This window comes from Botrimarina sp. (genome assembly GCF_040219535.1).
Lineage (GTDB): Bacteria > Planctomycetota > Planctomycetia > Pirellulales > Lacipirellulaceae > Botrimarina.
On record NZ_JAVJSH010000036.1, the window covers coordinates 1 to 57,671 of the forward strand.

46 protein-coding genes (1 of these 46 running past the window's edge) are annotated in these 57,671 nt (G+C 65.0%); 24 read left to right on the forward strand and 22 right to left on the reverse strand.

Annotated features, from left to right (window positions below; all coding sequences use genetic code 11):
• Window positions 1–231: 231 nt before the first annotated feature.
• The 10 genes from RIC11_RS19460 to RIC11_RS19505 all read right to left on the reverse strand — a co-directional run bounded on the left by RIC11_RS19460 (window position 232) and on the right by RIC11_RS19505 (window position 9,646).
• Window positions 232–1,212 (reverse strand): tyrosine-type recombinase/integrase, encoded by a 981-nt coding sequence (locus RIC11_RS19460; protein ID WP_350214062.1) that lies wholly within the window; start codon window positions 1,210–1,212, stop codon window positions 232–234.
• 100 nt (window positions 1,213–1,312) lie between these two features.
• Entirely contained in the window at window positions 1,313–2,524 is a 1,212-nt protein-coding gene (locus RIC11_RS19465; RefSeq protein ID WP_350214063.1) for a hypothetical protein, read from the reverse strand.
• A 292-nt stretch (window positions 2,525–2,816) separates the two neighbouring features.
• The gene (locus RIC11_RS19470) at window positions 2,817–3,464 is read right to left on the reverse strand and encodes a hypothetical protein (protein WP_350214064.1); all 648 of its coding nucleotides are present in this window, start codon (window positions 3,462–3,464) and stop codon (window positions 2,817–2,819) included.
• 387 nt (window positions 3,465–3,851) lie between these two features.
• Window positions 3,852–4,328: a hypothetical protein gene (locus RIC11_RS19475; RefSeq protein ID WP_350214065.1), complete on the reverse strand. Its 477-nt coding sequence runs from the start codon at window positions 4,326–4,328 to the stop codon at window positions 3,852–3,854.
• Between the two features lie 106 nt (window positions 4,329–4,434).
• Complete coding sequence (locus RIC11_RS19480; protein WP_350214066.1) at window positions 4,435–4,668, reverse strand: hypothetical protein; 234 nt, start codon at window positions 4,666–4,668, stop codon at window positions 4,435–4,437.
• Window positions 4,669–5,075: 407 nt separating this feature from the next.
• A complete protein-coding gene (locus RIC11_RS19485) occupies window positions 5,076–5,498 on the reverse strand; it encodes a TSCPD domain-containing protein (RefSeq protein ID WP_350214067.1) in 423 nt (140 codons plus the stop codon).
• Between the two features lie 126 nt (window positions 5,499–5,624).
• A complete protein-coding gene (locus tag RIC11_RS19490; protein WP_350214068.1) occupies window positions 5,625–6,056 on the reverse strand; it encodes a hypothetical protein in 432 nt (143 codons plus the stop codon).
• Between the two features lie 49 nt (window positions 6,057–6,105).
• Window positions 6,106–6,684: an MT-A70 family methyltransferase gene (locus RIC11_RS19495; protein ID WP_350214069.1), complete on the reverse strand. Its 579-nt coding sequence runs from the start codon at window positions 6,682–6,684 to the stop codon at window positions 6,106–6,108.
• Between the two features lie 299 nt (window positions 6,685–6,983).
• On the reverse strand, window positions 6,984–8,012 hold the full coding sequence (gene rbsK, locus RIC11_RS19500; RefSeq protein WP_350214070.1) for a ribokinase: 1,029 nt from the start codon (window positions 8,010–8,012) through the stop codon (window positions 6,984–6,986).
• 41 nt (window positions 8,013–8,053) lie between these two features.
• Entirely contained in the window at window positions 8,054–9,646 is a 1,593-nt protein-coding gene (locus tag RIC11_RS19505; RefSeq protein WP_350214071.1) for an ADP-ribosylglycohydrolase family protein, read from the reverse strand.
• Window positions 9,647–10,004: 358 nt separating this feature from the next.
• Here RIC11_RS19505 and RIC11_RS19510 point away from each other — a divergent pair, with 358 nt between their 5' ends.
• The gene (locus RIC11_RS19510) at window positions 10,005–11,624 is read left to right on the forward strand and encodes a chondroitinase-B domain-containing protein (RefSeq protein ID WP_350214072.1); all 1,620 of its coding nucleotides are present in this window, start codon (window positions 10,005–10,007) and stop codon (window positions 11,622–11,624) included.
• 73 nt (window positions 11,625–11,697) lie between these two features.
• On the opposite strand, the gene RIC11_RS19515 is transcribed toward RIC11_RS19510, so the two are convergent.
• Window positions 11,698–12,618, reverse strand: coding sequence for a sugar phosphate isomerase/epimerase family protein (locus tag RIC11_RS19515; protein WP_350214073.1), 921 nt, complete (start codon window positions 12,616–12,618; stop codon window positions 11,698–11,700).
• A 339-nt stretch (window positions 12,619–12,957) separates the two neighbouring features.
• On the opposite strand from RIC11_RS19515, the gene RIC11_RS19520 reads away from it, so the two are divergent.
• The 4 genes from RIC11_RS19520 (at window position 12,958) to RIC11_RS19535 (ending at window position 19,108) form a co-directional block, all read left to right on the forward strand.
• Window positions 12,958–14,514 (forward strand): hypothetical protein, encoded by a 1,557-nt coding sequence (locus RIC11_RS19520; RefSeq protein ID WP_350214074.1) that lies wholly within the window; start codon window positions 12,958–12,960, stop codon window positions 14,512–14,514.
• Window positions 14,515–14,591: 77 nt separating this feature from the next.
• Window positions 14,592–16,553: a D-apionate lactonase family protein gene (locus RIC11_RS19525; RefSeq protein WP_350214075.1), complete on the forward strand. Its 1,962-nt coding sequence runs from the start codon at window positions 14,592–14,594 to the stop codon at window positions 16,551–16,553.
• Between the two features lie 3 nt (window positions 16,554–16,556).
• The gene (locus RIC11_RS19530; RefSeq protein WP_350214076.1) at window positions 16,557–17,594 is read left to right on the forward strand and encodes a Gfo/Idh/MocA family protein; all 1,038 of its coding nucleotides are present in this window, start codon (window positions 16,557–16,559) and stop codon (window positions 17,592–17,594) included.
• Window positions 17,595–17,668: 74 nt separating this feature from the next.
• A complete protein-coding gene (locus tag RIC11_RS19535) occupies window positions 17,669–19,108 on the forward strand; it encodes a hypothetical protein (RefSeq protein ID WP_350214077.1) in 1,440 nt (479 codons plus the stop codon).
• 40 nt (window positions 19,109–19,148) lie between these two features.
• Here RIC11_RS19535 and RIC11_RS19540 read toward each other — a convergent pair whose 3' ends face one another.
• The 3 genes from RIC11_RS19540 to RIC11_RS19550 all read right to left on the reverse strand — a co-directional run bounded on the left by RIC11_RS19540 (window position 19,149) and on the right by RIC11_RS19550 (window position 23,483).
• A complete protein-coding gene (locus RIC11_RS19540) occupies window positions 19,149–20,399 on the reverse strand; it encodes an alginate lyase family protein (protein ID WP_350214078.1) in 1,251 nt (416 codons plus the stop codon).
• A gap of 102 nt (window positions 20,400–20,501) precedes the next feature.
• Entirely contained in the window at window positions 20,502–21,920 is a 1,419-nt protein-coding gene (locus RIC11_RS19545; protein WP_350214079.1) for an enolase C-terminal domain-like protein, read from the reverse strand.
• A gap of 105 nt (window positions 21,921–22,025) precedes the next feature.
• Window positions 22,026–23,483, reverse strand: coding sequence for a Gfo/Idh/MocA family protein (locus tag RIC11_RS19550; RefSeq protein ID WP_350214080.1), 1,458 nt, complete (start codon window positions 23,481–23,483; stop codon window positions 22,026–22,028).
• A 298-nt stretch (window positions 23,484–23,781) separates the two neighbouring features.
• Between RIC11_RS19550 and RIC11_RS19555 the strand changes: the two genes are divergently transcribed.
• The 15 genes from RIC11_RS19555 to RIC11_RS19625 all read left to right on the forward strand — a co-directional run bounded on the left by RIC11_RS19555 (window position 23,782) and on the right by RIC11_RS19625 (window position 42,687).
• The gene (locus tag RIC11_RS19555) at window positions 23,782–25,491 is read left to right on the forward strand and encodes a chondroitinase-B domain-containing protein (RefSeq protein ID WP_350214081.1); all 1,710 of its coding nucleotides are present in this window, start codon (window positions 23,782–23,784) and stop codon (window positions 25,489–25,491) included.
• Window positions 25,492–26,442: 951 nt separating this feature from the next.
• Window positions 26,443–27,537, forward strand: coding sequence for a hypothetical protein (locus tag RIC11_RS19560; protein ID WP_350214082.1), 1,095 nt, complete (start codon window positions 26,443–26,445; stop codon window positions 27,535–27,537).
• 124 nt (window positions 27,538–27,661) lie between these two features.
• Window positions 27,662–29,242, forward strand: coding sequence for a sulfatase (locus RIC11_RS19565; RefSeq protein WP_350214083.1), 1,581 nt, complete (start codon window positions 27,662–27,664; stop codon window positions 29,240–29,242).
• Between the two features lie 79 nt (window positions 29,243–29,321).
• Window positions 29,322–30,077 carry a GntR family transcriptional regulator gene (locus tag RIC11_RS19570; RefSeq protein WP_350214084.1) on the forward strand — a complete coding sequence of 252 codons (756 nt, stop codon included), beginning with the start codon at window positions 29,322–29,324 and terminating at the stop codon, window positions 30,075–30,077.
• Window positions 30,078–30,197: 120 nt separating this feature from the next.
• On the forward strand, window positions 30,198–31,238 hold the full coding sequence (locus tag RIC11_RS19575) for a DUF1559 family PulG-like putative transporter (protein ID WP_350214085.1): 1,041 nt from the start codon (window positions 30,198–30,200) through the stop codon (window positions 31,236–31,238).
• A 68-nt stretch (window positions 31,239–31,306) separates the two neighbouring features.
• Window positions 31,307–31,741: a transthyretin-like family protein gene (locus RIC11_RS19580; protein WP_350214086.1), complete on the forward strand. Its 435-nt coding sequence runs from the start codon at window positions 31,307–31,309 to the stop codon at window positions 31,739–31,741.
• A gap of 119 nt (window positions 31,742–31,860) precedes the next feature.
• Window positions 31,861–33,579, forward strand: a complete 1,719-nt coding sequence (locus tag RIC11_RS19585; protein ID WP_350214087.1) for an apiosidase-like domain-containing protein — start codon at window positions 31,861–31,863, stop codon at window positions 33,577–33,579.
• A gap of 47 nt (window positions 33,580–33,626) precedes the next feature.
• A complete protein-coding gene (locus RIC11_RS19590; protein WP_350214088.1) occupies window positions 33,627–34,676 on the forward strand; it encodes a carbon-nitrogen hydrolase family protein in 1,050 nt (349 codons plus the stop codon).
• A 49-nt stretch (window positions 34,677–34,725) separates the two neighbouring features.
• A complete protein-coding gene (locus RIC11_RS19595) occupies window positions 34,726–36,093 on the forward strand; it encodes an alpha-L-fucosidase (protein ID WP_350214089.1) in 1,368 nt (455 codons plus the stop codon).
• Window positions 36,094–36,113: 20 nt separating this feature from the next.
• Window positions 36,114–37,544: a Gfo/Idh/MocA family protein gene (locus RIC11_RS19600; protein WP_350214090.1), complete on the forward strand. Its 1,431-nt coding sequence runs from the start codon at window positions 36,114–36,116 to the stop codon at window positions 37,542–37,544.
• Between the two features lie 51 nt (window positions 37,545–37,595).
• Window positions 37,596–38,348, forward strand: coding sequence for an SDR family NAD(P)-dependent oxidoreductase (locus RIC11_RS19605; protein WP_350214091.1), 753 nt, complete (start codon window positions 37,596–37,598; stop codon window positions 38,346–38,348).
• Between the two features lie 61 nt (window positions 38,349–38,409).
• A complete protein-coding gene (locus RIC11_RS19610; protein WP_350214092.1) occupies window positions 38,410–39,663 on the forward strand; it encodes an NRAMP family divalent metal transporter in 1,254 nt (417 codons plus the stop codon).
• 72 nt (window positions 39,664–39,735) lie between these two features.
• Complete coding sequence (locus RIC11_RS19615) at window positions 39,736–41,055, forward strand: Gfo/Idh/MocA family protein (RefSeq protein ID WP_350214093.1); 1,320 nt, start codon at window positions 39,736–39,738, stop codon at window positions 41,053–41,055.
• Between the two features lie 41 nt (window positions 41,056–41,096).
• The gene (locus RIC11_RS19620; protein WP_350214094.1) at window positions 41,097–41,768 is read left to right on the forward strand and encodes a sulfatase-like hydrolase/transferase; all 672 of its coding nucleotides are present in this window, start codon (window positions 41,097–41,099) and stop codon (window positions 41,766–41,768) included.
• Between the two features lie 346 nt (window positions 41,769–42,114).
• A complete protein-coding gene (locus tag RIC11_RS19625; RefSeq protein ID WP_350214095.1) occupies window positions 42,115–42,687 on the forward strand; it encodes a hypothetical protein in 573 nt (190 codons plus the stop codon).
• A gap of 906 nt (window positions 42,688–43,593) precedes the next feature.
• On the opposite strand, the gene RIC11_RS19630 is transcribed toward RIC11_RS19625, so the two are convergent.
• The 7 genes from RIC11_RS19630 to RIC11_RS19660 form a co-directional block, all read right to left on the reverse strand.
• The gene (locus RIC11_RS19630) at window positions 43,594–44,004 is read right to left on the reverse strand and encodes a hypothetical protein (protein WP_350214096.1); all 411 of its coding nucleotides are present in this window, start codon (window positions 44,002–44,004) and stop codon (window positions 43,594–43,596) included.
• A gap of 92 nt (window positions 44,005–44,096) precedes the next feature.
• The gene (locus RIC11_RS19635) at window positions 44,097–45,353 is read right to left on the reverse strand and encodes a terminase large subunit domain-containing protein (protein ID WP_350214208.1); all 1,257 of its coding nucleotides are present in this window, start codon (window positions 45,351–45,353) and stop codon (window positions 44,097–44,099) included.
• Window positions 45,354–45,538: 185 nt separating this feature from the next.
• A complete protein-coding gene (locus RIC11_RS19640) occupies window positions 45,539–46,018 on the reverse strand; it encodes a hypothetical protein (RefSeq protein WP_350214097.1) in 480 nt (159 codons plus the stop codon).
• A gap of 807 nt (window positions 46,019–46,825) precedes the next feature.
• Complete coding sequence (locus tag RIC11_RS19645) at window positions 46,826–47,332, reverse strand: hypothetical protein (RefSeq protein WP_350214098.1); 507 nt, start codon at window positions 47,330–47,332, stop codon at window positions 46,826–46,828.
• 75 nt (window positions 47,333–47,407) lie between these two features.
• Window positions 47,408–49,462: a DUF3854 domain-containing protein gene (locus RIC11_RS19650; protein ID WP_350214099.1), complete on the reverse strand. Its 2,055-nt coding sequence runs from the start codon at window positions 49,460–49,462 to the stop codon at window positions 47,408–47,410.
• An 87-nt stretch (window positions 49,463–49,549) separates the two neighbouring features.
• The gene (locus RIC11_RS19655) at window positions 49,550–49,768 is read right to left on the reverse strand and encodes a helix-turn-helix domain-containing protein (RefSeq protein WP_350214100.1); all 219 of its coding nucleotides are present in this window, start codon (window positions 49,766–49,768) and stop codon (window positions 49,550–49,552) included.
• Between the two features lie 254 nt (window positions 49,769–50,022).
• On the reverse strand, window positions 50,023–51,330 hold the full coding sequence (locus RIC11_RS19660; RefSeq protein ID WP_350214101.1) for a tyrosine-type recombinase/integrase: 1,308 nt from the start codon (window positions 51,328–51,330) through the stop codon (window positions 50,023–50,025).
• Window positions 51,331–51,621: 291 nt separating this feature from the next.
• Here RIC11_RS19660 and RIC11_RS19665 point away from each other — a divergent pair, with 291 nt between their 5' ends.
• Window positions 51,622–53,025, forward strand: a complete 1,404-nt coding sequence (locus RIC11_RS19665; protein WP_350214209.1) for a sulfatase family protein — start codon at window positions 51,622–51,624, stop codon at window positions 53,023–53,025.
• 30 nt (window positions 53,026–53,055) lie between these two features.
• On the opposite strand, the gene RIC11_RS19670 is transcribed toward RIC11_RS19665, so the two are convergent.
• Complete coding sequence (locus RIC11_RS19670; RefSeq protein ID WP_350214102.1) at window positions 53,056–53,901, reverse strand: phosphogluconate dehydrogenase C-terminal domain-containing protein; 846 nt, start codon at window positions 53,899–53,901, stop codon at window positions 53,056–53,058.
• A 396-nt stretch (window positions 53,902–54,297) separates the two neighbouring features.
• On the opposite strand from RIC11_RS19670, the gene RIC11_RS19675 reads away from it, so the two are divergent.
• The 3 genes in view from RIC11_RS19675 to RIC11_RS19685 are tightly spaced (at most 15 nt apart) and all read left to right on the forward strand, a layout consistent with a single transcriptional unit that may run on beyond the window.
• Window positions 54,298–55,311 (forward strand): sugar ABC transporter substrate-binding protein, encoded by a 1,014-nt coding sequence (locus RIC11_RS19675; protein ID WP_350214103.1) that lies wholly within the window; start codon window positions 54,298–54,300, stop codon window positions 55,309–55,311.
• Window positions 55,308–56,297, forward strand: a complete 990-nt coding sequence (locus tag RIC11_RS19680) for an ABC transporter permease (RefSeq protein ID WP_350214104.1) — start codon at window positions 55,308–55,310, stop codon at window positions 56,295–56,297. Before RIC11_RS19675 ends, RIC11_RS19680 begins: the two co-directional genes overlap by 4 nt.
• A 15-nt stretch (window positions 56,298–56,312) precedes the next feature.
• Window positions 56,313–57,671, forward strand: partial view of a sugar ABC transporter ATP-binding protein gene (locus tag RIC11_RS19685; RefSeq protein WP_350214105.1) — the 5' portion only. It continues 156 nt past the right edge of the window; only the first 1,359 of its 1,515 coding nucleotides appear in the window; it begins with the start codon at window positions 56,313–56,315; its stop codon lies off the right edge, out of view.

The window sequence follows — 57,671 nt, forward strand, 5'->3', positions numbered from 1 at the left end:
GACGACGTCGAGCAACTCAACGACGCGGTTCACGAATCGCTCAACGATCAGGCACGCGACCACCGCCTCAAACTCTCCTTCTTCAAGACCGCTCAACTCAGACTGTAAAGGAGCTCGTTGGCGGCGCGAGGGGCAATAAGAATCTGCAGGCTACTCGGATTGAAGCGTTCTACTACTACTACAATGTTCCGTCGCGGATATATATGTACCAGCGATGCTCGTATTCTCAAGCTAGATCAAAATTCGCTCAATCTCATCAAGCGTAAGCTCATCTCCTGTCCGGTCATAGAGCTTCGTTGTTCGAGGCGACTCGTGGGCAGCAATAGCCTGAGCTTTCTCGATCGTGCCGCCGTTCTCAAGGTAGGCGGTGATCCCCGTAGCTCGGAACGTGTGGCAGCTAATTCGCTCGCTGACGTCCGCTCTGCGAGCACGTCGCTTGACCATGCGGAAGACATCCTGCCGCGTCATCGGATTAGCTGTGAGAAGTCCGCTGCGACCCGCGGCTGTGCGGAAGAGGGGACCGGTAGGGTCGACGCTCAAGCCTGCTACTTCGAGATAGGCGTCTAGGTACTCTTCCGCGTTGTGGTGGGCAGGTACCTCGTGGAATTTACCGCCCTTCTCATGAAGTCGGAAGTAGCTTCGCTTGCCAAGGCGATAGTAGTCGTTGACTCTCATTCCGAGCACAGCCGAAACACGGGCAAAGCTGTATACCATCAGCCCGATAAGCGCTCTGTCGCGAAGTCCGACGGCAGTTGAGCAGTCTATGGAGTCCAGTAGCTGCCGGGCTTCCGCGGCGCTAAGTACTGCCGTCTTGCCGCGTTTCACGACGTGTTTAGGGCCACGAACCGCCGAGGCCGGATTCATAGGTAGAATCTGCCCAACAACGAGCCAATCAAAGCACATCCGAATCGCGGCCAAGTGCTGCTTGACGGTTGGGCTCGAATAGATGGCGCCAAGGTATTCGATGTAGCTGGCAACTACGATGGGTTCGATCGCCAATAGTTCGAAGCCGTGGTCATCGCACCAAGCGAAGAAATCCGAAAGGGCACGAGCGTAAGCCTCGCGAGTGTTCCTGTTTCTGATTGTTGCGGTGAAGAACTCAAAGAAACGCTGCTTCGCTCTTAGACCGGCCGATTCGATCAATCGCGGAGCGATAAGCGAGGCGGTAGGAGAAACCGTAGGAACGTTGCTAGAATCGTCGTTCTTGGACACGGTTGGACACGAGGCTTTTGTGATTCATAACGTCCTTTATGTATCACAAAAGGCACCAACCGGAAAAGCGTCGGTTGGATGCAACGCGCGACGGTGATTTTCAGCGAGACAAGGCAGCTCGTACCTGTTGGTCATTCTGTAGCCGATTAATAATCTTTCGAATACGAGAGTTTGACTCGTCAGAGCTGACGGTGTCTTCTAGTCGGCCCCAGGGAGATGTAGCGAAACATTTGGCAGACGCCAAGGCCTCTAGAATTGCATCAGTGCTTGACTGCTCGAATCCTTCCGATTCAAGTAGATCTTTTAGCGCTCTCTTTGCTGGCGGAATAAAGCCTTGGATCTCAATTGCTCGCGCGGTAAAAGTGGCTATTGGGTTGTCGGCGTTTCCCGCGAAAGATTTCTTGAGCTCACCGCTCAGCTGGTGCCCGAGCTGGGAAAGAAAGGCTTCGTCTACAGCGATTGCCTCCTGCATTCTTACCTTCTCGTCATCCTTCAAAGCAATGGTCGAGCATAGCGATACTATTTGAGCTGCAGTTGCCTCCTTCCACGGAGTGTCTTCTGCAACAAAGCGGCGCAACAAGTCCGTAACGACAAGTTCTCGTGAAATGGCCTCGACCCGACTGGAGACAATATCGAGTGGGGCTGGTGGTGCATATTCTTTGATCGCATCTAGCATTGAGTCTGGCGCGATATCATCGAGCGATACACCCTTGTCTCTAGCGGCTTTGAGCCAGGTTCCAGGAACCCAATTCTGTCCATCGCCATCCGTCACAGCGCTCAAGAGTTGCTGCGCAAGCTCCCCGGACGCGTCTGCGTTGCTGGTTTGATCTTCCCAGTCAGGAGTCGCAACGCGCGAAAAAAGATTGCCAGCCAGCCACCCGAGCTTATTCGCGTAGTCTGAGGATAGCCGTCCGCACCTCGCATCTGTTAACAAGGGATAGTGCTCGTTACGCAAAGCGATGGTTACGCGTATCAAAGCAGCCGACTTCGTTGCGATTCCTACGTCGCCGTCCGGATGTAGATAAAAAAGTCCCAATGACTGAGCATTCTGGTTAACGATCTTTACAAGCCGCTGGACGGCCAGGAACTTTTGCTCTTGGTCGTAGACGCCGTCGCGGTCGGTGCCGCAAACGTCTCGGATCAGAGTCGGTAGTATAGGCTCCAGCTCACGAATCACCGCAAGACTTATGTGTTGTGCCTTGCACAGCCCCTCTTTTCGACGCACCAAGTCACAAGACTGCGTGACGACGAGAAAGGCCGTATAGCGATCGTCGCAGAAGTGCGCGTGCACACCCTCCAACAACTTAAGCAAGCTATCAGTACGACGAATTATATCACCTTGGCGTAGGTCGTCGTGATTTTGAACACCTGTGTATGTCCAATGAGATGGCATGCGGAAATGTCAGGATGTGGATTGGGAAGTCGCCTTCTCTTGACGTGGAGTATAGCGGAGCTGAATCGATCCGTGCATTGCTGTAGTGGTAACCAGCCGGGGCTGTTGTGAAGCTATGGCTACAATGGTGGTGGGCATCGGCGAGGCAAACTTGATTTGCTCAACTGTTCTGTATTGCGCGTTGCTGACGGAACCGTCCGCGGTCGTCGCGTCACTCAGGTGCTTCATGTTCTAGATCCTCCGTTGCAATGCCCACGGTGTCGTGGAGAATTCGCCGGACTTGGTTGCTTATGTCATTGATGGGCAACTCAAGCCATCTTACTTGCTTATCTGAATCGTCATCTTTGTGATCAAAGTTGAGTTGGAGCGACTGCTCTAGAGATTGTGACTCCGATATCGCTACATTGATAAGTGAATCATCCCATTTCAGGCTACGGGTCACTGTCCGGTCGGCAATTGTGAAGTCATTGTCGGACAGCGAATCATCCCAGTCTGTATGTACAGTGTCACTAATGGATTGTATGGGCGATGTGGTCGAGAATTTTACGTTGACGCCAACAGCGAATACGGGGGTCTTTGGGAGTTCCATGAGTGCTCGCCTGGCGAGATTCCTTGCTTTCTCCAGGGCATCGTACGAGCATTTCGTAGGAAGTAGGAGAAGACGTTCATTCGAGGCGACTACTGTTACTCCGTCGTATCGGACCTGGGGCGGGGCAATGATATCTATCGGAAGCATGACCTCCAGGGGAGTCCCTTCAGGAACCTGAAAGAGGTGTTTGCCGATACCGGCAGGGGTTAGAATAGCGCGATTCCATCGACCGGCGACTACGACGCTCCATTCTATCGGCTTAAGTGGCATTGCTGGGAGGTGAGTGTTATTGCAGGGTTACTGGCGTCGACGAAACAACGCTAATCCCCTAGTTGTTCATGCTTTACTGGACCTATCTAGTCTAGCACATCCGCAGATGGTGATCGAGGTAGGGTTTCTTTGCCGCAGACAGGCACCGCCAAGCCTAGGCTTGGCGCGTGATGGAACGAATCGTCACGTCTATCTGCGTCTGAAGAGGCTGGCCGGGCAAGACTGCCCAAGTCCCCTCCCCTCGCCCCACAGGGGAGGGTGGCCCAGGCCCCGGAAAAACTTCGCCAGTCTCGGTGCTTCGTTCCCTTCATCCCGTATGGCCTCGCCAAGACCTGGGCCGTGCGGGATGAAGGGAACGAAGCCCACTTGCCCCCAGCAAGCCTCCCCTCACCCGCTACGCCATACGTTGCTTTGTTTAGCAGATTCTCGGAGGCCTCCGAGTCGTCGAAACAATTCACCTTCGTTGATGTCGTAAGCGTGCTGCATTTTGAACGCATATCGGAAGTGCTCCAGTGGTGTGAGCACCGCGAGACGGCGAAGCCACTCTTCAATTGCAAGGTAGGGGTCGCTAGAGAACTCCGGCGCGAAGGGCAAGTGTATCCAGTCTGACTTGAGAATGGCGGCGACCGAGATCCATCCTTGGGTTGGAGTGTTGCCGTCAACCTGCCTGCCGGACGCGTCGGGTGGGTAGTGCTGTAGCGTCGCTAGATTGTAAAGGTGCAGTGAGGCGGATTCCTCAGTCACACGATGTTCTAGTGCTAGGTCGGCAAGCACCTTTTCCCAAGGAAGCGGGAGCGGGTTCGTATCAACGAGCCATTCGCCATTGCTGAGCTTCTCCAATGACCATTCGATCTGGTAAGGCATCGCAAATCTCTCGGTGGATTCTCGCAGTTCGATGGGGCGCATCAAGCACAAATGCATTAGAGCACAGAAAACCGGGCGACCCGAGGGCCGCCCGGCCGGGTTTTGCCTAAGAAGACTTTCGCTGGTCGTAGACCCAGGAATGAGCCAGGTCGGCGACCTTGGCAACAATCAGCAGGTCGTCGCGGCCGAAGCTGTCGGAAGTCTGCCACTCCTCAGAACCTTCAGGGCGGTAGAGCCGCTGAATCTGCACATTGTGGCGTGTGCCTGCGGAAGTTTCGTTCTCCCAAATCACTGCCTTGATTCGACCGATGCGGATTTCGTGAGCGCTTTTCTTAGCCATTGTTTGTTCCTCCGTTTGAGAAAGGTTTAGTTTGTTCACTCACCCAGTGCTGGTGGACAACTAAAGCTTGCACCGGAGGACATTCCCCTCGTGAGCGTTGGGAACGGCGAGAAGCCGGAGCACTCAGGTCAAATGACAGGCAAGCCTGGCGTGCGACCTGACCGGCCGCCGGGACCAACGCGAGAACTTGGGGCAATGGCATAGAAAAGCGTGAGCAATCGATCGGTTAAGGCCTGGTGTTAGAGAGAACGAGGAGCAGGATCGTCAGATTTCTGGCTCCCGCAAGAAGGGTTCTGGGCAGACCTCCAGCAAGGAAGCAGACACGATGATTTCCGAGAGTCGCCGACCTCACTTGGTCGCTTTAGGACTGCGACAGTCGATGAGGCACAAACCAAGTGGACGGCGGCCTACGACTTGTCGTCTGCCACTGTGTCTTCATCCCTAGGAAATTCCAGCTTGAGCCATCGGAAGATGTAGTCAACGAGAGAATGTGCCGAGTGGATTTGGTCGTGCGTGGTCCATCCACTAGGCTCGAAGCGCATGTACTCGAACTTCTTCACCAACAGATCGAGTGCTACTCCGTGCTGAAGAGCGATGCTGGTCAGCGCGGCAATCGCATCGAGCAGGCCCGAAACGGTGGTGCCGTGCTTGGAGACCTTGACGAAGAGTTCCGCAGGACGTCCATCTGGATAGAGCCCGACGGTGAGGTAGCCTTCGGTGTCACCGACTTTGAACTTGTGCGTGCGCGATTCGCGGGTGTCTGGGAGCAGTTCTCTACGAGTCGCTTCGACGCGTGAGTCCTGCGGAAGTTTTTCAGCGGTTGTGGACATGGGGTCACCTTTGTTGATGATTGAGAGTGATGTTCGCCCGACGACTGACGGGGCTCGCCCTCTGGGCCGAAGGCCTACAGGCCCCGTTAGATGGCGGAGCGCACGCTACTTGAGGAACGAAGGTCGCTAGCCCGCTAGATCGCTAGGACTCGGCGGCTCACTAGCGTGCTGAAACTGGTATCCCGTGGGCGTTTCTACAAACTCGCTTTCGGCTAGCACCTCCTTAAGGCGAAGAGCCAAGCCCATACGCGAATAGCCTTGTTCTTGCAGACGCCGCTCGACTTCGCCTCGGAGCCGTTCAAGCGTAAGCGTGTGACCGTCAAGTGATCCGACGACGGCCTCGCGTACGCTTATTTTGTCGGGTGAGGGTTTAGCAGAGGCACGACGACCACCTGACTTGCCGCTCGTTCGGACCCCTAGAGCCGTCAGAGCTGCTCGGACTTGCTTGAGGGCAAAGTCGATCTCATCGACCTGCTTGCGAAGCGTGGACTTGCGTCCTTGAAGTGCTTCTTCCTCCGTCTGCAAGCTTGTGACCACCGAATCTAGACGTTCTTCCATCGTTGACTCCTTAAGATTGGAAATGCAGGGAGAGGGCGAATGCGATCGCCTACCAGTAGCTGCACTGAACCTCGTTGCCGAAGACGGTCCATTTGCCGTCGGGAATCTCTTCGCGTCCGAAGAGTTCGAGATAGGGACCCGGACTCACCTTCTCCACCAAGTGGCGAAAGACTCCCGGCTTCCGGCTATGTATCCGCCGGGGCGTACAAACCCAGCTTGGATGAGAGTGTTCCCGGAAACAGAGACTGCCTTTGACGCCTAGCAGCAAGTACTCATGGGCCATTCGCCAATAGTTGCCCGTTCCGATCTGGTCCTTGATCCAGATGAGAGCGGACTTGTAGACAAATCCCCAAGCATGCATGAGGTCCAAAGCCTCGCGAAGAAATCCGCTCGTTGCCCAGAGGTGCAGGTGGGCGTTCTTCGTCGCAAGGGCTGGCACAGGGAGCGCCGCGAGCTGATCCAGCGGCATCGTGGCGTAGTGCTTCTCGGCTGCTCCCCGAGCGACCGTGTTTTGATACGGCCAGGGTGGGTCGCAATAGAACGTCGAGAAGCGAAGTCCCCGACTGACCAGTTGGTCGAGGTCGCTTACGACGGCTGGAAAGAGCTGCTGCTCAAGAGGAGGCTTCATGACGCACCTCCTTCGCTCATGTCGGAAGGAGAAGCGCAGTCGATGAGTGTCATCACCGCATCACGAATATGCGGCGGTAGCTGTGGCCAGCGGTCGGCGATATATTCGATCGCTGAGGAGCAACCGGGTGGCTGCTCTGATGTCACGCGTTGACGATCGGTGTCGCCTGTACGTGGCCCAGATGTGGACAGTGACTGCGGAGAATCACTTAAGTCGTTAGCTGATCCATCGTTACGATTTTCAGCATTCTCATTCGATTCCCGCCGCCTCCACTTTTTTCCTTCTCTATCCGAGAGCCTCTAGCCGGCTGACTGGCAGAACGCAATCACCGCTTGGTGGCCGGCGTGGGCCGGCTGGCCTTGCAACAACTGGGCGACCTCGGCCCGCGTCGGGGCCGACGTCTGGGCGCCGGGCTTGGTGACCGATGAGGCCGCCGCCGCGTTGGCGAAGCGGATCGCCAGGTCGATCTCGGCGCCCTCGGCGAGGGCCACGGCCAGGGCCGCGTTGAACGTGTCGCCGGCCGCCGTCGAGTCGCACGCGTGCACCCGCGGCGCGGGGAAGGCTTGGCCGCGGCCGCGCTGCTGCAGCCAGGCGCCACGCTCGCCGAGCTTGAGGATCACGGCCCGAGGCCCCAGCTCGAGCAGCGCCGAAGCGACCTCGGCGACCTCCTCCGGCGACACGTGGTCGCGCGGTTGGCCGAGCAGCCGGTGGGCCTCGGTCTCGTTGGGCGTGAGGATGTCGACGAGCCCCAAGAGCGACGGGTCGAGCTGCTGGGCCGGCGCCGGATCGAGCACGACGCGCAGCCCGTGAGAAGCCGCGGCCCGAGCCGCGGCGGCGACCGTTTCGAGCGGGGTCTCGAGCTGCAGCAGCAGGAAACCATCGCGGGGCAGCCGCTCGAACGCAGCGGCCACATCCCCCGGCCCGACGCGGCCGTTGGCGCCGGCGGCGACGATAATCTGATTCTGCCCCGCCGAGTCGACCGAGATCGTCGCCGCGCCGGTCGAGCAGCCGGGAGTCCTCTGCACCAGCGAGACATCGACCCCCGCGCCGGCCAGGCTGTCGAGCAGGCGCTGGGCGAACACGTCGTCACCGACGCGGCCGACCATCGTGGTCCGGCCGCCGAGCTTTCCAGCCGCACACGCTTGGTTGGCGCCTTTGCCGCCGGGCAGGGTCTGGAAGTCGCGGCCCATGACGGTCTGCCCGCCGACGGGCAGCTCGTCGACCCGCACGACGAAGTCCATGTTCAGGCTGCCGAGCACGACGATCGGCGCGGCCGCCGCTTGCTGGAACGGCGGCTTCTGAGTGGCGAGCTTCTGCGTGTTTGCCACGGACGCCAGCGGATTAGGAGGTCACGGACTGCGTTGCGGGGTCACTCGGCCGCGTGGGTCGCGGGCTGGGAGTGCCGGGGGTCGGCGTCGGCGTAGACGACGGCCCCGTGGATAAGCACACGCTTGCCGGTCGAGCTGGGATGCGCGTCGCCGCTCACGACCACCCGCAGCGTGTGGTCCCCCGGCGCGAGGCCGTAGGCGTGCCAGAGGGCGTTGTCGCGGGTGGCCCAGGCGGCGTAGGCGTCGATCGGCGCGGCCGGCTCGTCGTCGAGGAACACCTCGGCGCGGCCGCCGTCGGTCAGGCAGTCGCCGACCAACGCGACGGCGGTTCCGTTGAACCGCAGCGTCATCTCGGCGCCCTTGCTATCGGCGACCATGTGGGCCAAGCGCCGGCCTCTCCCTTCGGACCACCCCTGCCCGAAGGAGAAGGCGGCGTCGCCGTACGCGAGGCGCTCTTTCGGGATGCCCATCGACCACTGCTCGAGCGGCGCGGGCGAGGGGTCCTCGACCGGCACGATCAGCTTGCCGTCCTCGACCCGCCCGCCGACCGACTCGACGACTTTCTGCGCGCGGTCCACCGTCGACTGGCAGATTTCGACCAACGAGCTCTGGGTGTACTTAAACTTGTCTCCCTCGATCTTCGCGATCCCGGCCTTCCACTTCTCCGGGATCCAGTCGTAGCCGTGCATCACGCCGAGCACGCCCGCGGCGGTCGACGGGTTGCAGTCGGAGTCTTGCCCGGCGCGGGTGGCGATCTCGATGGTCCTGGCGAAGTCGTTGTTCCCGTACAGCAGGCCGAGGGCGACGTAGCCGCCGTTGAGCTTGGCGTCGATGTTGAACGGCTCGAGGGCGCCGTCGATGCACGAGTCGTGCTTGTTCCACCGCTGCTCGATGTGCCGCCAGCACGCGCGCCAGTCGTCGGGCGAACGCTCGTGAAACCCGACCACGTCGCGGATCAGCTGCGCGTACTCGCTCTCGGCCGGCAGGCAGGCCAGGCCCGCGCGGACGACGCTCTGGGGCCGCTTGTCGAAGTAGCCGGCCGCGTACATGCCGGACACGAACATCCCGCCGTACAGGCCGTCGCCGTAGTTCATCACCCGGCCCACGCGGTCGCAGTAGCGGTTGGACTGCTGCGGCAAGCCCGGGCACATCATGCCGATGAAGTCCGCCTCGATCTGGAAGTCGATGTCGTTGGCGTGGATGTTGTGCTTCGGGTGGCCCGACATCGGGGCTTTGACGCCGAGGTTCAACAGCCGGCGCGCCGCCGCGTTGGCGTGCCAGAGCTTGTACTTGGACTGCTTGAAGGCCTCGCCGTACTGCTCGGTCGTCGCGTCGAGGCCGAGCCGGTCCATCGTCTCGGCGAGCGTCATGCCCACGTACAGGTCGTCTTGCTCGAGGGCGTTGGCGACCTGGTTGGTTTCCCAGTCCAGCTCGTACTCGATGATCGCGCCGTTGGAGTCGAACTCGGTCGGGTAGCCGTATGCGACGCCGATCATCTTGCCGGCCCACCCCCCGCGCACGCGGTCCCGGAACTCGTCCAGCGAAATGCTCCGCTCCTGCGCTGCCGCGGCGGCGCCGGTCAATCCGCCGAGGATCGCGGCCGCCACGCACACCGCGGCGAGGGGGAACGTCATGGGGTTTCTCACTGCCAGTTCTCCGTCGAAAGACAGGGCGTCGATACGCGCTGGCCGGCGCCCGGCGGGCGCGGTGGTCCCTCGACCGAACACGGCCAGGCCCCGCCGGCGCAAGCAGGGCGCCACGGCGATAGGGCAAAAAAGATCCGCGGGAGTAGATGCGTTTGAGAAGCTCGATTAGGCTTTCTGAGATCTCAGTGAGACTCGAGCAGCAGCCCGCTGATTTCCGCCGTCGAACGAACCGAAGCTGCCGGTTCGCTGCGACGACAGTTTATAGCGATGCGGGCGCCTCGTAGGCAGACGCCTCCGCCCCGGGGGGGAGGGATCGGCCGCCCCACCTTTTCTAGGAACGCCACCGATGGAAAAGCGGAGCCTTGCGGCCGTTTTGGCCGCGCTCGCGATGCTCGCTCCCGCGACGGGCGCGGAGTACCTGGTCGACGCAACCGATTTCCGCGACGCCATCGCCGCGGCCCGCGCGGGCGACGTCATCACGTTCCGCGACGGGGTCTACAACAACGTCGCGATCGACTTCCGCCCCGCAGAAAACGGCCGCGCCGACGCGCCGATCACGCTCCGCGCGCAGACGCAAGGCGGGGTGGTGTTCCGCGGCAACGGCTCGAAGCTGCGGATCAACCGCGACTGGCTCGTGGTCGACGGCTTCGTGTGGGAGGACGTCACGGTCAACGGGTCGAACGACTACGTGATCCGCTTCAACAGCGTCGACGACACCGTGTTCCGCAACAACACGCTCCGCCGCGTTTACAACCACAACCTCGACGCGGCCGCCGTCCGCGTGGCCGTCAACTCCAACCGCAACATCATCGAACGCAATGAGTTCACCGCGCCGGACGACTCCGAGCCGTACCGGATGATCCAGGTCTGGGCGTACAAGGACTCGACGCCGTCGCTCGACAACGTGGTACGCCACAACTACTTCCACGACATGGGTCGCGCGTTGCAGCTGGGGCAGGGCGCCAACACGAGCCCGCCCGACCCGTTCCAGCGGACGACGATCGAGGCGAACCTGTTCGAGCGGATGCACAACTACACGGTCCACATGAAGACCAGCGGCAACCTGCTGAAGGACAACACGGTCCGCGACGCGCGCAGCGCGGCCGACGTACGCACCGGCCGGCAGAACGACTACATCGGCAACTTCTTCTTCGACGCGCTGCCGATCGCCCTGCTGCACGGCGATGGCGAGGTGCGCAACAACTACTTCGAGGGCGGGTTCAACACCACCGACCGCGGCGAGGCGATCAACCTCGGTTGGGGCGACGTCCCCTACCCGCAGATCAGCCAAGCCAACCCGGCCGAGGGTTACCTGATCGAGAACAACACGATCCTCGGCTTCGCCGACGCGGGCATCGACTTCGACCTCCGCAGGGGCGTGTCCGGCCACAGCCTGCCGCCGAAGGACAACACGTTCGTCGAAAACCTCATCTGGAGCACCGCGGGCAAGGCGATCGACCTGAAGGGCGCCACCGACCAAACCTGGGAGGGCAACGTCGTCTGGGCGACCGGGTCGGGCTCGCCCGGCAGCACGCCGACGGGCGTGCGGGTTGTCGATCCGGGGTTGAAGCGCAACGCGCTGGGGCTGCTGTACTCGGAGAATTTCCCCGACGTGGGCGCCGACGTTTCGCGCCGGCCGCTCACGGCGGCCGACGTGGGCCCCGGCTCCACCTTCACGTACGACAACTATCTGGCCGGCGACTTCAACAGCGACGGCGTGGTCGACGCGGCCGACTACACGGTCTGGCGCGACACGCGCGGGCTCGGCGGCCCCGGCTTGGCGGCGGACGCCAACGCCGATGGCTTCGTCGGCAGCACGGACTACGCGGTCTGGCGGGAGCGCTTCGGACGCACGCTGGCCGCTGCGCCGTCGACGGAATCGGTCCCGGAGCCGGCCGCCGCCGCCGCCGCGACGCAGGCCACGCTGGCTTGGGCCGTGCTGCGACGCGCTCGGCGCTCACGCTGAAGCGGCCCCGGCGGCACGGTCCACTGGTCCATTAGGCCGCTAGGCTTGTCCGCTAGGCCGCTAGGCTTGTCCGCTAGGCTTGGAGCCAACCGCGGAGGGTTCGGAGGTCGACGCGCAGCGCCTCGAGATTGGCCCGGGTGTCGCCGTCGGGCAGGTACTCGACGTGGAGCGAGATCGGTCCCCGGTAGTCGTCGGCGCGCAGCATCTTGAAGAACTCGGGGTCGACCCTCGCTCCGAGCGGCGCGTTCTCGGCCTTCCTCCCGTTCCAACGGAAGTCCTTCACGTAGACCGCGCCGATGTGCGGCCGCATCAGCTCGTAGAGCAGCGGCCACGACAGCCCCGCCTCGACCGTCGCGTGCCGGATATCGAAGGCCGCGCCGAGCTCGGCCGGGTCGATCCCGTCGATCAAGCGGTGCGCGTCCCAGAGCGTTGCGCCGACGTACCGCCAGCCGGAGTGGTTCTGGTAGAGGCCCTGTAGCCCAAGCCGCCGGTTGAGGTCGGCGAGCCCGGCGAAGGCCGGCCGCAGCCGCTGGAGCTGCTCCAAGACCGGCTCGTCCTTCGCGTAGCGGAAGTGCCCCATCCGGTAACGCTCGATCCCGAGGTCGGCCGCGACTCGCAACACTTCGCGGGCGAGGGGGTCCGACGCGTCGCGCACGTCGGTGGTCATGACTGTGACCTTCAGGCCGTTCCGCTCGAGCGCGGCGGCGAGCTTCGGCAGCTCGGTCCCGACACGCTCCGGCGGCACATGGCCCCCGCGGCGGACGGTCGCCTCGACGCCATCGAAACCGAGTTCGGCGAGGGCGTCCGACAGCTCGTCGTAGCTCAGGTCCTGGATGAACTTCTCGAACGCACAGATCTCGTACTCTTCGCTGCCCGTCGGGGCTTCCCCTTCGCGGGCCAGGCAGGCGCGTGGCGGGCCCGCCAGCGCCAGCGACGCCGCGCCGAGCTTCAAGAGATCGCGGCGGGTGGGGTTGTGCGTGGGGTTGCTAGGCATCGGCGTTGCTTCGCCGTTGGGGCGTCGTGTGAGGTCCGGATGCGGCGTCGGTCGCTTCGAGCCGACTTTGTAAACGGCTGGCGTAGAGCACCGCGTCGGAAAATACGGAGGGCAGGGGATAAAAACCCGGAAAACGGATTGAAGCGGCGCCACTCCCGCGCGATGATTCAGGGCAAATCGTGCGAGGACCCGCTGGCCGCCTGCGTCTGGCGGGAGCGGCACGACCAGCTTTTCCGACGCTCGGCGCGGGTTACCGCCGAGCATCGCCCGCGCCGGACCACGCCCGGCGGATCGCGGCGGCCCCCCAACGGATCTCCTCTTCAAGAACCTACGACCAAAATGCTGAGATCTCAGTTGCTCCCGATCGAACCCCGCTTCGCCCCGCAGCGCTTCGCGTTGTTGCTGGCGGGGCTGGCGGCGACCTCAATGCAGGCCCTCGGCGCCGACACAGAGGCTTCGTACCTGGAAAAGATCCAGAGCCACTTCGACCGGGTGCTCGAAGTCGGTGTGGACAAGTACGGCGACGACACCAACGACCTGTGGATCGCGTCGATCGACCTGCGTAAGGGGGGGCAGAACGAGTCGGTCGACTCCAAGAGCCGCCGCGCGTACCGCCGCATCCACGCCCCGCGTGGCAGCAACCTGTACTGGGACATCCCGCTGTTGGTGACCGCCCACCGGGTGTCCGAGTTGTCGGGGGATCGCAAGTACAGCGAAGGGGCCGACCGCTGCGTGTCGGCGTTCCTCGAGCGGTGCGTGTCCGACAAGAACGGCTTCTTCCTGTGGGGCAACCACCTGTTCTACGACGTCTTCCGCGACGAGATCGAGCGGATCGGTCACTTCTCGCACGAGGCGCGGCCGATCCCCGTCGCTTGGGAAGCGATCACGCGCGTCTCGCCCGAGGCGGCGGCCGCGTGCGTGCGCTCGATGGCGGAGCTGCACGTGGTCGACCACGAGAGTGGCTTCTTTGACCGCCACGCGCCGACGAACAAGAAGGAGATCGACCCGGACGAGGAGTTCGTCGCGAAGTGCTACCCGTTCATCGAGACCGGCGGCGTGCTCGTCGAGTCGATCGCCTGGCTCGCCGCCCAACGGCCGGACGACCGCCAGCAGCTGATCGACACCGCGTTGAAGGTCGCGCGGTTCTCCGCGGCGGACCACGGTGAGGAGACCGGCGTCGTCCGCAACCAAGGCCACCGCAAGCGGTGGGACTACTACCACGGCACCACCGAGATCGGTCTGTGGGCCGGCGACCTGCTCCGCGCGGCCGAGCTAACCGGCGTCGACGAGTTCGTGGCGATCGCCGAGCCCGGGCTGCTCGCCTACCTGGAGCACGGCTGGGACGCCGACGCCGGCAAGTACTACGGCGCCCTCCGCGTCGAAGACGCCAAGCCGCGCCACCCGGAGGAAGAGCAGGAGTACCCCTACCAGCCCGACCTGTACGCCGACGTGTGGGAACCGCTCTTCCCGATCCACGATTACCCGATGGCCATGGCCGAGGCGTGCCTGTCGTTCTACGAGCGGACCGGCAAGGAGGCCTACCGCGAAGCGGCCCAGCGGTGGATCGAGCACATCGAGAACAGCCTGCCGGCGAAGCACCTTTCCGAGCGGCACGGCGGCCACTGGGTCGACGGCGCGTACGCGGCCGATTACGGCGCGGTGATCCACTACCTGTCCCGCGCCGCCAAGGTGCTCGACGACGACCGCGCGCGAGAGCTCGCCCACCAGATCGCCCGCGAAGCCGTCGGTACCCTTTATATCGAGGACCTCGGCGCGTTCCGCAGCCACCCGGGAGAGGACGTGGCCGACACGATCGACGGCCTCGGCACGTTGTTCCTCGCGCTGCTCGAGCTAGAAACCGGCGAGGACGGCGACCTGATGGGGTACCACTTCTGAGCCGCTCGGCCGACGCGGGCGACGCGTCGGGACCGCCCTGCGCTATCTCCTTCCTCACCATACCGCTCCGGCCCGGCGTGAGTCCTCAACCGCACCACGAGCGCGTCGCCGCCGAGCCCGTACCAGGTGGGCTGCTCTTGCAAGCGGGCCCCCTGTCCGCGCGATTCGAGTCCGATTCGGGATTGCTGCGCCACGTGCGGCTGGGCCAAACCGAGGTTTGGCGGGGGCTGTACGTGGCGGTGCGCGACCACAACTGGGAAGTGGTTGAGCCCGTGATCTCGCGCGTCGAGCGGGCCGAACAAGGCGACGCGATCGAGCTCTCCTTCCGCGCCGATTGCCGCCGCGACGAGATCCAGTTCGTCTGGTTCGGCAGCGTCCGGCTGCAAGCGAGCGGCGCGATCCGTTACGAGATGCGCGGCCAGGCCGAGTCGGCGTTCCTGAAGAACCGCATCGGGTTCTGCTTGCTCCACCCCATCAAGGAATGCGCCGGCGCGCGGTGCTCGACGCGGCACGCCGGCGGCGGCGCGGCCGAGGGCCGGTTCCCCGAACGGATCGCTCCGCACCAACCGTTCAAAGGCTTGGTCGCGATCGGGCACGAGGTCGCTCCGGGGGTCGAGGGGCTGGCCGCGTTCGAGGGCGACGTGTTCGAGACGGAGGACCAGCGCAACTGGACCGACGCCTCGTACAAGACGTACTGCACGCCGCTCGACGAGCCGTTTCCGGTCCGGGTCGAGTCCGGCGAGTCGTTTTTCCAAGCCGTGACGCTCTCCCTCACAGGCAGCTCGCCCTCGTTGACGACGAGCCCGCCGCAGCCGCGGGCGAGCGCCGGCCCACAGCCTGCCGCGCCCGAGATTGTCGACACGGGCGAGCGGCTGCCGGACCTCGGCTTCACCTTCCCTCACCGCGCTCCGCCGCCCAGCGACACGCAACGTGGGCGGCTGGCCGCGTTGGCGCCGGCGCACCTCCGCATCGACCTGCGCGACGCGAGCCCGGATCGCCTAGCCGACCTGGAGTCGGCCGACGGGCTGGCGGCCCAGATCGGAGCGGACCTCGACCTGGCGATCTGTGTTGACGGCCATCTCGACGCGACGCTCGACCGCGTGGCGCCCTTGCTCGTCGACTTGGCGTCGCGGGTCGCGGTGTGGTCGGCCTACAGCGACGAAAAGAAAACCGCGTCGGCCGCGGACGTTACGCGGGTGCGCGAGCGGGTCGCCGGCCTCACGCCCGGGGCGCGTTGCTTCGGCGGCACACGGGCGTACTTCGCCGAGCTCAACCGCAACCGGCCAGCGCCTGACGCGCTGGACGGGGTGACCTACTCGATCAACCCGCAGGTGCACGCTTTCGACGACCTGTCGCTGGTCGAGACGCTCGAAGCCCAAGGCCAGACGGTCACCTCGGCCCAGGCGCTGAGCGGCGGCCTGCCGGTCGCGGTCGCTCCGATCACGCTCCGCCCGCAGTTCAACCCGAACGCCACCGCCGCCGAGCCGCCGCCGCCGCCCGGCCACGCGCCGCCGCGGTTCGACCCGCGGCAGACCGGCTTGTTCGCCGCCGGGTGGACGCTGGGCAGCGTCGCACAGCTAGGCGCCGCGGGCGCGTCGCGGCTGACCTACTACGAGACCCACGGCCTCGGCGGGCTGCTCGCGCCGCTAGAGCCGTCGCCTTTCGGAGGGTTCTCGTACGAGCCCGGGGGGGTGTTTCCTCTGTACCACGTTTTCCAATGGCTGAGCGGCTTCCGCGGCGCGGCGTTGAGCCGGCTCGATTGGGGCCGGCCGCTGGAAGTGTCGGGCGTCGCGCTGCGGTCCAGCGGCGCCGAGCGGCTGATGGTCGCTAACCACACCGGCGAATCGACGCGGGTTGGGTTGCCGCCGGCGTCGGCGTTCGGGGGCGTGGGATACGAGTTGTGCGTGCTCGATGCGGATTCCCTGCGGCGGGCGACCGCCGAGCCGGAAACGCTGCTCAGCGACCGGCGACGCGTCGAAGGGCCCTCGCTCGGGCTGGCGCCGCACGCGGTTGTTGTCGCCGATGTCATCCGAGGTTGATCGATGTCCGAGCTACGATTCGTCGTCATCGGGGCGGGGTTCTGGTCGCGGTTCCAGTTGGCGGGCTGGGGCGAGATCGAGGGCGTCCGCTGTGTGGGGGTCCAGTCGCGGACGCGTGGCAAGGCCGAGGCGCTCGCCGAGCGCTTCGGCGGGCTCGCCGTGTACGACGACGCGCAGCAGATGATCGACCGGGAGAAGCCCGACTTTGTCGACATCATCACCGACGGCGCCTCGCACCCGGCGTTGACCGCCCTGGCCGCGGAATCGGGCGTGGCGGTGATCTGCCAGAAGCCGCTGGCCGACACCCTCGCCGAAGCCGCGCGCATGGTCGACGCCTGCGAGGCCGCCGGCGTGCCGCTGCTGGTGCACGAGAACTGGCGGTGGCAGTCGCCGCAGCGGGCTTTGAAGGGGATCATCGCTAGCGGCCGGATCGGTGAGGTGTTCCGCGCACGGATCCAGTACTCGAACAGCTTCCCGGTGTTCGAGAACCAGCCGCTGTTGGCCCGTCTGCCGCGGTTCATCCTCAACGACGTCGGACCGCACTTGCTCGACGCCGCGCGGTTCCTCTTTGGCGAGGCCGAATCGCTCTACTGCCAGACACGCCGCGTGCACCCGGAGATCGCCGGCGAGGACGTCGCGACGGTCGTGATGGGCATGGGCGGCGGCGCGACCGTCACCTGCGAGATGAGCTACGCGACCCGGCTGCGCGAAGAGCGGTTCCCGCAGACTTTCGTGCTGGTCGAAGGATCGCTTGGCAGCGCGGAGCTCGGGCCCGACTACCGCATCGACGTGACCACGGCCGACGGCGTGCGCACCGAGCACCACCCGCCGGCAAAGCACGACTGGGCCGACCCCGCCTACGAGGTGGTCCACTCGAGCATCGTCCCTTGCCTGCAAAACTTGGTAGACGGCCTGCGGCAGCCGGGTCGGGCCGAAACGACCGGGCAGGACAACCTCAAGACGCTGCGCCTGGTCGAGGCGGCGTACCAGTCGGCGGAGCGTGGCGTGGCGATCGACCCGCGGCAGCTAAGCGCCGACTGAATCCCACCGCGACCGCGCTGCGGCATTCCCCCGACCGAGTGCGTCGGCTTCTAGCGACACCGAAGGACCCCACAATGCCCGCGAATCGACGCTTGCTCTGTTTGCTGTGCCTCGCCCTGGCGACGGGCGCCGCAGAATCCAATGAGCCGCTGGCGCTGCACCCGCAGAACCCTAACCGCTTCCTGTTCCGCGGCGAGCCGATCGTGTTGCTCACGTCGGGCGAGCACTACGGCGCGCTGGTGAACCTCGACTTCGACTTCCGCACGTACCTCGACGAACTCGCCAGCGACGGCCTCAACCACACGCGCGTGTTCGCGGGCGCCTACCGCGAAACGCCGGAGTCGTTCGGCATCACAGACAACCCGCTCGCGCCGGCCGCCGGCCGGTTCGTCTGCCCATGGGCGGTCGCCGAAACGCGTCCCGACGGGCGCCAGCGGTTCGACCTCACGTCGTGGAACGCCGGCTACGTCGTCCGCTTGAAAGCGCTGATGCGTGAAGCCTCGCAACGCGGCATCGTCGTCGAGCTGACGCTGTTCTCGCCGATGTACAACGACGCGATCTGGCAGGCGTGCCCGATGCACGCCGATAATAACGTGAACGGCTTCGGCGACTGCGACCGCAACGAGGTGTTGACCCTGGAGAACGAGGAGCTGTCGGCGGTTCAGATCGAAATGACGCGCAAGCTGGCGGAGGAACTCCGTGGAGTCGACAACCTCTACTTCGAGGTCTGCAACGAGCCCTACACTAGCGACGTGCCCGAGGCCTGGGAGCAGCGGATTGCAAGCGAGATCAATCGTGTCGACCCCGACCGGCTCGTGTCACGCAATGTCGCCAGCCATACGAAGCGTATCGACAAGGCGCCGCCGGGCGTGTCGATCCTGACCTTCCACTACGCCACCCCGCCGAAGGCGGTCTCCGACAACTCGCACCTGCGGGTCGCTGTCGGCGCGAACGAATCGGGCTTTCGCGGCTCGGACGACGCCGTCTACCGCACCGAGGCGTGGGCGTTCCTCCTCGCCGGCGGCGCCATCTACAACAACCTCGACTACTCCTTCACGCCGGCCCACCCCGACGGCTCGTTCACCAGCTACGAGTCGCCCGGCGGTGGCGGGCCAGAACTGCGCGAGCAGCTCGGCGTGCTCAAGCGGTTCCTCGACCAGTTCGACCTCGTCCGCATGCGGCCGGCAGGGGAGGCAGTCGCGACGAGCGATGGCGTGTCGCTCCAGGCGCTCGCCGATCCGGGCCGGTGCTATGCGGTCTATCTGCACACGCCGCTGGGTTGGAAGCCGAAGGACCTGGCGGAGTTCGCGTCGACCCGGCGGTCGGCGCGTGTCGAGCTGGACGTCCCGCCAGGCGACTACCGGCTGCGGTGGTGGGACCCGGCCGCCGGCCCGCTGGAGGACCCGTCTCGGCTCTCCCACCCCGGAGGCGTGCTCCAGCTAGACTCGCCCGCGTTCGGGATCGACGTCGCTCTGTGTGTCGAACGAGAGGGTCCACACGCGTCCCAAGAGTGACCGCGCGGTTCTGCAATCGGCGGACGCGGTCGGCACGCTGTTACGGGACGCCCTGCGGCGCGACGCCGAGCACGAGGTACGCGCGGCTGGTGTCGGGCAGTTGCGCCCCAGCCGCCGCCGCGAGCCCGGGGTCGTCGTAGGCCACGGCGCCCAGCAGGGCGACCGGCGCGAGCCGCCGGGTGTCCGTCTTGCGGATCTGTTCGTGAGGCCAGCTCTGGTCCTTGCCCATGAACGCGACGAGGTAATCCAGCGCCGGCCGCAGCCCACCCCCGTTGGCCGCTTCGCACCCCCACAAGTCGAGCCCCAACCGATCGCCGTAATCGGCAAGCTGCATCAGGCCGGCGAGGTTCATCACCGAGTAGTCCCAGCTCCGCGTGCGGGCGATCTCGTGCGGCTGCTGGCCGTCGGGGCGGATGTGCGAAGCGATACGCGATTGCTCCGCACGCCCGAGAACCGCCCGCGCGTCGGCCTCGCGGCCCAAGAAGCCCATCAGGCTGACGACTTGCAGGTCGTAGTAGGTGCCGTGGTTGTTGTGGGTCTGCGCCTCGAAGCGGCCCTTCTCGCTCTGCTGGAGCCAGTCGAGATAATCCTTGCACCACCGGCGCATCGCCGCTTGGTCGCTGTCGCCCCAAGCGTCGGACGCGGCCAGCAGCCCGAGCGACTCGACAATCCGCGGCAGGGTGCGGGTCTCGATGATGCCGTAGCCACGCCCTGTGCTGCGGCCGGGCACCGCTTGTGCGTACTCCAGATGCGGCCTCATGCCGGTCTCTGGCGACAAGAACCACGTGCGTAGCAGCCGGGCGGCGCGGCTGGCGTAGCGCTCGTCGCCGAAGAAGCGGTAGCCGAGCGACAGGGTCTCGACCGCGGCCGAGAGGTCGAGCAACTGCGCCGGGTCGCTGATCTCGTAATACTCAGGGTTCGGCCGCCCGTCGCGTTTGATGTAGGGGAGGCCGTCTGGTTGGTCGGGGTCCGGCCACCAGTAGATGCCGATGCTCATGTAGTCGCGCCGGTCGCCGCTCGGCGGCGTCTGGCTCTTCTGGGTCACCGAGAATGGGCCAGCAGAGAGCGCCCGATCGGCGTCGCGGCGCAGTTGCTCCAGCGCGGGCGAAAACGCTTCGGGGTCGGCCTCGGCCGCCTGCTCGGCACGGTCCAGACGCTCCGCGAACAGCGGCAGCCAGCCGGGCCCGGCGGCGAGGGCGGGCCCGCTCGGCGCCGGGCCGGCCAAAACGGTCATCCAGCAGGCTGCGTGGACCAGCTTGCCGAAGTGGGGTGCGGGCTCGGAGTGCGTCATCGGTTTCCTCAAGAGGCCGGGCGGCGCGTTGCTCCCGGTTTCAGGGCGCGAAGGCGGCGGGCTATTGGGCCGCTGCAGAGGGCCGGGCCGATCCGTGCGGCCCTACCGCTCGCAGCTGACCTCGGGCGCCGGCAGGCGCCGGTCGATATCGTCGAGGCGGTAGCCGAAGCCGGGGCCGGCGATCGTGCCGAGATCGAGCATGCCGTCGACGCGGTTGTAAAGGCCCGGGTGCACGGCGGCTTCCGACGCCGAGGCCTCGGGGTAGAACTGCATCGCGTTGGACTCCACGCCCATCATCGTGCCCGCGTGCGCGGCAAGCTGAACGTGCGGTATCTGCGCCAGCATGGGGTTGGTGAGGTCCTGCACCATCAGGTGCATGCCGTGGGCCTTCGCCCAGCAGAGCGACAGGAGCGCGCCGGTTTGGGTCTTGCAGGTCTTCAGCGCGACGCCGTTCCAACCGAGCGAGCGCCCCAGCCGGATCAGCCGCCAGTCGTGCGCGCTCTCGTCCATCAACAGGGGGATCCGCTCGGAGATCTCCCGGGTGTCGATCTGGTTGCTCGACAGGTCGTAAGGGAACGGCTGCTCCACGTAGAGCAGCTTCTCGTAGGCTTGCGGGTGCTCGCGCTCGAGGCGGTCGAGCACCGCGGTCACGTACTTCGGATCGGTCACGGTGCAATTGAAGTCCGCCGTGAGGTGGCGCACGTCGTAGTCCGCGGCGACCGCGGCGACCGATTCGAGGCGGCGGAAGTCCCACTCGGGGTCGGCGCCCCGCAGCTTGATCTTCAGGCACGTGAGCCCGTCTTGCTCGATCCATTCGCGGAGCGTTTCGGGATACCCGTCGCCGATCGGCGGGCCTTCTCGGTCGTCGTCGGTCAGCGGGTCGAGTCCCCCCACCAAGTGCCACACCGGCAAGCGATCCGGCGGCGGGTAGTCGAAAAAGTCCTCGGGGTACGCGCCCCGGAAGTCCACCGCCGAGTCGGGAGCCGGCGTGAGGAAGTGCGACAGGTCGCGCGACAGGTGCTCCGCGCCGTAGACGCGGTAGACCGGCTCGCCCACGAGCTGGCCGTAGGCGTCGTGCAGGGCGATGTCGAACGGGCTGCAGCACACGAGCGCCGCCAGGTGCGGCATCGGTTCGCTGCAGCGGCTGATCTCGTTGAAGCGCTTCCGCAGCGCCGGGAGATTGGTTCCTTGGAACGAGGCGCCGATCTCTAGGGGGTGCCCGTAGTCGAGGGCGAGGGGCCAGGCTTGCGTCAGACGCCGGCAGAAGTCGATCAGCACCGCCTCGCGATCGGCGTAGCTCATCGGGCTCGGCCAGACCCACGGCACGCTGAGCGGCGTTTCGCCCCAGCCCTCCGCGACCCGCCCCAACCGATCGTGCACGATCAGCCGCACCCGCGCGCAGGTCACGCGCGAGAGCTCCTCCCGCCCGAACTTGAGCGGCATGCGCGTCTCGACGGGCAGCAAATAGAGCTCGGCCGCCGTGACGCACACGTCGGTGGACCGCGCGAAGGGGCGTTGCATAACGGGGCGGACGATGTCGGCGTGCTCCTAGAAAGGTTGGCTGGGCCCGGCCGCCCGGCGCCGATGAAGGGCGAGCGGAAGGCCAATTGCGAGTCGGTGCGGGGCTCAGCCCCAGTCGCCGCGCGCCGGGCGGTCGAGCATCGCGTTGGCCTCTTCGTTGCCCAAGAAAGACTCCGCGGCCGGGTCCCAACGGAGGTTGGCCTTGAGCCGGATAGCGATGTTCCCGAGGTGGCACACGGTCGCGCTGCGGTGCCCCACCTCGACCGGCGCGGCGGGGTCGCGACGCGACCGCACACAATCGAGGAAGTCGCCCACGTGGTCGTCGCTGACGTACAGCTGGTCCTCCGCGGGGATCTCGACCGCCGCGAGGCTCGCCGGTTCGGTCTGCACGCCGTCGAGCCCGTAGCCGGTCGCGACCCGCCCCTCTTCGCCCTCGAACTCGACGTACACGGCGGGGTCGCCCGTCTTGCAGGTGAGCTCCACGCCGTCCTCGTAGCGGCAGCGGAAGGTCGTGTGGGTCGCCGCGTTGAAGAGGCTCCCCTCGGGGAGGAACTCCGCGTCGACGTACTCGACTTCGACGGGGCCGGAACCGTCCCGACCGAGCCCCCACTGCGCCATGTCCAACGAGTGGGCGCCGAAGTTGGTGACCTGGCCGCCCGAGTAGTCGTAGTTGAAGCGGAAGCGATAAAGGCAACGGTCCTTGTGGTACGGCGCCATGGGGGCGGGACCGAGCCACATGTCGTAGTCGAAGCCGTCCGGCACGCTCATCGGCTGCCACCCGGGGCCCGGGCCGACCTTGTTGTGCTCGCCGACCTGCGTCAGCACCCGCTTCACCCGGCCGATGTAGCCGTTCCGCACGAGCTCGCACGCCTGGCGGCTCACGGGGCTAGACCGCTCGTGGCTGCCCGTCTGCAACACCCGCTGGTTCCGGCGGACCGCGTCGACCATCCTCTTGCCGTCGTTGATGGTCAGGCTCAACGGCTTCTCGCAGTAGATGTCCTTGCCGCCGTCCGCCGCGGCCACCGTGATCGGGGCGTGCCAGTGGTCGGGCGTGCAGACGGTCACCGCCTGGATGTCGCCCCGTGCGAGGACCTCCCGGAAGTCGTTGTAAGCGTCGCACCGCTGCCCGCCGCGGCCCGTCTTCGATGCGTAGAACGATTCGACCCGCTCGCGCGCCGGCTCGCGGCCGAGGAACTGCTTCTCGTCGCGGTAGCCGTGGCTGCCGCGGTTCACATCGCACACGGCGACGACCTGCGCCCTCGGGTCGTTCAGGAAGGACTCCATAATCGGGAATCCCTTGTTGCCAACTCCGATGCAGCCGATCGTGATCCGGTTGCTCGGCGCGGTCGCCCCAAAGACCGACGGAGGCACGAAATACGGTGCGGCAACGGCGGCCGAGGCCGCTTTAATGAACCGGCGCCGGCTGGGCGCGGCGGAGCTAGGAGAGGCCGTCTGCATAGCGGTTTGAATAAGGGGAGTTGGCGGCGGGCTTCTAGGCCCTTCAGAAACGGCGGGGCCGCCACGCGGCACAGCGCCGCGGCTCGATGACGGGCCGGCGTCCATGCCCGCGGGTCCGTGGCGCCGGGGAAATCTTCATCAAGCGCTGGAGGGTCGACAATCCGATTTTAGGGAGTTGTCGTCTGAACATCCGACTCGCGGCGGTGCGGCTGGACACGATGCCTCCACGGGTCGACTTTTCTGTACGACTACACACTTGCGTCCCACTGAGATCTCAGATACTATCCGATTATGAGGTGCTGCGCCTAGAGGTAACCGCGCGCTCATCGCCCTCCGCCTTCTCTCTTGCCCACCGGGCTACCCGCCGGTGGCGCAGCAAAGTTGTGTCTGAAAATATCTATCTATGGATAAGCCCTTGGCCCGGAACAAAACCGGACGCGTCGCACGCCTGTTGAACCGCCTGCCGCCCGCCCCAGCATCGACGCTTGCGGCTTGCGCGTGCGCTCTTCTTGCTCAGACGGTGGTCGCGGCAACGCACTTCACCGACTCCGAAGCGTCGATAGCCAACGCAATATCCGCGGCCGTGCCGGGCGACACGATCGTCGTCAAGGATGGCGTTTACACATTTCCCGTGCGTATCAACGGCCGGGACGGGACGGCCGCCTCGCCGATCACTTTCAAGGCGCAGACCGTCGGCGGCGTCACGTTCACGGGGCCCCAGCTCAGCGATCGGACGAAGCTGCGCGTCGAGAGAGACCACTGGGTAATCGACGGATTCCGTTTCACCGACGTCACCGCCGACGGCACGCAGTCGAGCGACCGGGTGACGGTCGTGCGGGTCCGCGAGGCGAGCGACAACGTGCTGCGGAACCTCTCGATCTCCGACTCCGGGCTGACCAGCAGCAACCCCGATTCGAACGCCGCCAACAACTCGATGTACCTCGACATCACCGACCGGTCCGCGCGTAACGTGGTCGAGAGGAGCGAGTTCCTCAACAACAACGACGCCATCGTCGTGCGGGTGGCGGGGGGCTCGACCGACCTTTTCTCGACCGACAATGTGTTCCGGTACAACTACTGGTCCGGCAACGCCGGTTACGAGACCCTGCAGCTGAGCTGGGGCTCGTCCGCCGGGGCGGCCTTCCGCACAGTGGTCGAGCACAACCTGTGGGAAGACAACGCTTCGTCGTCGGAACTGATTTCCTCGAAGAGCTCCGAGAACGTGTTCCGCCACAACACGTTCGAGCACAACAACGACCAGCTCGTGCTGCGCGGCGGGAACGACGGCGTCGTCGACTCGAACTACTTCATCGACGGCCGCGGCGTGCGCGCCTACGGCGCCGACCATACGATAACCAACAACTACTTCGAGGGCTCCTACGGGACCGAGAGCGGCAACCTGAGGGGCGGGATCCTCCTCGGCGCCGGCGACCACGACGACGCCCCCTACGCGGCGGTCCGCAACAGCGAGGTCTCGAACAATTCAATCATCAACACGGGCGCCTACAGCCTGCTCTACGGCTACTTTTACAACGCCACCTGGAACGGCGACCTGATCGACATCCCTCCCTATGACAACGAGTTCTCCGATAATCTGATCGTCAACAGCCGCGGCAAGGCGATCGATCGGCAGAACAACGCGCCGGACGCGTCGAACACCTGGTCTGGCAATTACACGTGGTCGACCGGTTCGGGCTCCCCGGGGCACGCCCCCGACGGGGTGACAACGGGCGCCGACCCGCAGTTGGAACGAGACTCCCTCGGGAACCTCGTCGCCACGGCCGCGCCCGACGCCGGGGCGAGGATGCGGTACCGGCGGCTGACGGCCGACGACGTCGGCCCCGGCAGCACCTTCGTAGCCGGCCTGGCGGGCGACTACGACCAAGACGGACAAGTGAGCCAGTCCGACTGGCTCCGCTGGCAGTCGCTCTACCGGTCTCAAGAACTCGCCGCGGACGGCAATTTCGACGGGGAGATCAACGCCGCCGATTACACCGTGTGGCGCGACGCCCAGCAAGCGGCGGCCGCGTCGGTCCCGGAGGCCTCCGCCGTGGCCCTGGCGGCGTCGGTTCTCACGGGGCACGTCGCTGCAGTGTATCGCGCACGACGCTGACCGGCCTGAGTTGATTGGCCCCAGCCTCTTGCAGCTCAGCGTGAGAGTAAGGCCGCACCGGACGCCCGGCTTGTGCGGAGCAACGCGTCGGCGATTTGGGATCCGTCGACCGCCAGTCGGCCGGCAATCGCCTTCTCGGAGAAGCCCAGCTGCCGCGGACCTCTTTGCGTTCGAGCCGGTCCGGCAGACAGCCGGCCGCAGCCGTCCACAGGTGACCGACGCTTCGCGCTCGATGCGATTCCCTTGGCTCGCGCAGCGTTGCGACATCGGCTGGAGAAGACGCCGTGCATTCGCGCAATTTGGGTGGAAGTCGCTTGCATCTGTCTGAGATCTCAGATAGTTTCGGAACAGCCTTTGGCCGACGTCGAGCTTACAAGGATCCACGATCGGCCGACGCGTTAAGCGATTCGCAGCCCCGGGCAAGCGGGGTCCGCCCGTCGCGACGACCGACTCTTCCCAAACCTTTTCGACCCAGCTGCAGCCGGCGCCGCTGAACCGGCGGCGAGACCTCGAAACCGAGAGCCAATCGGCCAGACGGCGCTGTCCGGCCCCACTGTTCCCCATTGCTCCTGAATCCAATTTGCGTCGGGGTGGACCGCAACCGGAGGAGGCCGACCTTGTTGTCACAGCTTCTGAGGTCGGCCTTCTCCCGGTTTGCGACCCCGCCGACGCACGCGACCCGCTGCTAGCTAACGACCTTAGTTCGTCACCATCACGGACGCACGACAAGCTTGGCCCGCCGCCAAGCAGATGAAAGGTCCGCTCGGCAATCGACGCCCGGCGGACCTCAAGAGAATCGCCACGATCACCCCGATGGATCCTCCGGAGGCATCACCCATGCATCGTCTGTTTAAATACGCAACGCGCCGAAGCCGCGCGGCTATAGCAACAGGGCTCATCGCCGCCCTCGGATTTGCTCTCACCGCGCAGCACGCGGCGGCTCAGGTTTCTTTGCCCTACTTCAACGACTACGACGACCCGGGCGACATCGCGGAGTTCTCTTTCACGACCGAGCCGGACCCCGATGGCGATGAGATACTCGCCGACTGGCAATTCAACGACCCGCCGGACGTTCCGCTGGGCATCCTCCGGATGTTTAATGAAGCGTCCAACAACGAGACCGCCGCGACCGTGCCGGTCCTCAACGGCGGCACACAGGACATCCTCACGACGAGCGTCTTCCAGGTGAAGAACAGCATCTTTACCGGCCAGACCAGCGTCGGCATCCACGCGCGGGCGACCGGCCCCGGCTTCCACGACGCGGCCAACGGCGAGAGCTTTTACTACTTCGACACCGAAATCCGCGATGGCCGCGTGCGGATCCGCAAGGTCACGCCCGACGGCCAGGGCGGGCTGAATGACCAAGAGCTGCTCCGCCGGGTGTTCAACGGAAACGACGACGCGTTCATCCCCGAGGAGGAGCAGGCCGGCGCTTACGATTTCCAAATCGACGACCCCGACCTGGGCGACCCGCGGCCCGGCGGCGAATTCCGCGACATCACGATGTCGCTGCTCGTGGAGGACATCCTCGTCGACGGAGCGCCGGCGGTCCAACTGACCGGCACCATCGAGGCGTACGCCCGCGCCGCCGACGAGAACGGCGACGTGTTCAACCCGCCCGACGCCCCACCGGAGCTGATCACCGACACCTTCACGGTGATCGACATGGGCGACCCGATCACGGGGAACTACTTCGGCTACCGCACACGGGGCGGCTCGTCACGCCCGCAGGACGCCTACACGATTGACTTCCAGAGCCTCGCCATCGAAGCGGTGACCGGGCCGCCGGTTCCGGGAGACTTCAACGAGGACGGCCTGGTCAACGCGGCGGACTACACCGTTTGGCGCGACAACCTGGGGAGCGAAACGGCGTTGCCGAACGACAACGACCTGGGCACGCCCGTCGGCCAGCAGCACTACGACCTGTGGGCCGGCGCCTACGGCGGCGACTCCGGAGCGGCCGCCACGGCCGCCCCCGAGCCCACGACGGTTGGGCTGTGCCTGGCGCCCTTTGCGATCGCCGCGTTGAGTCATAAGCGGCGATAGCCAGTTCGGCGAACGAGAAGCAGCGGCGGGGTCACTACGCGGCCCCGCCGCTTTCTCGTGCCGGCGACAAGCGAGCTTCACGTCGGCTTCACGGAGCGGACGACCACTTTGGGGAACGCCACCGATGCCGAAGCGAGAGCTTCCTTCCCGACGACGCCTCGCGGCCGCGATCGCGTGGCTGGCAGTTGCGGTTCAGCCAACCGCCGCACACGACGCGGGGGCGGCGACCGAGCCCACGGCGGACCGGCCCAACGTGTTGTTCGTTTCGATCGACGACCTGAACGACTGGGTCGGCGTCCTGGAGGGCCACCCCGACGCACGCACGCCGAACATCGACCGGCTCGCAGAACGATCGGTCGTCTTCTCCAACGCGTATTGCACCTCACCGCTGTGCAACCCGTCCCGCGCGGCGGTGTTTAGCGGCCGCCTCCCGACGGCGACCGGCGTCTACACCAACAGCGACGGCGACGTACGCAAAGCGCGCCCGGACCTGAAGCTGTTGCCGACGGTCTTTCGCGACAACGGCTACGCCACCTTCGGGGCGGGCAAGCTGTTGCACCAATCCAGCCGCGCACTGTTCGAAGAGGGCTTCTTTCCCCACCTCCGTTGGAGCCCCTTCGATCCGCGCCAGGTGAAGTACGAAGCCGACGAGTTGCCACGCAAGGGAACCGAGGCCCAGTCACACGAAGCCACCCTCGCCGGCCGAACGGTGAGCCTGCCGCTCAACGGCATGCCGAGCGACCGAAACCCCGAATCGGACCGCGGCGAGTCCTTCGACTGGGGCGCCCTGCCGGTCGACGACGCGGCCATGGGCGACGGCAAGCTCACCGACTGGGGGGCCGACTTGCTGCGGCGCGAGCACGACCGCCCCTTCTTCATGGCGATCGGCTACTACCGCCCCCACATCCCGCTCTTCGCGCCCGAGCGTTACTTCGAGCTCATCGGCGCGGCCGAGCGTATCCCCTTACCGCCGTTTAACCGCGAGGACCTCGACGACCTGGGGCCGTACGCGCGGCGAACCGCGCTCGAAGCGGACACGGCCGGCGCGCACCGCACCGTGGTCGAGCACGGGCAGTGGCGCGAGGCCGTGAAGGCCTACCTAGCGTGCATCGCGTTCATCGACGCGCAGGTCGGCGAGCTGCTCGACGCCCTCGACGAGGGCCCCAACGGCCGCGACACGATCGTCGTGCTGTGGAGCGATCACGGCTGGCACCTGGGCGAGAAGCAACACTGGGGCAAGTGGACCCTGTGGGAGCGCTCGTTGCACGTGCCGCTCATGGTGGCCTTGCCGGGCCAGCCCGAGCACGCCCGCGGCCGGCGAGAGGAGGCCGTCAGTTTGGTCGACCTCTACCCCACACTGGTGGACCTGTGCGGCTTGACCGACGCGCCGGAACAACTCGACGGACAGAGCCTCGCTCCGCTGCTGGGGCGGGGGGCTCTAGCGGATAGCGAGGAGCGGGTGGCCCTATCGATGATGCGGGCGGGGGATTACTCGCTCATCGACCCGCCGTGGCACTACATCCGCTACAACGACGGAAGTGAAGAGCTTTACGATTGGCGAACCGACAAGAACGAATGGCGAAACCTGGCAGGCGAGCGATCCTACAATTCAGAGCTGGAGAGGATGCGTGAGCAACTGCGAGATCTCAGCGAGCGAACCGCATTAGAAGGCGTTGAGCGAGCGAAGCGGCTTGCGTCTGACTGAGATCTCAGTACACTAGAATCGCGGGGCCGGACCACGGGGACCGGAACGCGTGCCCCTGGCAACCGAGGAGCGTGGGGAAATGCCTTCGTCAACGACTCACAACGGTCGGGCCGGCGCCCCGCGCCGGCTGCTCCGCAGCGAAGCGTATGAGAAGATTAAAGACATGATCATCTCCGGCGACTACGAGCCGGGTGTGTTCTTGTCTGAGCGCCAACTCACGGCGCGACTGAAGATGAGCAAGACCCCCATCCGCACCGCGCTGGAGCGGCTTGACAGCGAAGGATTCGTAGTGATTTCTCCGCAGCAGGGCGTGCTGGTCAAGGAGTTGTCGTTCCACGAGATCGCCGACCTGTTCGAAACACGGATCGTGCTCGAGACCTACACGGTCCAGTCGCTGAGCGAGGGGCTCACCGCCACCCAGAGGGACTCGATCGACCGGCTCCTCGAGAGCCAACAAGACCTGCTCGTGGAGCAGTCGATCGAGGGGACCGCGGAGGTCGACCTGCACTTCCACCTCACGCTGACGAATTGCTTGGGCAACCAAGAGATCCTCCGCGTGATGAACCAGCTCCGCGACAAGCTGCTGCTGATTTTCACGCGCCACCTGCGACGGAACCCGCACCGGCTGCTCAGCAACTACGACGAACACCGCGCGATCGCCGACGCCATCTTCAGCGGCGACGGCGCGGCCGCCGCGGAGCTGATGCGTACGCACCTGCTCTACGGCCGCGACTACATGCTTTCGAACGGCCGCGGGGGCGACGCCTCACAAGCGTCGCGCCCCACGGCGGCCGTCAGCGTCGCCGGGCCCAGTGGGTCGGACGGCAAGCCCTAGCGGCTGGCCCTCTCCGCCCGTGCCCGATCGCCTCTCCGACCCTTGGTGGTCCGCAGGGGGCGCTGCACCTACGTACCGGCCGACGCGAGTCGGCGTCTTTTCAACCTCGCTTTTCGAACGATGAGAATCACCACTCGGCGACGCGCTCGCGCTTTCACGCTGGTAGAGCTGCTGGTCGTCATCGCGATTATCGGCATCCTGGTCGCCCTGCTGCTGCCGGCGGTGCAGGCGGCGCGCGAGTCGGCCCGGCGGGTGCAATGCACCAACAACCTCAGGCAGATCGGCCTGGGGCTGATGAACTACCACGACACCAACGGCAACTTCCCGCCGGGCAGCGTGTCGATGGGCAATTCGAGCCGCACGAGCGAGTGGCAGAACTGGGGGATTTGTATCCTTCCGTTCGTAGAGGAGACGGCCCTGTTCGATCAGTACGACTTCGAGAAGAACAACGCCGACCCCGTGCAGCAGCCCGTCGCCCAAGCCATTCTCCCGATGATGGAGTGCCCGACCGACGAGAACACGGGCCAGCTGATGCCGCCCGCTAGCGGTCAGCGGGGACCGTTCGGCATGTGGGCCAAGGGCTCCTACAAAGGAAACATGGGGCGAGGAAAATTCACGGCAGATACCGTAACGACCTACTTCAACGACTTCCGCCTGCAACTCGGGGACGAGTCGAATCCGAACAAGGTGCCCGCCTACTGGCGCGGGCCGCTGCACAATGTGGTGGCGCCGAAGAACATGAACCCGGCGCAACGGGCGGCCTTGGGCGGCGGGGGCGGCGGCGACAACAGCCTCTCGGAAACCTCGATCAACGACATCACGGACGGCACGTCCAAGACGCTCATCGTCGGCGAGTACCACACGATCACCACGCCGACGCGATCCGCGTTCTGGGGCTACACGCCGTACGGCTACAACGAGGCGACCATCGTCCCCGAACTGGGCAACATCAGCCTCACGCCGGACTACGAGAAGTGCGTCGACGCGACCGGTTTCCGCGCGCCGTGCCAGCGGGCCTTCGCGTCGTTGCACGCGGGCAACGTGATCAACTGGGTGCTGTCCGACGGTTCGTCGCGTCCGATCGCGGCGAACGTCGACATGTTCGCCCTGGCCGCGATGGCGACCATCGGCGGCGGCGAGACCATCGACGCTCCCGAATAGCCCCCCACGGCGGCCGCCTCTCGACTCGCCCGCTTACCGGCTCATCTCCTACCGACAAGGCGCCGAAGGTGGCCGTCACCAGGAACCTCTCGCTGATCGCGCTCGGCGTGGCCGCCGCTTTGGTCGGCTGCGGGCCGCAGGCGAAGATCGCGCCGGTCTCCGGCACGGTCACCCTCAACGGCGAACCCCTGGCCGACGCGACCGTCCGCTTCCTGCCCAAGCCGCAAGAGGACCCCGACGCGGTGATGATGCTCGCCAAGGGCAAGACCGACGCGTCCGGCGCGTACTCGCTGCGGGTTTACGACGGTCCGGAGGGCGCCGTCGTTGGCGCCAACCGTGTCACGATCACCACCGCGGTCGAAGCCGAAGACGGCGAGGGCCTCGTCGCCAAAGAGCGCGTGCCCCCGCAGTACAACGTGCAATCCAAACTCGAATTCGACGTGCCGCCCGGAGGAACCGACGCGGCGGACTTCCAACTCACGGGCGAAAAGGCGCGTCGGTAGGCGTGTCCCACGCGGGCGATCCAACGCCGCGGCGAAGAGGACCTGCCGGTCGGGAAGGGCTTCGCCCATCGGTCGAAGATTCGCCGCCACGCTTTCCGCGAACCACAACCATTTGCCCGATGCTCTTCATTAGACAAGCAGCCGCCGCCGTCCTGTTTCTACCGCTAGTTGCCGGGGGTGCGCCTCGCCCGGCCATCGCGGGCGAGCCGGTCACGGTTTGGGAGACGACCCAGTTCGATTTCCGCTCGGCCGAGACGCACCCGTGGCATTCCACGCCCGCTTACGCGGAGTTCGTCCACCGCGGCAGCGACACCCGCCGCCGCGTGCCGCTGTTCTCTGACGGCCGGGGCCGGTGGGTCGCACGCTTCGCGCCGACCCGCGCGGGCGAGTGGGAGTACACGACGCACTCCGACGACAAGGGCCTCGACGCCCAGTCGGGGCGCCTCACGGCGGTCGAACCGAAGTCCGACGAGCTGCGGCGCAACCCGAACCTGCGCGGCCACGTTCGGATCGCCCCCGACAACCGGGCCTTCCAATACGCCGACGGCACGCCGTACCTGCCGCTTGCCGACACCCTCTGGGACGGCAACACGCTGCGGTGCGGCCTGAACGAGCGGGGCGAGGGCCCGTTCGCGGAGTACTTGGCGGACCGCAAGTCGAAGGGCTTCACGGCCGTGTTGATGCGCTACCTGGCCGGCTTCGGCGACAACCCGAAGGACCCAACCGGCGAGGCCAACGAAGGGGGCCGGGCGTTCGCCGACAGAGACCTGTCCGAACTGAACCCCGAGTACTTCCGCGCGCTCGACCGCCGCGTCGAGGCGATCATCGACGGTGGCCTGGTTCCCATTACGCCGGTCTGCTGGTGGGGCAAGACGTCCGGCCGTTTTTGCCCCGTGCCGATCGACAAGGCGGAGCAGATCGTTGAGTACCTCTCGAAGCGCTACGCGTCGTACACGGGCGTCTGGTGCCTGTCGGGCGAGTACCAGTACGCGCTGCGCGACTGCGGCTGGGACGCCAACAGCTTCGACCGCCTGGGCCGCGCCGTCCGCCGGTCGGACGCTTACGATCACCCGCTGTCGATCCACCCGAGCAGCCGGACCGAATGGCCCGCGCCGCACGACCAGCAGTCGTCGATCGCGTTCCACGAGTCGGACTGGCTCGACCACCACTGGCTGCAGACCGGCCAGTCAGCTCGCCAGATGGCGAACATCGTGTCCCGCGCCCAGCAGCACCGGAAGCTCACGCCGACCATGCCGGTCTTTTGTTCCGAGGCCTACTACGAGAAGCGATCCGACCCAAACCACACCTACCACTCGAGGTGGCAGTATTGGACGGCCATGCTCAACGGGTGCGCGGGCTACGGCTACGGCGCCTGGGGCGTGTGGAACGTTTACAAGCCGGACTCGGGCGCGGAGTTCAAGTCTTCGGAGGTCGAAAACTCTTCGCCTTTCGACGAGGCGGTCGGCTTCGAGGGCTCGAGCCAGATGCGGCATCTGCGCGACCTGTTCGACCAGCTCGAGTGGTGGCGCCTCGAACCGGCCCGCGACCGGCTGACTGTGGACGGCGGCCCGTGCCCCAAGCCGAAGGCGAACGACCTGACGCCGCCCCAGTGCGCAGGCCACAGCGAGGGCTGTTTCATCGTGTACATTCCGCGTGGCAATGCAGAGAGTCGGATCGCCCTGGAGGTCGACACGCCGGCCGGATGGCGACTCGTCTGGCTCAACCCGCGCAATGGCGAGCGCATCGCGACCACCGACGCGGGGCTCGCTCAGGGCGGTGAGCTCCCGAGCCGGCCCTCGCCAGCCGACGAAGATTGGGTGGCGATCCTGCGCCGATAGACATTGCCCATTCCCGGGCTGTTTGCACGACCAAAGAAGGCCAAGCGATGAGCACCAGCGAACGACTGCCGCGGCGGAGGTTCTTGCAGGGCGTGGCGGGCGCCGGGGCGGCTGTGGCCGGCCACAACGCCGCCGCGTCGCCGACGGTCGAAGATGAAGCCGCCGGCGGCGAAGGCCCCGCCCGGCAAGCCTGGATCGGCACCGTGTCGCAAGACGGCCTCCGCGCCCGCGACTCGGACGAGATGGTCGACCTGCTCCTCGAGCGCTTCGACGCGATCATGGGGGCGAAGCCCGACCTGATCTGCTTCCCGGAGATGTTCCAGTACTCGAACACCGACGCGGGCCGACCCGCCGTACGCGACGCGGCCGAGGCGCCCCTCGGCGAGCTGGGGCGCCGGGTCGCCGACTACGCTAAATCGCACGGCTGCTACGCGTTTTACTCCGGCTACACCGAGGAGGGCGGGCGCTTCTACAACTCGGCGGTGCTGATCGACCGCGGCGGCGCGTACGTGGGCGCCTACCACAAGATGCACCCGACCATCGGGGAGATGGAGAAGGGCATCTCACCGGGGCCGCTCGACCCGCCGGTGTTCGACACCGACTTTGGGCGGTTGGGCGCGCAGATCTGTTTCGACATCGAGTGGGACGACGGCTGGAAGAAGCTCGCCGACGCGGGCGCCGAGATCGTCGTGTGGCAGTCGGCGTTCGCGGGGGGCAGGGCGATCAACTCCCTCGCCGCGCGGAACCGCTACGTGGTCGTGACCAGCTGCCGGAAGGACACGTCGAAGGTGTGCGACGTCACCGGCGAGGTCATCGCCGCCACCGGCCGCTTCAGCCGCGCGGTTTGTGCGCCGGTCAACCTGGAGAAGGCGTTCCTCCACACGTGGCCGTACAACCGCCGCTTCGAAGAGATCCACGCGAAGTACGGCCGGAAGGTGCGGATCCACACGCTGCACGAGGAAGAGTGGAGCGTGATCGAGAGCCTCAGCGCCGACGTGCGGGTCGCCGACGTGCTGAAAGAGTTCGAGATCGACACGTACGGCGAGCTCATGGCGCGAGCAACCCGGCTGCAAGACGCGGCCCGCCGTACGAGTTGAGTCCGCGCCGCTCGACCGGCCGCCCTTGTCACCCCGAATCCGCAACACGATGACCACCCCTCCACGCGACCGGGCGGCACGCCGATCCGTCGTCGGCTTGGCCGCGCTCGCCGCGACGCTAGCCGCCGCGCCGGCCCGCGCGCAGCTGCCGACCGGCACCGTGCCCGCCAGCGAGAGCCGCAACTCCGACGCGGCGCTCGAGGCGTTCCGCGACATGGCGCTCGGGCTGTTCATCCACTGGAGCGTCGACGTCCAGTACGGCGCCGTCATCAGCCACTCGCTCGTCGGCTCGGACGACGCTTACCAGCAGCGGTTCTTCAACGAGCTGCCGAAGACCTTCAACCCGGTGCGGTACGATCCCAGCCGCTGGCTGGAACTGGCCAGGGCGTGCGGCTTCCGGTACACGATGCTCACCGTGAAGCACCACAGCGGGTTCTGCCTGTGGCCCACCGAGACGACCCCCTTCAGCATCGCCGGCACCCCCTACGGCGAGGACCTGGTCGGGCCGTTCGCAGAAGCTTGCCGCGAGCACAACCTGAAGCTCGGTTTCTATTTCTCGCCCGAGGACTTCTGGGTGCTCCACACCCAGGGGCGCCCGATCGCTAGGGAGCCCAGCCACGGCTACACGCAGCCGTCGCAGAACCCGGAACTCGAGAAGCACAACGAGCGGCAGATCGCCGAGCTCCACGATCGCTACGGGCCGGTCGACCTCTGGTTCTTCGACGGCAAGGAGCCGCCCGCCACGCTCAAAACGATGGTCTGGGACGCCAACCCCGACACGGTGGTCACACGCGGCGCGCTAGAGACCCCCGAGCAGACCCTCGGCGACGCGATCTCCGACCAGCCGTGGGAGGCTTGCTTCACCCTCGGCGGCCAGTGGCAGCACCGCGGCACGAACGAGACCTACAAAGACGGCGGCGAGGTTATCCAGCTCCTCATCGAAACCCGCGCCAAAGGCGGCAACCTGCTGCTGAACATCGGGCCGGACGCGTACGGCGCGATCCCCGAGCCGTGCGACGCGTTGCTCCGCGAGCTCGGCCTGTGGCTGTTCGTCAACGGCGAGGCGATCTACCAAGCGAGGCCGTGGCGGGTCGCCAACGAGGGCGATGTCTGGTTCACGCGCGCGGAGGACGGCTCGGCCGTCTACCTGTTCCTCACCGGCCAGGGCCAATGGCCCCTCGGTGATCGACGCCAGTTCTCGCTGTCCAGTGTGCGCCTGAGCGAAGAATCGGAGCTGTCGGTCCTCGGCCACGGCGGCGACGTCCTCGAGTACGAGCCCGACGCCGACCCGGGCGTCCACGCCGAGCAAGACCGCGACACGCTGAAGCTCTCGGTGATGCGGGCGCAGCGGCTCTACAACGATCGCACGTGGCCCAACCCGATCGTCGTCAAGATCACGCATCCAGAAACGCCCTGACCCCCGACCCACCCCAACCCATGAAGCAACCCACCCGACGCGAGTTCCTGGCTTACACGGCGGCCGGCGCCGGAGCGGCGGCCTTGCCTCGCAGCGTGGCCGCGGCCAACCGCGCTACCAACGAGGTGCGGGTCGGCGTGATCGGCTGCGGCTGGCGCGGCGGCGGGCTGATCAAGAACTTCGGCGGCATCGACGGCGTGCGCGTCGCGGCCTTATGCGACGCCGACCGCGCGCGCGTCGACGAGCACGCCCCCTCCGCGCCCCACGCGTTCCAAACGACCGACCTGCGGCGCGTGCTCGACCGCAACGACATCGACGCGGTCGTCGTCTCGACGTGCAACCACTGGCACTGCCTGGCCGCGATCTGGGCGTTGGAGGCCGGCAAGCACGTTTACGTCGAGAAGCCCTTGTTCCACAACCTGTGGGAAGGGCGTCGGCTCGTCGAAGCCGTCGACCGGCACAAAAAGATCTGCCAGGTCGGCACGCAGCAGCGGTCCGACCCGATGCAGACCGAGATCAAGCGTTTCTTGCACGAGGAGTCCGCCCTCGGCGCGCCGCGCCACGTGCGGGTAAGCCGGTTTGGCGTGCGCGGGCCGATCGGCAAGCGGTCGGAGCCGCTGACCTTGCCCGGCTCGGTCGACTTCGACCTGTGGTGCGGCCCCGCCGAGAAGCAGCCGATCTACCGCGACGAGCTGCACTACGACTGGCACTGGGACTGGAACACGGGCTCGGGCGAGATGGGCAACTGGTCGGTGCACATCGTCGACGACGTGCGCAACAACGTGTTCCAAGACCGCGGCGGGCTGCCGACCCGCGTCGTCGCGACGGGCGGCCGCTACGTGTGGAACGACGCCGGCGACACGCCCAACCTGCAGCTTGCCGTGCTCGAGACCGGCTCGATCCCCGTGTCGATCGCGGTCTGCAACCTGCCCGCCAAGCCGGGATCGAAAGAGCGCCCGGATCGCGATGGCCCCGGGAGCGGCTACGTGGTGCAGTGCGACGGCGGGCGTTTCGAGGGCCGCCGTGGGGCGGGGGTCGCGTTCGATGACAAGGGCAAGAAGATCCGCGAGTTCGCCGGCTCTGGCGGCATGCCGGAGCACGCCGAGAACTTCATCGCGGCCGTACGCAGCGGCGACGCCTCGGCCCTCAACGCGCCGGCCCAGGTCGGCTTCGACTCGACGGCGTGGTGCGACCTGGCGAACATAGCCACCCGAACCGCGACCGAATCCGCGCCCGGCAGCGCCCTGGCCGATCAGGCGTTCGTGCAAGAGGAGCTGCACGCGATGCGGAGCGTGCTGAACAACTTCGGGTTGAAGAAGGAAGCGGACGCGTTCCGGCTGTCGGCTCCGCTCGAGTTCGACTCCGGCAGCGATAAGTTCGTCGGAGAGGGCGCCGACCCGGCGAACGGCTACCTGAAGAACGAAGGGCGCGGCCCCTACCGGATCGCCTGACGCGACCCGCCCCACTGAACACACCACCGGCCCCCTAACCCCTCGACACGAATGCAGATCCAAGGCAAACGAGCGCTCGTGACCGGCGGCACGAAGGGCATCGGCGCGGCCGTCGCGCGCGACCTCGCGGCGCGCGGGGCGCGGGTCGCTGTGGCGGCCCGGCAAGACGACCGGGCCGTCCGCGACCTGGTCGATTCGGCCTCCGACCTCGAGGGCGAGATCCGCTTCTTCCAGGCCGACGTGGGCGACCCCGCGGCCGCCACCGCCCTTGTCGAACGGGTCGCCGGCGAGTTCGGCGGGCTCGACATCCTCGTGCACTCGGCCGGCGGACCGGCGGGCGGCACGACCGAGGGGGTCTCCCCCGAGGCTTGGCACGCGGCCTTCGACGTGCACGTGCACGCGGCCTTCCACCTGGTCCGCGCGGCCGCGCCGCGGCTGCGCGAGCCCGGCGAGGCGGCCGTCGTGCTCGTGTCGTCGGTCGCCGGCATCCGCGGCGTGCCCGGCATCCTCGCCTACGGCACGGTGAAAGGTGCGGTGGCCCAGATGACGCGGAACATGGCGCTCGACCTGGCAGACGACAACGTGCGCGTCAATTGCGTCGCGCCGGGCATCATCCGCACACGCTTCCACGACGCGATGTCCGAAGAGCAAAAGAAACACAACCTCGCGGTCCGCATCCCGCTGCACCGCGAGGGGACGCCCGACGACGTGGCCGAGGTCGTGCGGCTGCTGGTGACGAACGACTTCATGACCGGCGAGATGGTGGTCGTCGACGGCGGCATGACGATGCAGATCTCCCGCTGAGCGTCTTGGCGGCCTCGCAACCGACAGCAACTCACGACACGATCTCAACCCGCGACCCACCGTGACCGGCAAGCCGACGGCCCTCCTCAAGACGCTCCTTCCAGGGCTCGCGACCGTCGGCTTCACGATCGGCACCGGCAGCGTCACGGCGATGGCCAAGTCCGGCGCGAACCACGGCACGGCGCTGCTCTGGGCGCTGCTGCTCTCGTGCTGGATCTCTTGCGTGCTGCTGGCCGCGTTCGGCCGGTTGACCGTGCTGACCCGCACCGGCGCGCTCGAGGCGATCCGCACGCACCTCCACCCGGCGCTCGCCGCCGGGATCCTCGGCGCCGTGTGGTTCAACGTCGGCGTGAGCATCACCGGCGTGATGGGCGTGATCGCCGACGTGCTCGCCGCGTGGTCGCGCGACTGGTTCGCCAGCGGCGTGCCGCCGATCGCGTGGGCGGCCATCGTTTCGGCGGTCATCGCGGCCGCCATGCTGCGCGGCTCGGTGAAGCGGATCGAGCTCGTGCTCGCGGTGCTCGCCGGCGTGATGGGCGTGTGCTTCCTGGTCAACGCGGCCTTCGCTTGGCCGGGCTGGGCCGAGGTGGCGCGCGGCCTGATCCCCACGCTGCCACCCGGCGCCGACGGCGAGCCGAACCGCGCCGAGAGCGCGTTGCTGGTCGCGAGCATCGTCGGCACCACGGTCGCGCCGGTCGTGCTGCTGTTCCGCGCGTTGATGATCCGCGAAGAGGATTGGGGCGTGGAGCAGCTCGCCGTGCAGCGGCGCGACGCGGTCGTCAGCGCGGTGCTGATCTTCTTGATCTGCGCGGCGGTCATGACGTCGGCCACCGGCGTGCTCTACGACTCGGGCCTCCGGCTCGACGCCGCCCACGAGATGATCGGCCTGCTCGAGCCGGCGATCGGCCCGGCCGCCGTGGTGGTGTTCGTCGTCGGGATCACGGCGGCCGGCGTGTCGTCGCAGTTCCCCAACATCGCGGCGCTCCCTTGTTTGCTCCGCGACTTCCAGCGGCGGCCGATCCGCCTGACCGCGACCCTCGAGCGCACGATGATCGTCGCCGGCGCCGCGCTCGGCTTGCTCGTGCCGGCCGTCGGCAGCCAGCCGGTCGCGGTGATGATCCTCTCGCAGGCGCTCAACGCCGTTGTGCTGCCGGTGGTCGTGGGCTGCGTCTGGCTGCTGCTGAACCGCACGGCCGTTGTCGGCCCCAACCACCTGCGGGCGTCGGCGAACGTCACGCTCGGCGTCGTGATGGTGCTGGTCGTGTTGATCGCGGGCAGCGGCGTGTACGGCATCTACGGCAAGCTCGCCGGCTAGCCAGAACACCTTACACACAACGCGGGGCGGCCCCCGCCGAAGCAAGCCAGCCCCACCAGGGAGAGCACCGCTATGAATCCTTTCGATCGCCGCGACTTCCTCCGCCAAGCCGCCGCAGGGGTCGGCGCGGCGGCGAGCGTGTCGGCGCCTTTTGCGCGGGCGGCCGCCTCGCAACGCGCGGCGCCGGTTCGAATGGGCGTCATCGGCTGCGGCGGCATCGCCCAGCTGCACCTGAAGGGCTTCACCGAGCGAAGCGACGCCCGCGTCGACTGGCTTTGCGACGTCGACCCCGAGCAGATCGAGCAGTCGCAGAAGCTGCTCCAATCCGCCCCGACCGGCTCCCGCCCCAAGACCACCGGCTCGCACGCCGACGTGCTGGCCGACCCGGCGGTCGACGCGGTGCTGATCGCCACGCCGCACCACTGGCACGCGCCGCTGGCGCTCGCGGCGATCGCCGCCGGCAAGGACGTCTACCTCGAGAAGCCGATCTCCCACGTGTTCGACGAGGGCCCGCTCATCATCGACGCGGCCCGCAAGCACAAGCGGATCGTGCAGCAGGGCAGCCAGATGCGGAGCAGCCCGGTGACCCTGCAAGCCGAGAAGGTGCTGCGCGACGGCGCCATCGGCGACATCAAGGTCGCCCGCGCCTGGACCGCCGAAAAGCGGGCCAAGGTCGAGCCAAGGCCCGACGGCGAGGCGCCCCCCCGTGTCGACTACGACCGCTGGCTCGGCCCCGCCCCCAAGCGCCCGTTCAACCCGCTGCGGTTCCACCAGTCCTGGCGGCTGTTCAGCGACTACGCCAACGGCGAGATCGGCGACGACGGCGTGCACGACATCGACATGGCGTGCTGGGCGCTGGGCGTCACGGAGCTGCCCGTGCAGATCACCGCCCGCGGCGGCACGATGATGCTACACGGCAGCGCGGGGGACTACCCGGACAACATGTCGGCCACGTTCGAGTTCGCCGACGGCAGGCTCCTGGTCTACGAGAGCCTCCCGTTCACCCGCTACGGCATGCACGGCTTCGACAACGGCAACGTGTTCTACGGGACCGAAGGCTACATGGTGTTCAGCCGCCGCGGCGCGTTCGAAACCTACCTCGGGCCGAAGTCCGAGCGCGGAGCGACCGAGGACCGCTCGGTCCGCGGCGAGCGCGGCTACCCGGAGCACATGACCGACTTCCTCAACAGCGTGAAGACCCGCCAGCCCCCCCGCGCCCGACCGGAGGTCGCACACATCAGCTGCGCGCTGGTGCACCTGGCGGAGATCGCGTTCCGGACCGCCGGGCGGCTCCGGTTCGACCCGGCCGCGGGCGAGTTCGTCGACCACGACGAGGCGAACTCGATGCTCTCCAAACACTACCGCGAGCCCTACACGCTGCCGAAAGTCTGAACGGGACCGCGAACGTTTTAGCGACACCGACGCCAGCGATGATGCGACGACCCCTTTGCCTTGCGGTCTTGCTGACACTCCCGCCGCTCCCGTTGGTGGGCGGAGCGCCTGACCGACCGAACATCGTCTTGATCCTGGCCGACGACCTCGGCTGGGGCGACGTCGGCTACCCCCAGCACCGCGCCGAGGGCGACCCGTACCCCGGCGCGCCGGTGCTGCGCACCCCGGCGCTCGACGCGATGGCCGAGGCCGGCATGCGCCTGACGCGGTTCTACGCGGCCTCGCCGGTCTGCAGCCCGACCCGAGCGAGCTTCCTCACCGGGCGCCACGGCCGCCGGCACGGCATCGACAAGGCCCTGCAGATCTCGAGCGACGCGAAGCTCCTCAACGCCGAGCTGACCGTCGCCGAGATCGCCCAGGCGCTCGGCTACCGAACGGGGCACTTCGGCAAGTGGCACTTGGGTTCGCTGACCAAGCACACCTACGACATGCGCCGCGGTCGGGTCGGCAACTACCGGCATTACTCCGCCCCGTGGCACAGCGGCTACGGCGCCGCGTTCGCGAGCGAGAACTGGATGCCCACGTTCGACCCGTACGACGCGTTCCCGATCGACCGCGCCGCCCAGGCGGGCTACTTCACGGGGCCGAGCACCCCCGACCTTGAAAAAAGAAGGCCCACCTTAAGCGAATCCCGGAAACCACTGCTTTTCTAGCGTTTATCGCTTCGGGAGATTCCCCTAAATCGGCACCGGATGAACCCGGATGAACCAAGTCAGGTGTGCGGCACACCACCCGTACAAGGGGGTTGGCGATAGCATTCCCAGCACCGGAGCCCGGAGAGCCCGTCTAACGCATCGGACCGGCTAGGCGGTCGCTGAGCCAGGGGCAGGGCTCGGGACGCAAGAGGGCGCCGTAGCGGAGCCCACACGAGAAGCTTAGGCCGGTTCGACGCTTGGCTGCTGCTAGGGCTGCTGAGAGAGAAGCTAGGACCGACAGCAACGCAGGCGCTCGCTAGAATGCCGAACTGACCAGCACCAACCTAGGAACGGATACCGAACCATGGCGGCTTGGCTCTGCTTCTCTTGCGGCACGCTCAACAACGCTCTCAAGAAAGAGAAGCGGATTACGTGCGGCTACTGCCAGGTCGAGACGACTTGGCCGAAGCATGATCGAAGGCGAAAAGTTGCCAACGACGCCGTTAAGTGGGGCATCGTTCACCGAAAGCTACATGAAGCAGACTTAGCGAAGGGCAGAAAGGTAAGCTATAAGCTCCGTGAGGTAACTGAGCTTTTAGAAGCGGTCTTTTGGTTCATCACCGTATCAATAACTGGCGGTGTAACGTACGACATCGTGAAAGCCTGCTGTGTACGGGCAGTGAACGCGGCGAGAGAGTACAACCAGAAAGCTAAGAAAGACGCTTTCACTCCTATCGGCACGCCCCGTGAGATTAAAGAGGTCGAAGCACTAATTGCCGACCCAGAAAAGTACGAGCAAATGCGACGAGAAGTAGAAGAGTGCATTAAAGGCATGCCGGGAGTTGACCCTAGAGTTCGCATGGCGGCTTTAGGGAGAAAAGCCGAGGCAAGCCTTCGCACAGCTAAGCTATTAGCTCCCGAAAAGCTACACCGTTAAAAGGAAAAGCGAGGGCTTCCGTTCCCTCGCCCTTCGGAGCTACGCGAGTAACAGCGAACAACCATCGTGAACGCTGCACGCTCCTTGTTGGTCGGGAAGGATCGCTAAGTGATCGGGAAAATAGACGTTCGCCACCATGTCATATTCACCGCCGGCTGCGTAGCCTTTTTCCCGCTTACCTTCGATCCGGAGCCCGGTACTTATCGACAACGGCGAACGTGTAGCCAACCGGTCTAGTACTTTCGGGGCAACCTTCCCGAGTTTCTCCGTGTCTATATACACGTCGGCCCGGAGATAGCCGGCGTGAGACTTACTGTTGAACAGCCAACCGACGCGGGAAGTCTCCCACACTTGCGGGCTGTTAGCTGACTCCCCCCGAACCGGGTGGTTAATCACAACCGGCCGACCATCCCACAACGGAGCCGAGCGGTCGGTTGCGGCGGCCGGATAGTAAATCCTCCCACCGCTGCCGGCCATAACACGGGGTCCGTTGATTAGCGTTGCCTTCGCTAGTACGTAACTTCGCCCCTCGACTATTACGGTCTTACTTTTCAGTTTAGCCGTAGCCCGGTTAGCCACTATCGCAGGCGTTAACGTGCTGGGCTCGCTTAGGCAGGGTAGAAACGGGTCTACGCTGCGAACGTGGTGCATCCCGTCGCAATTACAGTTGTCGATTTCATACATTAGGTTTCCCCCTATAGTCTTTCGGCGGGGCCGTCTTTCGGCGGCTTGTCCTCGGTTCGCTCTGGGGGAAGCCCGAATCCTAGAGCCCTAGCTTCCTCTGGGCCTTTCGGTTGATAGGGGTGATCCCATTCGCGGTTCGCTTCTCTCAGGTTCCGCTGAAACTCTTCGTGGCTTTGCATCGGTAATTCTCGGGATAAAGTGTACGGGTTAGAACTGTGTGTATTAGCCCTGTAAGAGTCGCTTCGCCTCTTCCATTATCGGCAGAGCTTTGTCGCGTAGAGACTCTTGGAGCCTACGGTGTTCATCGATCTTCGGCTTCTCTTCGATTTCATAAATCGTCTTCTTGCATGATTCGATCTCTTCGGCGGCCTCGATAACGAGAGCCTCGGCTTCTTTCGTCGCCTCTATGTCTTCCCTCAGTGGCCCGTGAAATCTGTAATCGTTCTCGCACTGGCGATAACACGCCGCGAGAGAACGCTTCGCTTCGTCTAGCTTCTCTTGCCTGCCGGGTAGAACATTCTCCCAATACAAAAGCCTTTGTTTCGCCGCTTCCGCCGGATCGTCCGACACCGGGATAATCGGCTGGAAATCGTCGCCTAACACTTTCCGGGAGCCATCTTTGTAGATCGCCACGTTTCCGACTCTTACAAAGGGTCCGTGTTCCTCTACGTAATCGTCGGCTCGCGTTCTTGTCATTGTGTGCATTTGTTTAATACCTCGGGGGGTTAGAAAGTTACGAATCTGTAATGGTCGTTTGGCGTCGCCGAAAGTTCGTAGGCCCCCAACAGTGCGAGTGCGAAAGCCGTGACCGTGTCGCCGTGTCCTGTCGCGTCGCGTGGAGAAGTTAAACGGAAGCCGTAAGACTTCTCTTCTACCCGGAGTTTACGTAGATCGGCGTGGAGTTCGGGGCAGGGGTAGAGGGTCAACCGGCGGTCTGTGAAACTCTCGATTACGATTCTGGCGATCTCGCGTAGGTTGACCGCGGTAGGCGTAACCTCTCTCATAAAGGGCTGGCGGTTATAGGCAGAGTCCCGAGCCCGGATTCCGTAATCGGTGTTCCCCTCGACACGTTGTGCAATGTGTTCGGCTTGCCAGGGATCGTATCTAACGTGGTCGAGTTTGAATTGCCGCTTTCGGTAGATCATCGTGTCTTCAACGTCGGAAAGTGAAACCTTACCGTCTGCCGCTTCGGATGGTTTCCACGTATCGACGCGGGCTAAGCGTATCTGCCGGGTGTTACGGTTCACGGCGAGAACAACAAACGCGGCGTTATCCCGCTTTAGGCCAAGGTCTAAGCCGCCGACGAATTCCCAACCGTACTCTTCCCCGGTCATTTCCCGTGCGTTGTTATCCTCGGCCGCCGCTATGTCCTGCGGCGTTAGGGCATCACCGCCACCGCTAGTCCAGTTGTTATTAATGAGACGGTCTACGGCGTGCGGCGGTATCTCTTTAGATAGTTCGTCGAAAGAGTCTTTAAGCCACGTTGCAACGGTTCCGGGTAGGTGGCTGTAATAGATTCTCGGGTTATCTTGTGCGGCTAGCGATAACTTGTGCTGGAACGAACCTTCATAACCGGCGTTCATAATCGCGACGAACACACAGCTACGCCGCTTAGCCGCCGTGCTCCTGAGAGAAGTGTAAAACTCTTCCGCGGATTCGGGCCAGTGGGATAGCTCGTCGACGACTACGAAATCGCATAGGTGGCCGTAACTGCTGGCCGTGTCGCTGCTGATAACTTCTAGCGTGCTGCCGGTGATCGAGTTTCTAACTTCGTAGCGTTGAACGGTGATGAAGTCTCGCAGCCACGGGTTAGCGGATACAAGTCTGCCGATGCTGTCGCGAAGGATTCGGGCTTGGTCTCTGTCGCCTGCGGCTGCGATTCCATGTAGCTGTTTGCGGGCCGAGAAGAGAGCCCACAAAACCATACAAGCTAGATCGCTCGACTTAGAGTGACCGCGGGGCCTTTCTAACCATCCCCGCATCGTTACGTTGTCGGGGCTGCGTAGACCTACCGCCGCTTGCCATCCGGGGTCTAGTGCTTCAAAGTCTCGCTGCTGCCAGGGTTCGCAAACTTCGGAGAACGGTTGTAGATTCGATCCGGTGTCGATTCGTAATGCGTCTCGGAATGACTGCGGCGAGCGTTGTAGCTCTTTGAGTGCGTCGGCGTTCACTTAGATTCCCCCTTCTCGGGTTCGGCAGTCTCTTCCGATGCGTAATTCAACCGCGGCTGTTGTTCGTAGAGGCCGGCGATCAGCGTTTCCTTTGAGTCGCGGTCTAGGCCTAGCTTCTCTAACGCCCGGTCTCGATTCGCAGACGCTTTGGCGATCCGCTCTGAGATATCAAGCCGCTTTTCAACCGAGAGAGTGTCACCGTGTGTGCGTAGCTCTAGCTGACAGAGTGCCCCGTATACCTCCCATTTCAGAGCCGTATTGATATGGCATTCCTGCATTGTCGAGATTGCACCGTGAATCGCCTTCACTGAGGCCTCTAGGCCACGCCTCATGCGGTTCCGTCGGTTCTCTACGTACTTCGCGTGGTCCGGAAGCTTGCCGCCCACTAGATCGCGACTCCGGAGCCCGTGCCTCTGGTTCCGCTTCCGGGCTGGCTTCTCTCCCTCAGGAGTGCTGTCTTTACCTGTTTCTGCCATAGGGGGTTCCGTTGCTATGGGCTCTCGAATCGTCGCGTACACCCGCCTATAGGTGTACGCAGTTTCAATCGGCTGTCTGTAACTGCCTAGTATGCAAGGGGTTCGGACTATGCCGCTCTGCCTAGGGCCGCGGTTTGTGGAACCTAGCCCCCGTGAGAATTCACGTACGCACGCGGGTTCGTGAATTGGGGTGCATGTGTAATCGGTACTCTCTGCTCCCTTCTCTGCCCTTCTCTGCTCCCTTCTCGCTCCCTGCCTGCCCCTCTCTGCTCCGCTCTATCTCCCCTTCTCGCTCTCTCATTCCCTCTGTCTCGCTGACTCTCTCTCTCGTGTGTAAAAAGCCGGGACGGCAACCGCTGAATAACAACCCAAGGGTTACGACTGCCGCCCCGACCCAAACAGGGATTTATTTAGTCCGCGTCCGCTGCTTCTAACGCTGCTTTCATTTCTCTCACGACTTCTATGCAGTCGCACGACGGGTGCCCTTCTAACCGGTGTAGCTTCTCAATCGCCGCTGCCCCGCGTTCAACGGTGCGACGGTCTAGGAACAGCCCGCGGCGTTGTGCGTCGGCAAGATAGATTAAGCAGCTATTCGCTCTGTCGATCGCCAGCCGCCAACGTTCAACCGCCGCTTGATCGCTCAGGAAATCGGCGTCGTCGCGTAGCTGCCTCGCTGCGGTTATACACTCGGCCATTCCTTGTAGCTCGTGCTCGTTAAGCAGCGGCTGCGGTTTCGACGGCTTCGCGTTGTGACGAACGTATCGCGGCTTCATAGCAAATTTTCGGGATAGAGGATCGCGTACATTCTCACGCTGTCACCTTACCCTCTAACTCTGCGAAAGTCTCTCGCAACGCTTTCTCTAGCGATGATGTCCACTCGGTATCGACGACTTGCCGCGGCGTTGCGTTCTTCGGGGCGGTCCACGCAATCACCTTGTAGCTGAACTTTTGTAGGATCGTGCATCGGTAACGCGTACCGTCCGCCGCTTTGTACATACGTGTTAGGTTTCCGCTGCTTGCCGCCGGCTTCCAATATCGCGGATCGGCAAATCTCTTAAAGCGGTTGTCGGCGTTTCTCATCATGCGATCGGCTTCCTCGCCGTGATAGCCGGCGGCGTACTTCTCGGCACAGCAGCGACCCGCATAGACGAAACCGTCTAGCCGCGGGTGTCGCATCTGGCGAACCCAACGCAGGTTTTGCTTATCGCAGAACCAGCACGCGAATTGATCGCTGCGGTACTGCAACGCATCAAACTCCGTTTCCACGGTCCAGCCGGACCGGAAGGCTTCCGCGATATCTGCTCTGGTGGCCATCGGGTTTCCTTGTCGGGCTCTCTCCTGACCGCTCGGGAGAATCGAATTAGTGGGAATTAAAATAATTAGTTGCCGCTATTCGTCCGAATCGGCGAGCGTGAAGTATTCGGTTGGTCTGCCGGCTCCCTGGGGCTGCTTCTCTTTCCAGGTTCGGACCCGGCAGGCCTTCACAAGCGTCTTAAGAGACTCCTTTACCTGGGGCATCTTCTTTCCGAAGTGCTCTCTCAACTGCTTGGTTGTCTTAGACCCGCCCTGTAGGAACGTTACGATTTCCTCGGACAGCGGGTCGCCGGTCTCACCGGCCAGCATGGTGAGCGTTGCACGTTCACACGTTCGCCATATCGCCATGCCTGCCTCTAGGTGTCTCTTTGCAACCTGGGGGGTTTCGTCGGTGCTCTCCCACAGCTCGACTAGGGCATAGATCAACGCGAGACGCAGAACGAACGTGTAACCGCGAGCTACGATTGCTCCCTGTAGTCCCGGTGCGTCACCCGCGGCACGCATGATCGGATAGTGTTTATCCCAATACTCTTGAGCCTCGGCGTCTAACTCTAGTGTCTGCGGGACTGCTTCGCTTCCCAGTTTGCTGATCTTCCTGATCCGCTTGATTAGAGGCCTGTAGAGGCTTGCCGGTGGTGGCGGTGCGTCGGTGTGTATCGTGGTGGAGTGTGAGTAGGCTATGAGAAAGCGATTAACAAAGCCGCTGTAGAACTCCACCGTTTTTACCTTGGATTTGAACTCTTCCGGTGTGCAGTGGCCGATGATACAAACGTGTATGTCCTTAACGCGTATCGGGTCGCCCTTCGTGATGATGCCCGCTCGGCCCCCGTCGTTCAGCTTGCGTATCTGTGGAGACAAGATGTTGCCCTGTCTCTCCGCTTGTGTAAGTACGGCCCCGAACTCTTCTTCCTCGATAAAGAATCTCTTGTCTGATTCCTCTTCCCGTCCTAGGGCGATCAATCCTTCGCCGGTCGATAGGCCGGTCAGCATTTGCGATTCGTAGAACCTCGGGTCTGCTAATTCGATTACCTTTCCGGCGTCGCGTGAGGCTGTGCCTTTACGTCCTCCGCTCGTGCCGCCTAGCAACAGAACATTCAGGTGGGCGGGCTGCGTTGTCGAACCCGCTCGGAGTGTCGGGCCGCGTCCGATCATCGCCGCTATCCAAAGCAGCAGGTGGAGAAGGATTCCGATGGCCGTGGCTTCGGTGTGCTCCACGATTCCCCGAAGGAAATCTCCCATCGGCCCTTGGCAGGCCGCATTAGGTAGCTGCTGGCAAATAATTATTTTAATTCCACCTAATTCGGCAGCCGGATCGATCTCCTGGGCTTCGTCGATCAGTTCTTGTAGTGCCATCGGGTCGCCGTTGTTCGCTCCGAAGTCGTCGATGCCTTGCTTGCCGCCATCCGGGGCGGGCGGAAGCGATACCCAGTAGACGCCTTCGGCCCCCGCGTTCAGCAGCAAGCCGGCTAGCATCCGAGCCGCTTTCCGGGTGTACGTTTGCGTCTTCGTTTTCGTGTCGTAGTCAAAAGCGATGTAGACCGAACGTCCGGTCCAGTCGATCGCCCTTAGTTCCTGTTTCAACTTCTGTTCATTCACGACCTTGAAACCGAACACACCCGGCAGCCCGATTGCGAGATAACCGTACTGCGTTAACGCCAGTGCCTTAATCGGTCCCTCGGTTATGTAGATCGGTCTCGGCGGGTCGGCTTCCCATATCTCATCGACACACTGCCGCGGGATGTATGATTGCGATGGCTCTCCGGGTGGGCCTTGGTATTTAACCGGCCTGCCATCAATGATCGGCGGCTTGTCGTGTCGCTTTGTAACATACCCGGTTAGCTCTCCATCGATATCAACGTGTGCGAACCTTAGGAATGTACCCTTGCTGCGTATGTCTTCGGCTCGTGCGGTCTCGGGTGTGATGCCTCTCGCTGTGAGAATGAGCCTGTGATATTCGTTGATCTCGCGTGGCCATCCAGTGTTAGCATTGGCTGGCCGTTTCTTTGCTTTCTTCGTTGATTTAACTTTTCCATTTGGACTAACAGCCTTCGCCGCCTTGCGTTGCTCTTGGATAACACGAGTGAAAGCTCGGCTAGTAGAGGGGTCAAGTTTGGTTCCTCGATTTTGCATGATCTGTCGCCTCGGTAGCTTCTAACTTTTCGGGATAGACTGCCGGCACCTGCCGCCCGGTGCCGGGCAGGTCTACCCGAGTCCTAGTCAGTTGTCTTGATTCACCAACTGGTATTTCCTGATTTCGCTGATGCTGATTCGCAGCTTTTTCAGTCCTCGCGATTTGTTCAGGCGAATGTCGTATGCCTTCAATTCCTTCTCCTTAATCAAGTCTCTCACGAAGCGCTCGCTTACGCCGAGCTTCGCCGCAGTCTCCTGGATCGTGAATGCTTCTTTCGTTGGTTTCTCTCGCTTCTTTTGAGTCATCTGAGGGCCTCGGGTTGTTAGGGCATCTGTGCCACACAAGTTGCATCTGCTCGGCACAGCATGAGGGTTACACATATCGCCGTGTGTGTAAACACCCCAAAATCACACAAATACACAGATTTCGCTAGCAGTACCGTCAACCCGTGTGTTCTTCTGGCTCAGATAAAGCCGGCGGCTGTGTATTTACGAAAAAAGCCCCCCTGCGATTTTGCAGGGGGGCTTTCGGATTCTCAGAGACTGTTAGTGTGACGCTGCTAGGCGTTGCTCTGCTTGACTTCGGTGAATAGCCAGTCGTGAACGAAATCGACCACGCGTTGCAACCGTTCCGGGTGATATCGAGCTATGTAGCGGGCGGCCATCCGGTTATCGACATGGCCCATTATGAAATTCACTGCTTCCTCATCAATAACGCCCCCCGCTTCGGTGCGGAACGTATGACGCAACGCGTAGAAGCCCCGCTTTGTGTGATGGATGGTAGAATTCGGATCGTCTTTCAGAATCCGAGCGAATACCTTATCTAGGGCCTTGCCGACTGGATTTAGGTTCATCGGCGAGTCGGGGTTGCCCCACGCGTTTCCGTATCTTGTGATAAAGACTAAGTCCCTGTCTGTGTCGCCTGTTGGTGTCGGCCGACGCGTCCGCCAGTCTTTCAAGGCCGCTACGGTTTCTTTCCACAACGGAGCCTCGCGTGCGTTCCCGGTTTTGTGACGCGGATAGTTGAGCCACGCGGTTTCTCCGTTCTCATGAAAATTAATGTGGCTCCATTTGAGCGTTGCGAAATCGTGATTCCCTAGCCCGGCGTTGATCGCCATAAGAATCATCGTCTTCAATGGTTGGCGTGCGTACTTAAGCAGTAGGTGTATCTCTTCTTTCGTGTAGGTTTCGGGGGTCGGGTTGTCGTTACGCTCTTTCGCTATCTCGTTCCGGCTTGGTTGTACAAACTCGGACCCGAAGCAGAACGGGCGGTCAACGTAACCATTCTTATAGGCGAAAATGAAAATAGCCCGGATGCGGCGGACGCGGTTGCTCTGCGTAACTAGGTTCGCGGTCTCCTGTCCGGGTTTTGAGTTGCTTTGTATGTACGGCAACAGCAAGTTGAACTTCGCGGGCCTCATCGTCGCTAGGCTTGTGCGGGGGTTGAGAATGTTAAGCACCGCGTCGATTTCCCGCTGGTACTCCGCAACGCCGCGTGCGTTAATCTTTCCCTTCTGACAACTGCGTTCTTTGGACTCCATGAACAACGCACACAATTGGCCGAGCGTTCTAGGATTATCCGGATCGGCTGGCGGAGCTTTGCCGTCCGGATCGGTTACGTATTTAATCTTCGCCGCTTCCCATCCGTCGCGGCCCGTTAACTCGACGCGTCCGGTCGCCGGGTTCTTTCGTTTCCATCTGCCGTAGTAAACTAACTTGCCGTTTACTTTCTTCGCCCAACAACCGGAGCGGTGTGGGAATAGCGGCGAGTTCGCTGGGAATCCGCCCTCATCGAACGGTTTCCCCCTTACAGGGCGCTCTAGAGTCTCTGGCCCTGTTGTCGCTGTCGTGGTATCTTGTGTGTGCATGATCTAGCCGTCTCCACGTCGGCTGGTATCTGGGTCAGCCGGTTCTTGGTAGTAGTGACCGGCTGGCCCTTTCTTTTGGGCTCGCTCTGAGCCCTTCGCAGCCCGCCGAGACTCTCCCGGCGTGAAGGCTGCTAGCGGTTGTAACCACGGGTAAAAACGCGGTTTCAAAATGGCGTACACCCGCCTGCCGGGTGTGCAGTGCAGAGGGTATCCCGGAATATCCCTTAAAAACAAGGGGCTAGGGAGTTTTGGCCACGCGGTCTTGAAAACCGCGTTCCCAACGACCACCGAATCGACGACCGGACCGAGGCCGAGATCGTCTACCGGCAGGCGGAGCGGTTCCTCCGCGACGCCGCGGCCGGCCAGCGGCCGTTCTTCGTGACGCTCTGGTTCGCCACGCCGCACATCCCGCTGATGGACACGCCGAGCACCGCCTACGACGACTCCGGCGTCTCCGAGGAGCGGCGCAGCTACTACGAAGCGATCCAGAGCATGGACGCGCAGATCGGCAACCTACGCGGATTGCTCGCCGAGCTCGACGCCGACCGGCGCACCCTCGTGATGTTCACCGCCGACAACGGCCCGGAGTCAGCCGAGGTGGGCTCCACCGGCGGCCTCCGCGGCGAGAAGCGAGCCCTCTACGAAGGGGGCCTACGCGTGCCGACGCTCGTGGAGTGGCCCGGCCAGGTCGAGCCCGGCGCCGCGAGCTCTGCGATGGCCACCACCAGCGACCTGCTCCCCACGCTGCTGGGCGTCTGGCGCGTGGCGATGCCCGACGCCCGCCCCCTCGACGGCGAGTCGCTGCTGGACGTCCTCCAAGGCCGCGACAGCGGGCGGGCCGAAGGCTACACCTTCTGTTCGGTCCACGGCCGCAGCCAGATGGCGATGGGTGAGCGCTTCAAACTCGTGACCGAGGAAGGCTCAACCGAGCACGAGCTCTACGACTTGCTCGAGGACCCAAAGGAACAGCACAACCTGCTGGAGCAACCCACTCCGTACGCCGAAGCCCAGGCGCGTCGGCTTCACGAGCGGCTCACCAAGTGGCTAGAGAGCTGCGAGATCAGCCGCAGGGGGGAAGATCTGCCGCCGCGCGCGACGGCGCTCGAACACGGCGAGGTACGCACCGACGCCGAATTGTCGCTTCCCTTCGTCGAGATCGGCGAAGACCGCTTCGGCGGCGTTGTATACGAGGATCGCTACCAGCTGACCGACGGTGTGTTCGAGCGATCGGGCGTGGTTTCGCTCTTCGCCGAACGCCAGTTCGCTACCTTGGCGGCGCCGCTCTCCGTCGAGCGCCCCGATCGTTCCGCCAAGGAGCGTCACGAGCCGCCGCGGCGCGACCTGCCGGCCGGCGCGACGGTGCACAGCTACCTGGCGCACTACGACCCGGCCGGCGCCGGCCGCGGCGCCCAAACGGCGCGCTTCGCCTTCGACGATCCGATTCTCGGTGTCATCGCCGAGCCGGGCGACCTGGCCGACAGCGACTCGCTCGCGTTTGCCGAGCCGGGCTTCTCCTCCCGGGAAGGCGCCGACAGCGAGCGCGGCGCGGTGCGTTGGCGGATCGACGACGGCCGCCGATCGATCACGCTCTGGATGAGCGCTCCGCCCGGCGAGGTTCGTCAGGTGCGCATACTGACCAGGGCGACCATCCCCACGGCGGGCGCGCCGGCCGAGGGGGCAGGGCAGGGGGGCTAAGCGGTCGCGGTCGAACCGCTCTGCGGGCGATCAGCCTTTGGCGACGCCCGTGATCCGCTCGACGCTCTTCTGGATCGCGTCCGGCTCGAACACCTGTTTCCAGTCGTCTCTGAAGAGCGTCTTCTTGGCGTCTTCGATGGCGGCCAGGGCGCCGTCGGAGAATGGGAATTCGGTCCGGTCGAAGAGGACCGCGAGCTCGCAATAGATGTGGCCGAGCAAGAAGTCGCGAGCGGCCGGCTCCGGCACGCCGCGCCGGACGGCCTCGTCCATCGCCTCGCGGATCACGGCGATGCAGGTCGCAGCGACGGTTTCGGATAGCACCGGCTCGAGCATCGCCATCTGCTCGACGGTCACCCGGTGGGCCCGGGTGATCGGCTTCCACATCGCCCGCGCCAGGCGCTCGCCGCTTTCGTAGTCGGACTCGTCGCCACGCATCAACGCACAGACGATCGCCTGGCGGGCCTTACCCGAACCGAAGAAGTCGAACCGGGCGGCGATGTCGGTCTCTTCGTTGAAGACCGACGGGTGGGCGGGGTGGCAAACGAAGACGCTGATGTCCCCGCGATCGGGGATGAGGCCCGCGTGCGGCCCGGCCGGGTCGAGGGCGACGATCATCGCCCCACTCCGCATCAGCTCCACCGCCTGGGGCGCCGCGCTGCGGATCGCCCTGTCGGGCACCGCCAGGATGACGATGTCCGCTCGGGGAACCGCTTGCTCAAGCTCGGCGGCCTCGTCGCAGCGGGCGATGAGCCGTTCGCGGCCAGCCGCATCGGCCTCGACGCACAGCAGCCTGTAGTCCTCGTTATCCGAGAGCGATTTGCTGATCCGGGTTCCCATTTTCCCGGCGGCGCCGAGCAGCGCTATCGTCTGCGCCATCCGAGTGATCCTTTGCGGCTGAGGAGGGGACCGCCACGCGTGGAACCGCACAGCGATACGTCGAGAGATCGAGCAGACGCGGTGGCGTCCGACGGTTGCGATATTACTGAGATCTCAATAAGATTGCAACACTCTGGGACGGCGCGATCGCCGCGACGTGATCGTTTGCTTCAGCTAACTTATGCGGCCATACAGCCTTACAGCTTGCGGCGGCCGCCGCTCCTCGCTACGTGTCCTCCTCTTCGAGTGGTCGCCGCCGCTGCCGCCGCTCATCGCAGACACCCCCTCGAACGTGCGATGCTCCAACGGCGCCGGGGAACCGGATTTCGGCATGCCGCAGAGGTGTTTGGTCGGGCCCGTCGTCGGTCGGCGCCGGTCGCCGCGGCGGTGATTGGTTTGGCCACGCTCCTGGGCTGCGAGCCGCGCGAGTCGCCCGAAGTCACCATCGGCGTTGCCTTCGAGACGCTGCAGACCGAGTACTGGGTCGCCAGCTTCGACGCGTTCCGCGACGAGCTCTCCGAGCGCGGCTTCGGCGTGCGTGAAGCGGTCGCCGACGGCAGCGCCGATCGCCAACTCGACCAGGTCCACGCGCTGATCGGGATGGGCGTCGACGGACTGGTCATCGCCCCCAAAGACGCCACGACCGTCGTGCCGATGATCCTCGCGGCCAACCGCGCCCAGGTGCCCATCGTGCTCTACAACCGCCCCCCCGCGGCGAACGAGGGCCAGAGCGTCACGGTCGTGGCCGACAACTACAAGCTGGCCCGCGCGACGGTCGAGTACATGATCGACCGCGCGCGGGAAGGGGGGGTCGATTGCAAGGCCCTGGTGCTCATCGGCGACTTGGCCGACCAGAACGCCATCGCCCGACGCGACGGCTTCGAGGACGCGGTCGCGGCCCACCCGGACGTGGTCGAGGTCGTCGCCCGCATCCCCACCGAGTGGAGCCAAGAGAAGGCCCTCGCCGGCATGACCAACTCGTTGCTCGCCCACCCCGAGATCAACTTCGTGTTCTCGTCGAGCGACTTCCTCTTCCCGTCGGTGGTCTCGGCCCTGGAAGCGGCCGGCAAGTACCACCCGGTCGGCGACCCCGGCCACGTGCTGCTGGGCGGCTTCGACGGCGACTCGATGGCCTACCGGATGCTTGTCGAGGGCTACCTCGACGCCGACGGCGTGCAAGACGTGTTCTTCGAGTGCACCGCTTCGATCGACGCTTTGCTTGCGACACGCCGCGGCGAGTCGCCCCCGCCGATCGTGAACGACCCGGGCTTCGTCATCCACCAGGGCAACCTCGAAGAGATGGCGCCGCGCATGTGGGGGGCGAGGGTCGCCCTCGCCGCCGCGGCGGCCGCCGACCAGGGGGACGACCCACCGGGCGACAGCGAGCCCCCACCCGAGGCGCCGCTGTGACGGACCAACCGCTAGGCTCGGCCGCCTCGCCGCGGTCGCCGGCCGCTTGGGTCCGCTCGGCCCCGCCGGTGCTCTGGCTCTGCGCGGCGCTCGCCGTCGCCATGCTGGCCCTGCAGCCCCCCGCCAACTACGCGGCCGCGGCCGAGCAGGTGCTGCTCGCGACGACGCTCCTGGCGTTCCTCGCGATCGGCCAGTTGTTCGTGGTCGTCACCGGCGGGATCGACCTGTCGATGCCCGCGGTCGTGTCGCTGGCGAGCCTCGTCGCCGCGACGCTCTCCAAGCAACTCGAACTCGGCGTAGCGGCCGGCGCCGTCGTCTGCCTGCTGGCCGGCGTCGGCGCCGGCGCGTTGGTCGGCCTGTGCCACGGCCTCGTGATCACGCTGCTGCGCGCTCCGCCGTTCTTGGTAACGCTCGCGTCGCTGATCTCTGTCGAAGGGATAGCGGTCTGGCTCACGGGCGGCGGGCGGCTGGCCGCTGAAGAAGAGGCCATCGCCATCTGGTACGCGCGGCTCGGGCCGCTGCCCGTCCCCCTTCTGTACCTCGCCGCGCTGCTGGTCATCAGCCAGGTCACCCTCGGCCGCTCTTACTGGGGGCGATGCCTCTACGCGGTCGGGCAGAACGCGGCCACCGCCCGCGTGTGTGGCGTGCCCATCCGCCGGACCACCGCGTGCGCGTATGTCGTCAGCGGCGCGCTCGCCGGGTTCGCCGGGGTGCTCTACGGCGCTCGGCTCTACAGCGGCTCGCCCAGCCTGGTTGAGCTCGACACGCTGCTCGACGCGATCGCCGCGGTCGTCATCGGCGGCGCAAGCCTCCTCGGCGGGCGGGGCAGCGCGTCGGGCGTGGCGCTCGGCGCGTTGTTCATCGCGTTGCTCGGGCAGAGCCTCAACGTGCTCGGGCTGCGGATCTGGCACGAGCTCGTCGTGAAGGGGCTCCTCATCCTCGCGGCCGCCATGCTCGACACCTGGGCCATCCGCCGGCGGCGCTGAGCCCCAAGCCTCGCAATGCTCCACCTGCACGACATCTCGAAACGCTTCGGCCGCACGCAGGCCCTCAGCGGCGTGTCCCTCGAGTTCCCCGCTGGCGCGGTCACCGGCTTGATCGGCGAGAACGGCGCCGGCAAGTCGACGCTGATGAATGTTATCGCCGGGGTGATCCAGCCCGACTCGGGCCACATGCAGCTCGGCGACGCGCCCTACACGCCGCACCACGCGTCGGACGCGCACCACTCGGGTGTGGCCCTCGTGCACCAAGAGCTGAACCTCGTGCCGAGCCTGTCGGTCGCCGAGAATCTTGCCCTCGGCGCATTCCCCCAGCGCGGGCTCGGGCCGCTCCGCTGGGTCGACCGCCGCACGCTCGCCGAGCAGAGCGACGAAGCCGTCCGTCGGGTCGGCCTCGACGTGCGGCACGACACGCCCGTCGGGCGGCTCTCCCCGGGCGAGCGGCAGCTCGTCGAGATCGCCGGCGCGCTGCGCCGCCGCCCGAAGGTGCTGCTGCTCGACGAGCCGACGACCTCGCTCACCGGCCCCGAATGCCAGCGCCTGTTCGGATTGATCGAGCGGCTCTGCGGGGAGGGCCTGGCGATCGTCTACATCTCGCACAACCTGGGCGACGTCGCACAACTTTGCGGCAGGACCTACGTGCTGCGGAACGGAACGCTGGCCGGGCGGATGGAGCGGCAAGGATTCTCCGAACGGCAGGCGATCACTCTGATGATCGGCCAGCCGCTGGAAGAGGTCTTCCCGGAGCGGAGCGGCCGGCCCGCCGAGGAGGTCGTGCTCGAGGTGGATGGCCTCCGGCTGCCGGGCGCCGAAAGCGGCGCGAGCTTGCGTCTGCACCGCGGCGAGGTGCTCGGCTTGGCGGGCCTGATGGGGTCGGGACGGACCGAGCTGGTCCGCGCACTGTTCGGCCTCGACCCGCGCCCCGAGGGCCGGGTGCTGGTCCACGGCAAGCCGCTGCCGCCGGGCTCGCCCCGCGCTGCGATCGACGCCGGCCTGGCGCTGGTGACCGAGGACCGCCGCCGCGACGGTCTGCTGCTCGACGGCGCGATCCGCGACAACGTGGCGCTGGCGTCGCTCCCGCGGCTGGCTTCGTCACCCGCCGGGTGGGTCAGCCCGCGGCGCGTGGCCGACGCGTGCGACCCGGTGGCGACGCGGTTCCGCGTCGACTCCACCGATTTCGGTCGCCAGATGGTCTCGAGCCTCAGCGGCGGCAACCAACAAAAGGTGATCCTCAGCCGCTGGCTCGTCACCGAGCCGGACGTGCTGCTGCTCGACGAACCGACTCGCGGCGTCGACGTCGGCGCGAAGTGCGAGATCTACGCGGAGATCCAGCGGCTGGTCGACGCCGGCACGGCCGTGCTC

What these genes read in the sequence shown, in the direction of transcription:
- RIC11_RS19545 (WP_350214079.1), bottom strand. Translation starts at nt 21,920, where the DNA reads ATGCAACGCCCCTTCGCGCGGTCCACCGACGTGTGCGTCACGGCGGCC.
- RIC11_RS19565 (WP_350214083.1), top strand. Translation starts at nt 27,662, where the DNA reads ATGCCGAAGCGAGAGCTTCCTTCCCGACGACGCCTCGCGGCCGCGATC.
- RIC11_RS19520 (WP_350214074.1), top strand. Translation starts at nt 12,958, where the DNA reads ATGCTGAGATCTCAGTTGCTCCCGATCGAACCCCGCTTCGCCCCGCAG.
- RIC11_RS19655 (WP_350214100.1), bottom strand. Translation starts at nt 49,768, where the DNA reads ATGACTCAAAAGAAGCGAGAGAAACCAACGAAAGAAGCATTCACGATC.
- RIC11_RS19595 (WP_350214089.1), top strand. Translation starts at nt 34,726, where the DNA reads ATGACCACCCCTCCACGCGACCGGGCGGCACGCCGATCCGTCGTCGGC.
- RIC11_RS19620 (WP_350214094.1), top strand. Translation starts at nt 41,097, where the DNA reads ATGCGACGACCCCTTTGCCTTGCGGTCTTGCTGACACTCCCGCCGCTC.
- RIC11_RS19510 (WP_350214072.1), top strand. Translation starts at nt 10,005, where the DNA reads ATGGAAAAGCGGAGCCTTGCGGCCGTTTTGGCCGCGCTCGCGATGCTC.
- RIC11_RS19585 (WP_350214087.1), top strand. Translation starts at nt 31,861, where the DNA reads ATGCTCTTCATTAGACAAGCAGCCGCCGCCGTCCTGTTTCTACCGCTA.
- RIC11_RS19575 (WP_350214085.1), top strand. Translation starts at nt 30,198, where the DNA reads ATGAGAATCACCACTCGGCGACGCGCTCGCGCTTTCACGCTGGTAGAG.
- RIC11_RS19555 (WP_350214081.1), top strand. Translation starts at nt 23,782, where the DNA reads ATGGATAAGCCCTTGGCCCGGAACAAAACCGGACGCGTCGCACGCCTG.
- RIC11_RS19660 (WP_350214101.1), bottom strand. Translation starts at nt 51,330, where the DNA reads ATGCACACACAAGATACCACGACAGCGACAACAGGGCCAGAGACTCTA.
- RIC11_RS19605 (WP_350214091.1), top strand. Translation starts at nt 37,596, where the DNA reads ATGCAGATCCAAGGCAAACGAGCGCTCGTGACCGGCGGCACGAAGGGC.
- RIC11_RS19515 (WP_350214073.1), bottom strand. Translation starts at nt 12,618, where the DNA reads ATGCCTAGCAACCCCACGCACAACCCCACCCGCCGCGATCTCTTGAAG.
- RIC11_RS19480 (WP_350214066.1), bottom strand. Translation starts at nt 4,668, where the DNA reads ATGGCTAAGAAAAGCGCTCACGAAATCCGCATCGGTCGAATCAAGGCA.
- RIC11_RS19535 (WP_350214077.1), top strand. Translation starts at nt 17,669, where the DNA reads ATGCCCGCGAATCGACGCTTGCTCTGTTTGCTGTGCCTCGCCCTGGCG.
- RIC11_RS19635 (WP_350214208.1), bottom strand. Translation starts at nt 45,353, where the DNA reads ATGCGGGGATGGTTAGAAAGGCCCCGCGGTCACTCTAAGTCGAGCGAT.
- RIC11_RS19625 (WP_350214095.1), top strand. Translation starts at nt 42,115, where the DNA reads ATGGCGGCTTGGCTCTGCTTCTCTTGCGGCACGCTCAACAACGCTCTC.
- RIC11_RS19495 (WP_350214069.1), bottom strand. Translation starts at nt 6,684, where the DNA reads ATGAAGCCTCCTCTTGAGCAGCAGCTCTTTCCAGCCGTCGTAAGCGAC.
- RIC11_RS19530 (WP_350214076.1), top strand. Translation starts at nt 16,557, where the DNA reads ATGTCCGAGCTACGATTCGTCGTCATCGGGGCGGGGTTCTGGTCGCGG.
- RIC11_RS19590 (WP_350214088.1), top strand. Translation starts at nt 33,627, where the DNA reads ATGAGCACCAGCGAACGACTGCCGCGGCGGAGGTTCTTGCAGGGCGTG.
- RIC11_RS19600 (WP_350214090.1), top strand. Translation starts at nt 36,114, where the DNA reads ATGAAGCAACCCACCCGACGCGAGTTCCTGGCTTACACGGCGGCCGGC.
- RIC11_RS19470 (WP_350214064.1), bottom strand. Translation starts at nt 3,464, where the DNA reads ATGCCACTTAAGCCGATAGAATGGAGCGTCGTAGTCGCCGGTCGATGG.
- RIC11_RS19475 (WP_350214065.1), bottom strand. Translation starts at nt 4,328, where the DNA reads ATGCCTTACCAGATCGAATGGTCATTGGAGAAGCTCAGCAATGGCGAA.
- RIC11_RS19640 (WP_350214097.1), bottom strand. Translation starts at nt 46,018, where the DNA reads ATGGCAGAAACAGGTAAAGACAGCACTCCTGAGGGAGAGAAGCCAGCC.
- RIC11_RS19485 (WP_350214067.1), bottom strand. Translation starts at nt 5,498, where the DNA reads ATGTCCACAACCGCTGAAAAACTTCCGCAGGACTCACGCGTCGAAGCG.
- RIC11_RS19650 (WP_350214099.1), bottom strand. Translation starts at nt 49,462, where the DNA reads ATGCAAAATCGAGGAACCAAACTTGACCCCTCTACTAGCCGAGCTTTC.
- RIC11_RS19540 (WP_350214078.1), bottom strand. Translation starts at nt 20,399, where the DNA reads ATGACGCACTCCGAGCCCGCACCCCACTTCGGCAAGCTGGTCCACGCA.
- RIC11_RS19490 (WP_350214068.1), bottom strand. Translation starts at nt 6,056, where the DNA reads ATGGAAGAACGTCTAGATTCGGTGGTCACAAGCTTGCAGACGGAGGAA.
- RIC11_RS19505 (WP_350214071.1), bottom strand. Translation starts at nt 9,646, where the DNA reads ATGACGTTCCCCCTCGCCGCGGTGTGCGTGGCGGCCGCGATCCTCGGC.
- RIC11_RS19570 (WP_350214084.1), top strand. Translation starts at nt 29,322, where the DNA reads ATGCCTTCGTCAACGACTCACAACGGTCGGGCCGGCGCCCCGCGCCGG.
- RIC11_RS19615 (WP_350214093.1), top strand. Translation starts at nt 39,736, where the DNA reads ATGAATCCTTTCGATCGCCGCGACTTCCTCCGCCAAGCCGCCGCAGGG.
- RIC11_RS19670 (WP_350214102.1), bottom strand. Translation starts at nt 53,901, where the DNA reads ATGGCGCAGACGATAGCGCTGCTCGGCGCCGCCGGGAAAATGGGAACC.
- RIC11_RS19645 (WP_350214098.1), bottom strand. Translation starts at nt 47,332, where the DNA reads ATGGCCACCAGAGCAGATATCGCGGAAGCCTTCCGGTCCGGCTGGACC.
- RIC11_RS19550 (WP_350214080.1), bottom strand. Translation starts at nt 23,483, where the DNA reads ATGGACGCCGGCCCGTCATCGAGCCGCGGCGCTGTGCCGCGTGGCGGC.